This window comes from Lentibacter sp., assembly GCF_965658795.1.
Taxonomy (GTDB): domain Bacteria; phylum Pseudomonadota; class Alphaproteobacteria; order Rhodobacterales; family Rhodobacteraceae; genus Lentibacter.
This window is the reverse complement of sequence record NZ_CBFHTG010000015.1, coordinates 1-55,632: the sequence shown is the minus strand read 5'-3', so window position 1 is coordinate 55,632 and position 55,632 is coordinate 1. Positions and strand designations below refer to the sequence as shown.

Annotated in this window: 51 protein-coding genes (1 of these 51 only partly in view); 29 read left to right on the top strand and 22 right to left on the bottom strand. The window is 59.9% G+C overall.

Annotated features, from left to right (window positions below):
• A protein-coding gene (locus tag ACTG3X_RS11115; protein WP_439111340.1) for a long-chain-fatty-acid--CoA ligase crosses the window boundary here: on the bottom strand, positions 1-1,177 show its 5' portion. It extends 458 nt beyond the left edge of the window; the window shows 1,177 of its 1,635 coding nt (coding positions 1-1,177); it begins with the start codon at positions 1,175-1,177; its stop codon lies off the left edge, out of view.
• 110 nt (positions 1,178-1,287) lie between these two features.
• On the bottom strand, positions 1,288-4,488 hold the full coding sequence (locus tag ACTG3X_RS11110; RefSeq protein ID WP_439111339.1) for a reductive dehalogenase: 3,201 nt from the start codon (positions 4,486-4,488) through the stop codon (positions 1,288-1,290).
• Between the two features lie 112 nt (positions 4,489-4,600).
• Between ACTG3X_RS11110 and ACTG3X_RS11105 the strand changes: the two genes are divergently transcribed.
• The 14 genes from ACTG3X_RS11105 (at position 4,601) to ACTG3X_RS11040 (ending at position 21,209) form a co-directional block, all read left to right on the top strand.
• Positions 4,601-5,539, top strand: a complete 939-nt coding sequence (locus tag ACTG3X_RS11105; RefSeq protein ID WP_439111338.1) for a class 1 fructose-bisphosphatase — start codon at positions 4,601-4,603, stop codon at positions 5,537-5,539.
• A gap of 184 nt (positions 5,540-5,723) precedes the next feature.
• Positions 5,724-6,779 (top strand): class II fructose-bisphosphate aldolase, encoded by a 1,056-nt coding sequence (fba, locus tag ACTG3X_RS11100; protein WP_439111337.1) that lies wholly within the window; start codon positions 5,724-5,726, stop codon positions 6,777-6,779.
• Positions 6,772-7,455, top strand: coding sequence for a ribulose-phosphate 3-epimerase (gene rpe, locus ACTG3X_RS11095; RefSeq protein WP_439111336.1), 684 nt, complete (start codon positions 6,772-6,774; stop codon positions 7,453-7,455). Before fba ends, rpe begins: the two co-directional genes overlap by 8 nt.
• Before the next feature lie 79 nt (positions 7,456-7,534).
• Positions 7,535-8,824 (top strand): acetylornithine deacetylase/succinyl-diaminopimelate desuccinylase family protein, encoded by a 1,290-nt coding sequence (locus ACTG3X_RS11090; protein WP_439111335.1) that lies wholly within the window; start codon positions 7,535-7,537, stop codon positions 8,822-8,824.
• Between the two features lie 268 nt (positions 8,825-9,092).
• Positions 9,093-10,559, top strand: coding sequence for an ABC transporter substrate-binding protein (locus tag ACTG3X_RS11085; RefSeq protein WP_439111351.1), 1,467 nt, complete (start codon positions 9,093-9,095; stop codon positions 10,557-10,559).
• Between the two features lie 79 nt (positions 10,560-10,638).
• Positions 10,639-11,586 carry an ABC transporter permease gene (locus tag ACTG3X_RS11080; protein WP_439111334.1) on the top strand — a complete coding sequence of 316 codons (948 nt, stop codon included), beginning with the start codon at positions 10,639-10,641 and terminating at the stop codon, positions 11,584-11,586.
• A complete protein-coding gene (locus ACTG3X_RS11075) occupies positions 11,583-12,398 on the top strand; it encodes an ABC transporter permease (protein WP_439111333.1) in 816 nt (271 codons plus the stop codon). Before ACTG3X_RS11080 ends, ACTG3X_RS11075 begins: the two co-directional genes overlap by 4 nt.
• Entirely contained in the window at positions 12,395-13,987 is a 1,593-nt protein-coding gene (locus tag ACTG3X_RS11070) for an ABC transporter ATP-binding protein (protein ID WP_439111332.1), read from the top strand. Before ACTG3X_RS11075 ends, ACTG3X_RS11070 begins: the two co-directional genes overlap by 4 nt.
• Positions 13,988-13,999: 12 nt before the next feature.
• A complete protein-coding gene (locus ACTG3X_RS11065) occupies positions 14,000-15,451 on the top strand; it encodes an aldehyde dehydrogenase family protein (RefSeq protein WP_439111331.1) in 1,452 nt (483 codons plus the stop codon).
• A 63-nt stretch (positions 15,452-15,514) separates the two neighbouring features.
• Entirely contained in the window at positions 15,515-16,285 is a 771-nt protein-coding gene (locus ACTG3X_RS11060) for a hypothetical protein (RefSeq protein WP_439111330.1), read from the top strand.
• A gap of 9 nt (positions 16,286-16,294) precedes the next feature.
• On the top strand, positions 16,295-17,041 hold the full coding sequence (locus ACTG3X_RS11055; protein WP_439111329.1) for an SDR family oxidoreductase: 747 nt from the start codon (positions 16,295-16,297) through the stop codon (positions 17,039-17,041).
• Between the two features lie 97 nt (positions 17,042-17,138).
• Positions 17,139-18,317: an MFS transporter gene (locus tag ACTG3X_RS11050; protein WP_439111328.1), complete on the top strand. Its 1,179-nt coding sequence runs from the start codon at positions 17,139-17,141 to the stop codon at positions 18,315-18,317.
• Between the two features lie 62 nt (positions 18,318-18,379).
• Positions 18,380-19,402: an aspartate-semialdehyde dehydrogenase gene (locus tag ACTG3X_RS11045; protein WP_439111327.1), complete on the top strand. Its 1,023-nt coding sequence runs from the start codon at positions 18,380-18,382 to the stop codon at positions 19,400-19,402.
• Positions 19,403-19,574: 172 nt separating this feature from the next.
• On the top strand, positions 19,575-21,209 hold the full coding sequence (locus tag ACTG3X_RS11040) for a mucoidy inhibitor MuiA family protein (RefSeq protein ID WP_439111326.1): 1,635 nt from the start codon (positions 19,575-19,577) through the stop codon (positions 21,207-21,209).
• A 128-nt stretch (positions 21,210-21,337) separates the two neighbouring features.
• Here the strand turns inward: ACTG3X_RS11040 and ACTG3X_RS11035 are convergent, their stop codons facing one another.
• The 3 genes from ACTG3X_RS11035 to ACTG3X_RS11025 form a co-directional block, all read right to left on the bottom strand.
• Positions 21,338-21,649 (bottom strand): P-II family nitrogen regulator, encoded by a 312-nt coding sequence (locus ACTG3X_RS11035; protein WP_439111325.1) that lies wholly within the window; start codon positions 21,647-21,649, stop codon positions 21,338-21,340.
• 3 nt (positions 21,650-21,652) lie between these two features.
• The gene (locus ACTG3X_RS11030; protein WP_439111324.1) at positions 21,653-22,627 is read right to left on the bottom strand and encodes a sodium-dependent bicarbonate transport family permease; all 975 of its coding nucleotides are present in this window, start codon (positions 22,625-22,627) and stop codon (positions 21,653-21,655) included.
• Positions 22,628-22,718: 91 nt separating this feature from the next.
• Positions 22,719-23,366 carry a carbonic anhydrase gene (locus ACTG3X_RS11025; RefSeq protein WP_439111350.1) on the bottom strand — a complete coding sequence of 216 codons (648 nt, stop codon included), beginning with the start codon at positions 23,364-23,366 and terminating at the stop codon, positions 22,719-22,721.
• 156 nt (positions 23,367-23,522) lie between these two features.
• On the opposite strand from ACTG3X_RS11025, the gene ACTG3X_RS11020 reads away from it, so the two are divergent.
• The 3 genes from ACTG3X_RS11020 to ACTG3X_RS11010 all read left to right on the top strand — a co-directional run bounded on the left by ACTG3X_RS11020 (position 23,523) and on the right by ACTG3X_RS11010 (position 26,192).
• Positions 23,523-23,903, top strand: a complete 381-nt coding sequence (locus ACTG3X_RS11020) for a hypothetical protein (RefSeq protein WP_439111323.1) — start codon at positions 23,523-23,525, stop codon at positions 23,901-23,903.
• Positions 23,904-23,979: 76 nt separating this feature from the next.
• The gene (locus ACTG3X_RS11015) at positions 23,980-25,362 is read left to right on the top strand and encodes a leucyl aminopeptidase family protein (RefSeq protein WP_439111322.1); all 1,383 of its coding nucleotides are present in this window, start codon (positions 23,980-23,982) and stop codon (positions 25,360-25,362) included.
• Positions 25,362-26,192, top strand: a complete 831-nt coding sequence (locus ACTG3X_RS11010) for a C40 family peptidase (protein ID WP_439111321.1) — start codon at positions 25,362-25,364, stop codon at positions 26,190-26,192. The genes ACTG3X_RS11015 and ACTG3X_RS11010 overlap by 1 nt, the downstream gene beginning before the upstream one ends.
• A gap of 89 nt (positions 26,193-26,281) precedes the next feature.
• Here ACTG3X_RS11010 and ACTG3X_RS11005 read toward each other — a convergent pair whose 3' ends face one another.
• Positions 26,282-27,325 (bottom strand): zinc ABC transporter substrate-binding protein, encoded by a 1,044-nt coding sequence (locus tag ACTG3X_RS11005; protein ID WP_439111320.1) that lies wholly within the window; start codon positions 27,323-27,325, stop codon positions 26,282-26,284.
• Between the two features lie 65 nt (positions 27,326-27,390).
• On the opposite strand from ACTG3X_RS11005, the gene ACTG3X_RS11000 reads away from it, so the two are divergent.
• The 4 genes from ACTG3X_RS11000 to ACTG3X_RS10985 are packed head-to-tail and all read left to right on the top strand — an operon-like array spanning position 27,391 to position 30,042.
• Entirely contained in the window at positions 27,391-27,879 is a 489-nt protein-coding gene (locus tag ACTG3X_RS11000) for a Fur family transcriptional regulator (protein ID WP_439111319.1), read from the top strand.
• Positions 27,876-28,631 (top strand): metal ABC transporter ATP-binding protein, encoded by a 756-nt coding sequence (locus ACTG3X_RS10995; protein WP_439111318.1) that lies wholly within the window; start codon positions 27,876-27,878, stop codon positions 28,629-28,631. Before ACTG3X_RS11000 ends, ACTG3X_RS10995 begins: the two co-directional genes overlap by 4 nt.
• The gene (locus ACTG3X_RS10990; RefSeq protein WP_439111317.1) at positions 28,631-29,422 is read left to right on the top strand and encodes a metal ABC transporter permease; all 792 of its coding nucleotides are present in this window, start codon (positions 28,631-28,633) and stop codon (positions 29,420-29,422) included. Before ACTG3X_RS10995 ends, ACTG3X_RS10990 begins: the two co-directional genes overlap by 1 nt.
• Complete coding sequence (locus tag ACTG3X_RS10985; protein ID WP_439111316.1) at positions 29,422-30,042, top strand: DUF1045 domain-containing protein; 621 nt, start codon at positions 29,422-29,424, stop codon at positions 30,040-30,042. The genes ACTG3X_RS10990 and ACTG3X_RS10985 overlap by 1 nt, the downstream gene beginning before the upstream one ends.
• Here the strand turns inward: ACTG3X_RS10985 and ACTG3X_RS10980 are convergent.
• The 5 genes from ACTG3X_RS10980 to pobA all read right to left on the bottom strand — a co-directional run bounded on the left by ACTG3X_RS10980 (position 30,028) and on the right by pobA (position 33,819).
• Positions 30,028-30,858 carry a 3-keto-5-aminohexanoate cleavage protein gene (locus ACTG3X_RS10980; protein ID WP_439111315.1) on the bottom strand — a complete coding sequence of 277 codons (831 nt, stop codon included), beginning with the start codon at positions 30,856-30,858 and terminating at the stop codon, positions 30,028-30,030. The genes ACTG3X_RS10985 and ACTG3X_RS10980 overlap by 15 nt on opposite strands.
• A 9-nt stretch (positions 30,859-30,867) precedes the next feature.
• Complete coding sequence (pcaG, locus tag ACTG3X_RS10975) at positions 30,868-31,470, bottom strand: protocatechuate 3,4-dioxygenase subunit alpha (protein ID WP_439111314.1); 603 nt, start codon at positions 31,468-31,470, stop codon at positions 30,868-30,870.
• 67 nt (positions 31,471-31,537) lie between these two features.
• Positions 31,538-32,263, bottom strand: a complete 726-nt coding sequence (gene pcaH, locus ACTG3X_RS10970) for a protocatechuate 3,4-dioxygenase subunit beta (protein ID WP_439111313.1) — start codon at positions 32,261-32,263, stop codon at positions 31,538-31,540.
• The gene (pcaC, locus tag ACTG3X_RS10965; RefSeq protein ID WP_439111312.1) at positions 32,260-32,640 is read right to left on the bottom strand and encodes a 4-carboxymuconolactone decarboxylase; all 381 of its coding nucleotides are present in this window, start codon (positions 32,638-32,640) and stop codon (positions 32,260-32,262) included. Before pcaC ends, pcaH begins: the two co-directional genes overlap by 4 nt.
• A gap of 9 nt (positions 32,641-32,649) precedes the next feature.
• Complete coding sequence (gene pobA, locus ACTG3X_RS10960) at positions 32,650-33,819, bottom strand: 4-hydroxybenzoate 3-monooxygenase (protein WP_439111311.1); 1,170 nt, start codon at positions 33,817-33,819, stop codon at positions 32,650-32,652.
• A 95-nt stretch (positions 33,820-33,914) separates the two neighbouring features.
• Here pobA and pcaQ point away from each other — a divergent pair, with 95 nt between their 5' ends.
• Positions 33,915-34,835: a pca operon transcription factor PcaQ gene (gene pcaQ, locus ACTG3X_RS10955; protein WP_439111310.1), complete on the top strand. Its 921-nt coding sequence runs from the start codon at positions 33,915-33,917 to the stop codon at positions 34,833-34,835.
• Here the strand turns inward: pcaQ and ACTG3X_RS10950 are convergent.
• The 6 genes from ACTG3X_RS10950 to leuC form a co-directional block, all read right to left on the bottom strand.
• A complete protein-coding gene (locus ACTG3X_RS10950) occupies positions 34,832-35,407 on the bottom strand; it encodes a GNAT family N-acetyltransferase (protein WP_439111309.1) in 576 nt (191 codons plus the stop codon). The two genes, pcaQ and ACTG3X_RS10950, sit on opposite strands and share 4 nt — an antisense overlap.
• An 80-nt stretch (positions 35,408-35,487) precedes the next feature.
• The gene (leuB, locus tag ACTG3X_RS10945) at positions 35,488-36,594 is read right to left on the bottom strand and encodes a 3-isopropylmalate dehydrogenase (protein WP_439111308.1); all 1,107 of its coding nucleotides are present in this window, start codon (positions 36,592-36,594) and stop codon (positions 35,488-35,490) included.
• A gap of 74 nt (positions 36,595-36,668) precedes the next feature.
• Positions 36,669-37,649, bottom strand: coding sequence for an endonuclease/exonuclease/phosphatase family protein (locus tag ACTG3X_RS10940; protein WP_439111307.1), 981 nt, complete (start codon positions 37,647-37,649; stop codon positions 36,669-36,671).
• A 107-nt stretch (positions 37,650-37,756) separates the two neighbouring features.
• Positions 37,757-38,602: a hypothetical protein gene (locus tag ACTG3X_RS10935; protein ID WP_439111306.1), complete on the bottom strand. Its 846-nt coding sequence runs from the start codon at positions 38,600-38,602 to the stop codon at positions 37,757-37,759.
• Between the two features lie 342 nt (positions 38,603-38,944).
• On the bottom strand, positions 38,945-39,550 hold the full coding sequence (leuD, locus tag ACTG3X_RS10930) for a 3-isopropylmalate dehydratase small subunit (RefSeq protein WP_439111305.1): 606 nt from the start codon (positions 39,548-39,550) through the stop codon (positions 38,945-38,947).
• Complete coding sequence (leuC, locus tag ACTG3X_RS10925) at positions 39,550-40,950, bottom strand: 3-isopropylmalate dehydratase large subunit (RefSeq protein ID WP_439111304.1); 1,401 nt, start codon at positions 40,948-40,950, stop codon at positions 39,550-39,552. The genes leuD and leuC overlap by 1 nt, the downstream gene beginning before the upstream one ends.
• Before the next feature lie 252 nt (positions 40,951-41,202).
• Between leuC and ACTG3X_RS10920 the strand changes: the two genes are divergently transcribed.
• Positions 41,203-42,573: a mechanosensitive ion channel family protein gene (locus ACTG3X_RS10920; protein WP_439111303.1), complete on the top strand. Its 1,371-nt coding sequence runs from the start codon at positions 41,203-41,205 to the stop codon at positions 42,571-42,573.
• Between the two features lie 191 nt (positions 42,574-42,764).
• On the opposite strand, the gene ACTG3X_RS10915 is transcribed toward ACTG3X_RS10920, so the two are convergent.
• The gene (locus ACTG3X_RS10915; protein WP_439111302.1) at positions 42,765-44,018 is read right to left on the bottom strand and encodes a DNA polymerase IV; all 1,254 of its coding nucleotides are present in this window, start codon (positions 44,016-44,018) and stop codon (positions 42,765-42,767) included.
• Positions 44,019-44,111: 93 nt separating this feature from the next.
• Here ACTG3X_RS10915 and ACTG3X_RS10910 point away from each other — a divergent pair, with 93 nt between their 5' ends.
• On the top strand, positions 44,112-44,999 hold the full coding sequence (locus ACTG3X_RS10910; protein ID WP_439111301.1) for an SPFH domain-containing protein: 888 nt from the start codon (positions 44,112-44,114) through the stop codon (positions 44,997-44,999).
• Positions 44,999-45,307 (top strand): NfeD family protein, encoded by a 309-nt coding sequence (locus ACTG3X_RS10905; protein WP_439111300.1) that lies wholly within the window; start codon positions 44,999-45,001, stop codon positions 45,305-45,307. The genes ACTG3X_RS10910 and ACTG3X_RS10905 overlap by 1 nt, the downstream gene beginning before the upstream one ends.
• A gap of 3 nt (positions 45,308-45,310) precedes the next feature.
• On the opposite strand, the gene pyrF is transcribed toward ACTG3X_RS10905, so the two are convergent.
• Positions 45,311-46,006, bottom strand: coding sequence for an orotidine-5'-phosphate decarboxylase (gene pyrF / locus ACTG3X_RS10900; protein WP_439111299.1), 696 nt, complete (start codon positions 46,004-46,006; stop codon positions 45,311-45,313).
• Between the two features lie 85 nt (positions 46,007-46,091).
• A complete protein-coding gene (locus tag ACTG3X_RS10895) occupies positions 46,092-46,367 on the bottom strand; it encodes a hypothetical protein (protein WP_439111298.1) in 276 nt (91 codons plus the stop codon).
• Positions 46,368-46,623: 256 nt separating this feature from the next.
• Between ACTG3X_RS10895 and clpB the strand changes: the two genes are divergently transcribed.
• A complete protein-coding gene (clpB, locus tag ACTG3X_RS10890; RefSeq protein WP_439111297.1) occupies positions 46,624-49,239 on the top strand; it encodes an ATP-dependent chaperone ClpB in 2,616 nt (871 codons plus the stop codon).
• Between the two features lie 69 nt (positions 49,240-49,308).
• Here clpB and ACTG3X_RS10885 read toward each other — a convergent pair whose 3' ends face one another.
• Together ACTG3X_RS10885 and ACTG3X_RS10880 are read right to left on the bottom strand one after the other, a co-directional pair.
• Positions 49,309-51,084, bottom strand: a complete 1,776-nt coding sequence (locus ACTG3X_RS10885; RefSeq protein WP_439111296.1) for a calcium-binding protein — start codon at positions 51,082-51,084, stop codon at positions 49,309-49,311.
• Between the two features lie 188 nt (positions 51,085-51,272).
• Positions 51,273-51,722, bottom strand: coding sequence for a DUF302 domain-containing protein (locus ACTG3X_RS10880; protein ID WP_439111295.1), 450 nt, complete (start codon positions 51,720-51,722; stop codon positions 51,273-51,275).
• A gap of 111 nt (positions 51,723-51,833) precedes the next feature.
• On the opposite strand from ACTG3X_RS10880, the gene ACTG3X_RS10875 reads away from it, so the two are divergent.
• The 3 genes from ACTG3X_RS10875 to msrQ all read left to right on the top strand — a co-directional run bounded on the left by ACTG3X_RS10875 (position 51,834) and on the right by msrQ (position 55,011).
• Positions 51,834-53,333: an FMN-binding glutamate synthase family protein gene (locus tag ACTG3X_RS10875; RefSeq protein WP_439111294.1), complete on the top strand. Its 1,500-nt coding sequence runs from the start codon at positions 51,834-51,836 to the stop codon at positions 53,331-53,333.
• A gap of 173 nt (positions 53,334-53,506) precedes the next feature.
• Positions 53,507-54,406: a protein-methionine-sulfoxide reductase catalytic subunit MsrP gene (msrP, locus tag ACTG3X_RS10870; protein ID WP_439111293.1), complete on the top strand. Its 900-nt coding sequence runs from the start codon at positions 53,507-53,509 to the stop codon at positions 54,404-54,406.
• Complete coding sequence (gene msrQ, locus ACTG3X_RS10865; protein ID WP_439111292.1) at positions 54,406-55,011, top strand: protein-methionine-sulfoxide reductase heme-binding subunit MsrQ; 606 nt, start codon at positions 54,406-54,408, stop codon at positions 55,009-55,011. Before msrP ends, msrQ begins: the two co-directional genes overlap by 1 nt.
• The last annotated feature ends 621 nt before the right edge of the window (positions 55,012-55,632 follow it).

The following is a 55,632-nucleotide window of genomic DNA, read 5'->3' as shown; positions in this document are numbered from 1 at the left end:
TTCCGTTGCCGCGGACGTATAGCTCGCCCGCTGCCGCGCCATCATGGGGGAGGCGGTTGCCGTCTTCGTCGTTGATCTTGAGATCGACGCCAAAGACGCGGCGGCCCTGGAGCGACTTTTTGTCGATCTGGTCTTTGAAGCTCTTGGCCTTCACGGCTTCGGGCATTTTGCCGTGTGTGCCGATGGGGCTCATCTCGGTCATGCCCCAAGCGTGGACAACATCGACCCCGAGAGTTTCGAAGCCTTCGATCATGGAGCGCGGCGCGGCAGAGCCGCCGACGAGCAGCTCCGAGAAGTTCGCAGGCTTGCGGCCCTGTGCCTTGATCTCGTTTGAGAGGCCAAGCCAGACAGTTGGCACGCCCCATGCGGAGAAGACTTTTTCGTCATCCATGAGCTTGAAGAGGCTGGGGCCATCAAGCGCTCCCCCCGGCATGACAAGCGAGTGGCCCATGAGGGGCGCGGCATAAGGCAGGCCCCAGGCGTTGACGTGAAACTGTGGCACCACCGGCAGGATCTTGGAGGCGGGTGGATAGCCCGAGCCCAGCACGAGGCTGACATAAAGCGCGTGCAGCACGGTCGAACGGTTGGAGTAAAGCGCGCCCTTGGGATTGCCCGTTGTGCCGGACGTGTAGCAAAGGCCTGCGGCTGTGTTCTCATCAAACTGGGGCCAGTCGATGCTGTCTGGCTGGCCTGCGAGCAGCTCTTCATAACAGAGCGCATTGAGGCTGTTTGCGGGCATATGCGCGCGGTCTGTCATGATGACATAGGTGAGACCTGCGGGGAGATGGTCTTTCACCGCCTCCAGCAGCGGCACAAAGGTAACATCGGTGAAGATCATCTTATCGGCGGCGTGGTTGACGATGTAGATGAGCTGTTCGGGCGAGAGGCGCGGGTTGATGGTATGTACCACCGAGCCGATGCCGGAAACGGCATAATAGAGCTCAAAATGGCGGTAGCCGTTCCATGCCAGTGTTGCCACCCGGTCGCCCAATGTGGCGCCGTGAGCGCGCAGCGCGTGGGCAAGTTGCGCGGTGCGGCCCGCGGTTTGGCGGTAGGTCTGGCGGTGAATGTCGCCCTCAGTGCGCACCGAGATGATCTCGCTGTCGCCATGGGCCTCGGCGGCATAGCTCAGTATATCACTGACCAGCAGCGCCTGCTGCATCATCATACCCTTCATCGGGGCTCCTCCCTTTTTGAACGCTTATCTGCGCTTTTAAAGAAGCCTAACCTCGGTGGGCGAGAGTCTCCAAGCCCGTTTCGTCTCGGGCCTGATTTGACGTTGCGGCGCTAGAGATCGATCTCGATAACCCCGCCCGCTTTGGCGGCGCGCGATTGGCAGAGGATCACCTCACTTTCGCGCTGTTTGGCAGAAAGCACAAAGTCGCGGTGCTCAACCTCGCCTGCGACCAGCCCGCATTTGCACACGCCACACAGGCCATCGGTGCATTTCACATCAATCGCGATGCCGTTCTCTGTCAGAACATCTGTCGCGAGCTTATCTGCAGGGACCTCAAGCAAGCGGCCATCTTTAAGCTTGAGCGTGAAAGCATGGTTCACATAGTCGGGTTGCTCGGGCACGGAGAAATACTCAAGGTGTTGCGCCTCTTCGGGGAAGCCTTGGCGCGTGGCGGCCTCTATCACCCCGTCCATGTAGCGCGTTGGGCCGCAGGTGTAGACATGTGCGCCGCTGCTATAGCCTGCAAGGATCGCGTCCAGATCGGCGCGGGAGCCTTCATCGGAGAAGTGGTAATGCACCTTGTCGGCCCATGGCATGGCGGCAAGATCATCCAGATAGCCTGCCGAAGCGCGCGAAGCAGAAGAGTAGTGCAGCGCAAAGTCACGCCCCAAGGCGTGCAGGCGATGGGCAAAAGCGATCATCGGGGTGACGCCGATACCGCCGCCCATGAGGTAGGTTTTGGTGGCGGTTTCATCCAGATGAAAGTGGTTGATCGGGTAGGAGACAAACACCTTTCGCCCTTCTGTGAAGATGCGGTGCATGAGGGCCGAGCCGCCGCGGCCTGCGTCTTCGCGCAACACACCGATCTGATATTTGCTGCGGTCGGCAGGGTCACCAGACATGGAGTATTGGCGCAGGAACTCGGGTGAGACGAGGATATCAAGATGGGCGCCAGCAGACCATGCGGGCAGGGGCGTGCCATCGTCGGTGCTGAACTCGTATTTGGTGACATCGGCTGTCATGGCCTCGGCCTTCGTGAGCGTGAGGCGCATCACGGGGGAAGCCGTGTCGTTGGTGTAGCTGTGGACCACTGACATATCGCCAGCGGCGATGCGCTTTTTATACGTGCCTGCCGTGACCAGCGCCTCGTAGGCTTTGATGCCTGCTTCGCGATCCATCGGGAAAGGGTAGGGGTAGGGGTGTGGGGCGAGAGGGGCTGGATAGACAGCGAGGGTCTGGTCTTCGTATTTCAGGTCAAGATCGCGTTGCAGATCGCGGCGGTTGACCTCGTGTGATGTCGGGCGATAGCTGCCATCTTCCTGAAGCTCGATATCCCACCACCATTTTTTCACGTCATTCAGTCCGCCGTTACCGAGCATGTCGTCAAGCTTTGCCAAGGGCTTGGCGAGCTTGGGGATGTTGGAGGCAGCCCAGCGGAAGGGCGCTTCGGCGAAGAGGCCCTCAAGGTTCCATGGGCAGGTTTTCATACAGCGGCCACACATGGCACCGCCTTTGGTTGTCACGCGGTAGGTGGTGCATTTCTGGCTGTCGGATTTCCAGATTTCATAGCCGTTGAACATGAGCTTGGGCCCAGCGGTGATGGCCCCTGACGGGCATTCGCGGGCGCATTTGTTGCAGGCTTCGCAAAAGGCTTGCAGGCCGAAATCAATCGGCTTGTCATGGTCCATGGGCATATCTGTTGTGATGACGCCTGACTTGAGGCGCGGCCCCAGATAGGGGTTGAGGATCACCTCGCCGATGCGGCTGACTTCTCCCAGCCCTGCAAGCAGGAGCAAGGGCGGCTGGAGCACTTCCCCGTCCATCACCGTATGGGCCTTGGCCTTGTAGCCAAGGTTGCGGATGTGCTGTGCAATGACTCCGCCAAGAAGCGAAAAGCGCAGGTAGGCGCGCATGGATTGCGCCACCGCGATCCAGTCATCGCCCGAGGAGCCTTCGGTGGTGGAATAGCCCTGATCAATGATCATCGAAATCGCCTGATCATGCTGCGGCACGATCGCCTCGCCCGTGGCGTCATGACTATACCATGTCCAGTCAGGGCAGCGCGACAGGCCGACAGCGTCGGCACTGAGAAAGTAGCTCGCGGCCTTGATGTTGGCCGCGTTGCGGGCAGCATCTCGGGGCTTGGGGCCAGCGGCGCTTTCGCCATCTTGCAGCAAGACAAAGGCGCCGAGCGCGCGGCGCTGGGCGCTGCTGGGGGCTGTTTTGCGCACATAGTAGCCACCCTTGGCCACGTTTTGCAGGCTCTTGCCCATGTCGCCAAATTGCGCGCGCGCAAACATATCGGTGCGCTTGGGGACACGGGCAACGCGGGCCTCGTCGATATAGGTTGTCGGATCCTCCACGCGTTTGAGGCGCTCGAAAGGATGCGCGCCCATGACGTAGTCACGCTTTGCGTAAGGATCACGGTTGAGCGCGGATTTGGCGTGGCCGAGGCCGAGCCACCAGCCGGGGGCAAACGTGGCTTGATCGGCCCATGGCGCGAGAGGCTTGTCGTGGGCGAGCGGCATATCGGTGCTGACCGCGGCGATGCCGAAGCGTGTGCCAAGCCAAGGGGCGCTGGCCTTGCCACTTTCTACAGTGCAAAGCCCTGCGGCAACGGCGAGCTGGCCCAAGTCAAACTCGGTCGAGGTTTCGGTATGGGCGCGCGCATCAAAGCCGAGCAGGCGGATATAGTTTGCCAGAACCGTGGCCGTCTCGGCCCCCAAGAGCGCTGCACGCTGGGCTTGGGCATCCAAGATCCAGTCAGAGCCTGCCTCGTCGGCGCGTGGATCGCGGTTGTATTCCACGAGAAAGACGAGGCAGTTTTTGTGGCCGGATATGTCGCGGGGGGGGGCTGACATGCTGTCGCGCAAGTCGGCCATGATGAGATCAATGCCAGAGGCCAATGTCTTGGTCTGGCGTGTTTTGAGCGCTTCGGCGAGGCGGGCGATGTCGCGGTTGTGGCGCGGCTCTGGCAGCCATGCAGAGGCAGGCAGCGGGCCTGTGCCCACCATGGACATATCGTTGAAGTAGGCAAAAGACTTCAGGTGCTCGGCGCGCGCGATAGGACAATCAGGGATGCCGGCTTGCGCTTTGTTGACAAAGCCATCGCGGATGGCATCGAGCATGGCGGCGAACTCGCCCATGGCGTTGACGATGCTTTCGGGCGCGTCGGGGCGGTGGTAGCTGAGCGCTGCGCGGGGCGTCAGGCCGTCAAGGTCGGGCAGGGCATCACGGCGTGCGAGCTTCTCCAAGGGGTAGTTGCCCAGATGAAGCGGGCGCTTTTTGTCGGAGAAAAATCTCAGGCCCATGATGCTGTGCTCCTTTAAGATGACACGGCAACTTGCGCTGAATTCTTGGGGGATTCAATTCCTGATCAAAATCTGTGATAGGAAAGCCCAGTCAGTTCAAAGGAATCAGCTCATGTCACTTTCACCCGATCACATCCCTGCCGATTTGCTACCTGTGATGGAGGCGCTCACCCGTGTGGGCCGTGAGGTGGCGGGTATTATCGCGCGGGGGGCATTGGGCGCCTCACTGAGCGAAGAAGTGGGCGAAAACAGCGATGGTGACGGGCAGAAAGCGCTCGACGTTATGGCGGATGAAATGTTTGAGGCGGCCCTGCGGGATACGGCGGTGCGCTACTACGCCTCTGAAGAGCAAGAGGGTGTACTCGACCTTGGCACAGGGAAATATGCGCTGGCGATTGACCCGCTGGATGGCTCGTCCAACATTGATGTGAATGTCTCGATCGGGACGATTTTCTCCATTTTTGAGGCGAAGGATGGCGCGGAGGAAAGCTTTTTGCGCCCGGCCCGCGAGCAAGTGGCAGGCGGATATATTGTCTTTGGGCCGCAAACAGGCATGGCCGTGACCTTTGGGGACGGTGTGCTGATCTATGCGATGGACCCTGCCACGGGCGCGTTTGTGCTTGTGGAGCAGGGCAAGCAAATCCCTGCTGCAACGAAAGAATATGCGATCAACGCCAGCAACCGCCGCCACTGGGTGGCGGGGGCGAAAGCCTATGTCGAAGAATGTGAGGCGGGTGAGACCGGTGCAAAAGGCAAGAACATGAATATGCGCTGGGTGGCGAGCCTTGTGGCCGAAACCCACCGTATTCTGACGCGCGGCGGTGTCTTCCTCTATCCGTCTGATGCGCGCGAAGGCTATGCGCAGGGGCGGCTGCGGATGCTCTATGAATGTGCGCCGATTGCCTTTTTGATCGAGCAGGCAGGTGGGCTGGCGCATGATGGAACCACACGCATTCTGGACAAGACCGCGCCCGAGCTGCACGCGCGTACGCCTTTGATCTTTGGATCAAGCGATGAGGTGACTCGGGTGCGGGAGCATTACGAAGGCTGATTTCGAATTTGCTTTGCAAATCCGACCCGCTGGGGGACCAGTCCCCCAGACCCCCCGGGATATTTGGAGCAAAAAGAAAGAGCAGAGGCTGTATGATGTGGTGTTTTCGCTAACATGCTGGCTCTTTTGGCGGGAGGCATGATAAGGCAGGGGAAATTCTGCTTTTATCATCACGAGGTTCCTGATGGCTCTTATCACCCTTCGCCAATTGCTCGACCATGCCGCTGAAAACGACTACGGCGTGCCTGCTTTCAACATCAACAACATGGAGCAGGGGCTGGCCATTATGAAGGCCGCTGAAAAGGCCAATGCGCCTGTGATCATGCAAGCGAGCCGCGGCGCGCGGGCCTATGCGGGCGATGTGATGCTGGCGCATATCATTCGCGCCTTGGCCGAGATGTATCCTGATATTCCGCTCTGCATGCACCAGGACCACGGCAACAACGAGCAGACCTGTCTTTCTGCCATCAAGCATGGCTTCACCTCGGTGATGATGGACGGCTCGCTCGAGGCGGATATGAAGACGCCTGCAGACTGGGATTACAACGTTGATATCACAGCCAAAGTGGCAAAGATGGCGCATTGGGTCGGAGCCTCTGTTGAGGGTGAACTTGGCGTTTTGGGCAGCCTTGAAACGGGTGAAGCCGCAGAGGAAGACGGCTCGGGCGCGAGCGGGAAGCTGAGCGAAGAGCAGCTTTTGACCGACCCTGACGAAGCCGCAGAATTTGTGAAGCTGACGCAGGTTGATGCGCTGGCGATTGCCTGTGGCACGAGCCACGGCGCTTACAAATTTTCAAAGAAGCCTACGGGTGAAACCCTTGCGATCAAGCGGATTGAAGAGATCCACGCCAAGATCCCCAATGTGCATCTTGTGATGCATGGCTCCTCAAGTGTGCCGCAGCATTTGCAGGACCTGATCAACGCGTTTGGCGGCGAGATGCCCCAGACTTATGGTGTGCCTGTGGAGGAGATTGAACGCGGCATCAAATCGGGTGTGCGCAAGGTCAATATCGACACAGACAACCGCATGGCCATTACAGGGACATGGCGCAAGATTGCCAAGGAAATGCCAAAAGAATTTGACCCGCGCAAGTTCATGATCCCAGCGATGGAAGAGATGGAACGGGTCTGCCTTGACCGCTTTGAGCGCTTTGGAACGGCAGGCAACGCAGGCAAGCTGAAGCCTGTGTCTATGGATGAAATGGCCAAGCGCTATGACAATGGATCACTCGATGTTTGAACGTAATATCAAAATTGCCCCCTCTATTCTGAGCGCGGATTTTGCCAACTTTGGCCAGGAAATACAGGCCATTGAGGCGCAAGGCGCGGATTGGGTGCATATTGATGTGATGGATGGACACTTTGTGCCCAATCTCACATTTGGCCCCATGGCTGTGAAGGCGTTTCGCCCGCATGTGAAGACGGTGATGGATGTTCACCTGATGATTTCACCTGTTGATCAATATATTGATGCCTACGCCGATGCCGGCGCTGATGTGTTGACGGCGCATATCGAGGCGGGGCCGCATATTCACCGCACGTTGCAGGCGATCAAGGGCGCAGGGATGCAGGCCGGCGTGGCTCTGAACCCCGGCACGCCAGCGGAGGCTGTCGCGCATCTTCTTGATTTGACTGATATTATTTGCGTGATGACGGTAAACCCCGGCTTTGGCGGGCAAAAATATATCGACATGACATCCAAGGTGCGCAGCCTGCGCGAGATGATCGGTGACCGCGAAATTCACATCGAGATCGATGGTGGCATGGACCCGACAACTGCGCCGCTTATGGCGGCCGCTGGGGCGGATGTGCTTGTTGCGGGCTCTGCTGTCTTCCGGGGTGGCTCGGTCGAGCACCCCGAGGTTTACGGCGAAAACATGAGCGCTATTCGGGCCGCGGCCGAGGGCGCGCTGTAAGCCGCTCTTGAACAAGCTGACCCAGCTTCGCATAGTGCGCCTCTGAGACGTTTGTAAAAACGCTTGTAGGAGGCGCGCTATGACCCTTGCAGACAGATTGAGCGCAGAGATTGCCGCACGGCGGGATGATCTGGTGTCTTTGTGTCAGGACCTCATTCAAATTCCGACGTTGAATCCGCCGGGGGAAAACTATCGCGAGATATGCGAGTATCTTGACCGCCGATTGTTAAAGAAGGGTTTCCACACGGAACTGGTGCGTGCGCTGGGGGCTGTGGGCGATTCGGATAAATACCCGCGCTGGAACATTGTGGCGCGCAAAGAAGGCGCGCGCGGCGGCGAATGTGTCCACTTCAACAGCCATATCGATATTGTCGAAGTGGGCCGCGGCTGGACGCGTGACCCGTTTGGCGGCGAGGTGCATGACGGCAAGGTCTACGGGCGCGGCGCTTGTGATATGAAGGGCGGGCTTGCGGCCAGCATCATTGCGGCAGAAGCTTTCATCGACATTTGCCCTGATTTTGCTGGGGCTATCGAGATATCGGGCACAGCTGACGAAGAGAGCGGCGGCTTTGGCGGCGTGGCCTATCTGGCGGAAAAAGGCTTCTTTAACCCCGAAAAAGTGCAGCATGTGATCATTCCCGAACCGCTGGGACACGACCGTATCTGCCTGGGACACAGAGGTGTCTGGTGGGCCGAAATCGAGACCTATGGCGAGATTGCGCATGGCTCCATGCCCTTTTTGGGCGACTGTGCCGTGCGCCATATGGGGGCGGTGGTGAGCGAGATGGAGCGCACGCTTTTCCCCGCGCTGGCACAGAAGCGCACAGATATGCCTGTGGTGCCAGATGGGGCCAAGCAAAGCACGATGAACATCAACTCCATTCATGGCGGCGAGGCCGAGCAGGCGGCAGATTATACTGGTTTGCCAAGCCCTTGTGTGCCTGACAGCTGCCGTATGGTGATCGACCGCCGCTTCCTGATTGAGGAGGATATTGACGAGGTGCAGGAGGAAATTCACGGGCTCTTGCGTCATGTGCAGGCCGAGCGGGAGAACTTCACGTTCAATGTGCGCGAGCTGCAACGTGTGCTTCCGAGCATGACAGACAAGAGCGCGCCTGTCGTGCAATCGGTGGCGCGGTCTATTGCCGAGGTCATGGGGCGAGAGGCAGATTATGTTGTGTCTCCAGGGACTTATGACCAAAAGCACATTGACCGTATCGGACGGCTGAAAAACTGTATCGCCTATGGCCCCGGGATTCTCGACCTTGCGCATAAGCCTGACGAATATGTCGGAATTGACGAGATGGTGAGCAGTGCGCAGGTGATGGCGCTGAGCCTTCTGGAGCTTCTGGACGGGCGCGACAGCTAACGCAGCGCGCGGCAGGGTTAACGGGTTTCAAACCGCAGAGTCGAGGGGGGTGAAAAGCGTGCACCGGGCGTGCACCATGCGTGCACCGCCAAAACGTTAATGTCTGTTAAGGAAATCTGGTTAATCGAGCGCTCTGTGATGGTGGGTTTGCACCCACCCTACGGCGGGTTTTGGAGATTGCACTTGAACAGGCAGCCCTTTGAAGGGCAAACTTAACCCAAACGGGCTGGGGAGCAGCCCGAGCACAGGGAGAGAGCCGATGAAACTCATGAAGTTTGCGACAGCCAGCGCGCTGGCGATGATGGTGGCAGGCGCAGCCACGGCCAAGAGTGACATTACGCTCGCCATGCAGCTTGAGCCGCCCCACCTTGACCCGACAAGCGCTGCCGCAGGCGCGATTGACAGTGTGCTTTATGCGAACGTGTTTGAGGGGCTGACGCGCTTTGCCTCGGATGGCGCGATCATCGCGGGGCTGGCACAGAGCTGGGAGGTTTCGGACGACGGGCTGACCTATACGTTCAAGCTGGCCGAGGGCGTGACCTTTCACGACGGAACCACGATGGACGCGGAGGACGTAAAGTTCAGCCTTGACCGCGCGCGCGCCGAAGACAGCGCCAATGCGCAGAAAGCGCTGTTTGCGAGTATTGCCGAGGTGGAGGCCGTAGACGCCAGCACTGTGAAGATCACGCTGAGCGCACCCAATGGCTCGCTCCTCTTTAACCTTGCGTGGGGCGATGCTGTGATTGTCGCGCCGGAGAGCATTGAAAACATCAAGCAGGCGCCAGTGGGCACGGGCGCTTTCAAGTTTGACAACTGGGTGCAGGGCGACAACATCACGCTGACGCGCAACCCTGACTACTGGGGCACGCCAGCCAAGCTCGACAAAGTGACCTTCAAGTTTATTGCCGATCCGACAGCGGCCTTTGCCTCTGTTATGGCCGAAGATGTGGATGTGTTTGCGGGCTACCCCGCGCCCGAGAACGTGCCGCAGTTTGAGGCGGATGCGCGCTTTCAGGTGATTGTGGGCAATACCGAGGGCGAAACGATCCTCTCGACCAACAACAAGATGCCACCCTTTGACAACGTGAAGGTGCGCGAAGCGCTGGCCCATGCGATAGATCGTCAGGCTATTATTGACGGGGCGATGTTTGGCCTTGGCACACCGATTGGCACGCATTTTGCGCCGCACAACCCCGACTATATCGACCTGACGGCAGGCAGCGCCTATGACCCTGAAAAGGCAAAAGCGCTGCTGGCTGAAGCGGGCTTTGCCGAGGGCTTCACCACCACGCTCAAGCTGCCGCCGCCCTCTTATGCGCGCCGTGGCGGAGAGATTATTGCCGCACAGCTGCGCGACGTGGGCATTCAGACCGAGATCACCAATCTGGAGTGGGCGCAGTGGCTTGAAGAGGTGTTCAAGGGCAAGGACTTTGGCCTCACGATTGTGAGCCACACCGAGCCGATGGATATCGGGATTTATGCGCGCCCTGATTACTATTTCCAATATGATGATGCCGAATTCCAAGCCATGAACACCGAGCTTGAGGCCGAGGCCGACCCAGCCAAGCGTTCGGCGCTTCTGGAGGCGATGCAGCGCAAGATTTCGGGCGACTATGTGAACGGGTACCTCTTTCAGCTGGCCATTCCGACCATTGCCAAAGCGGGTGTGCGCGGGCTTTGGGAGAACGCACCAACGCAGGCCAATGACATGACGGGTGTTTACTGGGCCGAATGAGCCACAAAGCCAGCGTCTGCGCGGTTTGCGGGCGCTGGATTTGGATATTTAGAGCAAAAAGAAAGAGCGGGCGGGGCGCATGCTGAGATTTGTTATCAAGCGCCTGATCTCGCTGCTGGTCTCGCTGGCGGTTGCCTCTGTTGTGATCTTCCTGTTTGTCGAGGTCGTGCCGGGCGACCCTGCGGCCTATATGCTGGGCATGAATGCGCAGGAAGACACGCTGGCTGCGCTGCGCGAGCAGCTGGGGCTGAACGGCACATTGCTTGAGCGCTACTTGGGCTGGGTTGGCGGGATGCTGACGGGTGATTTTGGCACTTCCTACACCTACCGCACGCCTGTGAGCGAGATGATTGGCGAGCGCATGTGGATCAGCCTGCCGCTGGCGATCTATGCGCTGACATTGAGCACGCTGATTGCCTTTCCCGCAGGGATTTGGGCGGCGAGCAAGCGCGGCAGCCTCGCGGATGTGCTGGTGATGGGCTTTACGCAGCTTGGTGTGGCGATCCCGAATTTCTGGTTTGCGATGCTGATGGTGCTGTTTTTTGCCATCAACCTGCGCTGGTTTAGCGCGGGCGGATTTGCGGGCTGGGACGCGGGCTTTGGTGCGGCTGTGAAGAGCCTGACCTTGCCTGCCATTGCGCTGGCTTTGCCGCAGGCGAGTATTTTGGCGCGGGTGATGCGCTCTTCACTTCTGGACACGCTGGGGGAAGATTACATCCGCACTGCGCGCGCCAAGGGGCTGAGCCGCAGGCAGGCCTTGTGGCGGCATGCTTTGCGCAATGCGCTTATCCCTGTGCTGACGATCATTGGCTTGCAGTTTTCCTTTTTGCTGGCGGGGGCGATTATCATTGAAAATGTGTTCTACCTGCCCGGCCTCGGGCGGCTTGTCTTCCAGTCGATTGCAGCGCGTGATCTGATCGTGGTGGAGAGCGTGGTGATGCTGCTTGTCTTTGCGGTGATCCTTGTGAACTTTCTTGTGGACGTGGCTTATGCGCTGGTTGATCCGCGCTTGAGGGTGCGGGCGTGAACCGCTCGCTCGTCATAGGGGCTGTGCTGACGGCTGTGTTTGTATTGGCCGCGCTCGTGAGCTTTGTCTGGACGCCTTATGACGTGTTGGGGTTGGATATCCCCAACAAGCTGAAAGAGCCGAGTGCGGCGCATTGGCTGGGGACAGACCATTTTGGCCGCGATATCTTTTCCATGATCATGGTGGGCGCGCGCACCTCGATTGCTGTGGCGGTTGTGGCTGTGGGCATCGGGATGCTCTTGGGTGTGCCGCTTGGCCTTGCTGCAGCGGCGCGCACGGGCACGCTTCTGGACGAGGTGATCATGCGTGGCAATGACCTTGTCTTTGCCTTTCCGAGCCTTCTCATTGCGATCATGATCACGGCGGTTTTTGGCGCGAGTGCTGTGAACGCGATTATCGCCATCGGAATATTCAATATCCCTGTCTTTGCGCGGCTCGTGCGCGGGGCGGCGCTGAGCCTCTGGACGCGTGATTATGTGCTGGCGGCGCGGGTTTCGGGGAAGGGCGCGGCGCGGATCAGCTTTGAGCATATCCTGCCCAATGTGACGAACTTGCTGATTGTGCAGGGCACGATCCAGTTTTCGCTGGGCATTCTGGCGGAGGCGGGGCTGAGCTATGTCGGCCTTGGCGCGCAGCCGCCCACGCCGAGCTGGGGCAGGATGCTGGCGGAAAGCCAGACCATGTTCAGCTTCAAGCCGCATCTGGCGATCTTTCCGGGGCTGGCGATCTTGCTTACGGTGCTGGGGCTGAACCTCATGGGGGACGGGTTGCGCGATGCGCTGGACCCGCGCCTGCGGAGGGCGAAGCGATGAGCCTTTTGCAGATTGAGGCGCTTTCGGTGAGCATCCACGGCACGCAGGTGTTGCGCGACGTGTCGCTGTCTGTTGCGGCGGGGCAGATTGTGGGGGTGATCGGCGAGAGCGGATCTGGCAAGTCGATGACCGCGCTCTCTGTGCTGCAGCTTTTGCCAGAGGGGGCGGCGGCGACAGGGCGCATCGCCTTGAGCGGACATGAGATGCTTCAGCTTGAGGAGGCCGCGCTGTGCAGCCTGCGTGGCAACGAAGTGGGCATGGTGTTTCAGGAGCCGATGACGGCGCTGAACCCCATTCAGACGATTGGCGCGCAGGTGGCGGAGACGATACTCATTCATGAGGACGTGAGCCGCCGCGAGGCGCTGGAGCGGGCGCGCGCGGCGCTGCGCCGCTGCGAGCTGCCAGAGGAGCGCTTTCCGCTCAGCCGTTATCCGCACGAGCTTTCTGGCGGGCAGCGCCAGCGCGTGGTGATTGCCATGGCGATTGCTTTGCAGCCGAAACTATTGATTGCCGATGAGCCGACGACGGCGCTTGATGTGACGACGCAGGCGGAGATTTTGACGCTGCTTAAGCGGCTGGCGCGCGAAGACGGAATGGGGCTTTTGCTGATCACCCATGACTTGGCTGTGGTGGCCGATATGGCCGACGAGATTGTCATCATGCGGCAAGGCGAGGTTGTGGAGCGTGGGGCAAGCCCCGCTATATTCCGCGAGATGCAGCACCCGTATTCACGGGCTTTGCTCGCGGCCTCCGACCATCAGCCCGCGCGCGCGGGGCATGTCTTTGATACGCCGCTTTTGCAGGTGAAAGACGTGGTGCGCGACTATGCCTTGCCGCGCGAGAGATTGTTTGGCGGGGCGCGCAAGTTTCGCGCGGTGAACGGTGTGAGCTTTGACATCCGCCGTGGCGAGAGCCTTGGGCTTGTGGGCGAAAGCGGCTGTGGCAAGAGCACGCTCACCCGCGCCATTCTGGGGCTGGAAGAGGTGCAGGGCGGCGCGATTTTGCTCGATGGACAGCCTGTTTTCTCTGGCAAAACCCCCAACCGCGCGGTGCGGCGCAAGATGCAGGTGGTGTTTCAAGACCCTTACGGCAGCTTTAACCCGCGCTGGAAAGTGGGGCGCTTGGTGGCAGAGCCGTTTCATGTGCTGGACGCGGCGCCAGAGGGGCGCGCGCGGGACGCGGCCATCAGGGACGCGCTTGAGAAGGTGGGGCTGTCTGCAGAAGATGCGGACAAATATATCCACGAGTTTTCGGGCGGGCAGCGCCAGCGCATCGCGATTGCGCGGGCGCTGATTATCAAGCCCGAGCTGATCATTCTGGATGAGGCGGTGAGCGCGCTGGATGTGAGCATTCGTGCGCAGATACTTGACTTGCTGGCCGACCTTGGCGCGCGGTTCGGGCTGACCTTTCTGTTTATCTCTCATGACCTGAGCGTGGTGCGCAACGTGACCGACCGCTGCCTTGTGATGCAGGCGGGAGAGATTGTGGAAGAGGGGGTGACTGCCGATATTTTCGAGCGGCCCCGGCACGCTTACACCAAAGAGCTGATTGCGGCGGTGCCGCTGCTACCTGATATGACATCCGCTTGAGAGGAATGCGCTATGAGCCTGACAGATCTTTGGTTTGATCCGAGCAAATGCCTGATTGATGGCGCGTGGGTTGCGCCTGAAGGGGGGCAGGTCTTGCCGCTCCTCAACCCGTCAACAGGGGAGCAGATTGGAGAGATTGCCCGTGGGCAAGCGGCTGATGTGGATGCGGCTGTGGCGGCGGCACGGCGGGCCTTTGAGGGCGTCTGGGCGCGGATGCCTGCGGCCGAGCGCGGGCGTATCCTCATGCGGCTGGGCAAGCTGGTGGAGACACGGGTGGACGCGCTGGCGCGGATCGAGGCGCTGGATGTTGGCAAGCCGCTGGGCCAGGCGCGGGCCGATGCGCGGGCGCTGGCGCGCTACTGCGAGTTTTACGGTGGCGCGGCCGATAAGCTGACGGGAGACACCATTCCTTACCTTGATGGTTACACTGTCTACACCCTGCGCGAGCCGCATGGGGTGACGGCGCATATTGTGCCCTGGAATTACCCGATGCAGATCATTGGCCGCTCTGTTGGCGCGGCTCTGGCGGCGGGAAACTGCTGTGTGCTCAAGCCCGCCGAAGACGCTTGCCTGACGGCGCTGGCCTTTGCCGCGCTGGCGCGGGAGGCGGGGCTGCCTGACGGTGTGCTGAATGTGGTGACGGGGCTAGGCTGCGAGGCGGGCGCGGCCCTGAGCGGACATGACGGGATTGACCATATCTCTTTCACAGGCTCGGTGGCGACCGGCAGCATGATACAGGCGGCCGCGGCGAAACATGTGAAACCTGTGACGCTGGAGCTGGGCGGGAAAAGCCCGCAGCTTGTGTTTGAGGATGCAGACCTTGATGCGGCGCTGCCGTTTCTTGTGACTGCGGGGATACAGAACGCAGGGCAGACCTGTTCGGCCTCCTCGCGCATTCTGGTGCAGCGTAAGGTCTATGACGAGGTGGTGGCGCGGATGGCTGCGCGCTACGCGGGTTTGCGTGTGGGGCAAGCCATGGCTGACCTTGATGTGGGGCCGCTGATATCGGCCAAGCAGAAGAGTATTGTGAGCGGGTTTCTGGCGCAGGGCGCTGACCTTGAGCGCGTCGCCGAGGGCGTTTTGACAGATGCGCCTGCGGGTGGGAACTTTGTGGCGCCCACGCTGTTTGCGGGCGTGTCGGCCAGCCATGCTCTGGCGCGCGACGAAATCTTCGGGCCTGTGCAGGTGATCATTCCGTTTGAGGATGAGGCGGAGGCTGTGAGCATTGCCAATGGGACAGACTACGGGCTTGTTGCCTCGGTCTGGAGCGCGAACGGTGCGCGGCAGATGCGGCTGGCCAAAGCCATTCGGGCGGGGCAGGTCTTTATCAACAATTATGGCGCGGGCGGCGGGGTCGAGCTGCCGTTTGGGGGCGTGGGCAAGTCGGGCCATGGCCGCGAAAAGGGCTTTGAGGCGCTCTATGGCTTTACCACGCTCAAGACAGTTGCGGCGTTTCATGGCTGATTTGGGCCTTTCCATCGCCGCGCTGGCGCGCGATGCTGCGGCCTTGTCTGTAAGGGGTCTTTGATGCGCAAGCTTTTGAGTGTTGTCTTTTTGGTGTTCGGATTTGCTGTGCAGGCGCAGCAGCCGCCCAGCGAGGCCGAGATTGCGCGGATCCTCGGCGAGATCGAGACTTTGCCGGGGATGCGGGAGTCGTTGATGCGCTCGGGCTTTGAGGGTGAGAACCTTGATGTGGCTCTGGAGCAAATCGGAATCATACTGGGCGATCGAGAGATTGCGGCCCATCTGGCGCAGCGTATTCTGGCCGCAGGGCGCGGGGATTGGGCCACGGCCCAAGCTGCCCAAGGGCTGATCCGTCCGCTGCTCGACCGCGGGATGAGCCACTTGAGCCCCCGCGAGCTGAGCTACTTTTATCAAGTGGAGCAAACCGTTTTGAACGCGATGCCAAAGCGGGACTGTGGACGCGCGTTTCAGAACCGCATCGCACCTGATGTTTTGGCGCAGCGCACCGCCCGTGTGGCGGCGCGGCTGAACACGCCTGCCTTGCGCGAGTATTACCGTATTCAGTATCGGGCGGCAAAATATGGGGTGACACGCAGTGCGAAGCCGCTTTCGCAGGCTTTGCGCACACGGGTGACTGCGCGGTTGAAAGCCGAGCTTGAGACAGCAGCAGAGGCCCGCCCAAACGGGCGCGCCCTGATGCGCACCATGGCCGACACCGACCGCGCGACCGTGTCTGCGGCCTGTGAGGCGGGGCGCTTTTTTCTGGATGTTGTGATGCAGATAGAGCCGCGCGCGCGGCACGAGATACTTTTGGTACTGTCAGAAGACACATAGGAGGGCAGGATGCGGCTTGAGGGAAAAACAGCGATTGTCACGGGGGGCGCAAGCGGCTTTGGCGCGGGGATCGCGCGCAAATTTGCCGCCGAGGGCGCGCAGGTGATGATTGTGGATCTGGACCACGACGGCGCAATGGCGATGGCGGATGAGCTGGGTGCCGGCCATTTCGGACATAGGGCCAATGTGGCAAAGTCTGCGGAGGTGGCCGAGGTGGTGGCCACTGCGCGGCAGGTCTTTGGCGAGGTGGATATTCTGGTGAACAACGCGGGCATCACGCATTTGCCCAAGGCGATGGAAGAGGTGGATGAAGAAGAGTTTGACCGTGTTTTTGCGGTGAACTGCAAGTCGGTCTACCTGTTTGCGCGCGAGCTTGCGCCTTTTATGAAGCTGCGCAAGGCGGGGGCGATTTTGAACCTTGCCTCCACCGCCGCTGTGAGCCCGCGCCCGCGCCTGAGCTGGTATAATGCCTCTAAGGGCTGGATGAACACGGCCACCAAAGCCATGGCTGTGGAGCTGGCCCCTTATGGCGTACGCGTGAATGCGCTGAACCCTGTGGCCGGGGAGACGCCGCTTCTGGCGAGCTTTATGGGCGAGGACACACCGGAAATACGCGCCAAGTTCCTGAGCACCATTCCTTTGGGGCGGTTTTCCACGCCGGAAGATATGGGCAATGCGGCGTGTTTTCTCTGTTCGGATGAGGCGAGTATGGTTACGGGTGTCTGTATGGAAGTGGATGGCGGGCGCTGTATTTGAAGTCGTATTTTCGCTGCGCGAAAATCCGACCGATGAGGGGGGCTAGCCCCCCTCAAACTCCCCCCAGGATATTTGGGGCAAAAAGAAAGAGCTGAAGATGCGCGTTGATTTGGTGTTGCTGTGTTTTGCTTATGTGTTGAGCCAGTTTTACCGCGCGTTTTTGGCGGTTTTGACCGATGTGCTGGAGCGCGATATTGGCGCGAGCCCTGAAGACCTTGCGGTGGCGTCGGGGCTTTGGTTTCTGGCTTTTGCGGCGATGCAGATCCCTGTGGGCTGGGCATTGGACAGGGTGGGGCCGCGGCGCACGGCCTCGGTGCTTTTGCTGTTGGGCGGCGGCGGTGGTGCCGCGGTCTTTGCTCTGGCGACGGCGCCTGTGCATATTTCGATTGCGATGCTTTTGATCGGGGTCGGCTGCTCGCCTGTCTTGATGGCGTCTTACTACATATTTGCGCGCAGCTACCCTGCGGCTGTGTTTGCCACGCTGGCCGCTCTTGTGCTGGGCATTGGCTCGGTGGGCAACCTTGCTTCGGCTTTGCCGACCACGCTGGCTGTGGAGGCCTTCGGCTGGCGCGCGGTGGTTTGGGGCACCGCTTTTGTGAGCGTGCTGACGGCGATTGGCTTGTTCTTTGTGGTGAGAGACCCTGAGCAGGTGGTTTCGGATGTCAAAGGCTCTTTGCTTGACTTGCTCAAGATGCCCGCGCTTTGGCTGATTTTTCCGCTGATGGCGGTGCAATATGCGCCTGCGGCCGGGGCGCGGGGGCTGTGGATCGGCCCGTTTTTCCGCGATGTATTCGGTGCTGACAACGGGCTTGTGGGCAATGTCACCTTGCTGATGGGGGCGGCGATGATTGCGGGTACTTTTGCCTATGGGCCGCTTGACCGCCTGCTTGGCACGCGCAAATGGGTGATTTTGGGTGGTAACCTTTTGAGCATGGCGGCGTGCTTCTGGCTGGGGCTTGTGAGTGTGCAGAGCCTCTGGCTGGCGGTGGGCCTGTTTGCGGCCATCGGATTTTTCGGGGCGTCTTTCCCCATGATGATGGCGCATGGGCGCTCGTTTTTTCCGCCCCATCTGGTGGGGCGTGGTGTGACGCTGATGAACCTGTTTGCCATTGGTGGCGTCGGGGTCATGCAGATGCTCACGGGGCGGCTCTATGCGAAAGTGTCAGAAACCGCGCTCAGCCCTGCGGAGCCTTATCAGGCGCTCTTTGTCTTTTATGGCGCACTTGTCGCGCTGGGGCTGATTATTTACCTCTTCGCGCGCGACAGGACCGACTAGCTCTTTATTCTGCGGGCGGGCTGCGCTATGGGGCGTCGTCCTAGACATAAGGAGTCTTTTTGATGGGCTATAACGTTGTTGTCGTCGGGGCCACAGGAAATGTGGGCCGAGAAATGCTGAACATCCTCGCGGAGCGCTTGTTCCCTGTGGACAAGATTGCTGTGCTTGCGAGCCGTAAATCGCTCGGAACGGAAGTCAGCTTTGGAGACAAGACGCTCAAGACGGAAGACCTGGACACATTTGATTTTACGGGCTGGGATATGGCGCTGTTTGCGGTCGGCTCGGATGCCACCAAGAAATATGCGCCACTGGCCGCGAAAGCGGGCTGTGTTGTGATCGATAACTCTTCGCTTTACCGCTATGACAGCGAGGTGCCGCTGATCGTGCCTGAGGTGAACCCAGAGGCGATCCACGGCTATGCCAAGAAAAACATCATCGCCAACCCCAACTGCTCGACGGCGCAGATGGTTGTGGCGCTGAAGCCTTTGCACGACCGTGCGCGCATCAAGCGGGTTGTTGTGAGCACATACCAGTCTGTTTCGGGCGCGGGCAAAGAGGGCATTGACGAGCTTTGGGACCAGACCAAGAGCATCTATAACCCCACCGACAGCAAGCCGCCGCGCAAGTTTACCAAGCAGATCGCCTTTAACGTGATCCCGCATATCGACGTGTTTATGGACGACGGCTCGACCAAAGAAGAGTGGAAGATGGTCGCCGAGACCAAGAAGATCATTGATACATCAATCAAGGTCACAGCGACCTGTGTGCGTGTGCCTGTTTTTGTAGGGCACTCCGAGGCGATCAACATCGAGTTTGAAGACTTTTTGGACGAAGACGAAGCGCGCGACATTCTGCGTGAGGCGCCCGGTGTCATGGTGATCGATAAGCGCGAAGATGGCGGTTATGTGAGCCCGATTGAATGTGTTGGCGACTTTGCCACCTTTATTTCGCGCATCCGTCAGGACAGCACGATTGATAACGGTATCAACCTCTGGTGCGTCTCTGACAACCTGCGCAAGGGCGCGGCTTTGAACGCGGTTCAGATTGCCGAGCTTTTGGGCCGTGAGGTTTTGAAAAAGGCCTAAGGCGCTTTTTTAGCAGTTGAGAAGGGGCTGGCCGAGAGGCTGGCCCTTTTTTGGTGTGCGCCTGATCGGCGGAGGTTTGCCCAGATCGGCCCGCTGTGCGCCTTCGGGAGCAGATGGGCTTGCGCCTCGGGGTGGCTTGGCCTTTGGTGAGCCTGTATTTTTGGAGGTTCCCATGCGCGCGACACTTATTGTTCTTTCGCTTTTTCCCTCGGGTCTTTTGGCCGATGTTATCCCGCTCACCAGCGATGTGAGCGCCGTGACGCTCTACCCGCAGGGCGCAACGGTTGTGCGGGAGGTGCCGTTTTCTATGGCGGCGGGCCAGCATGAGCTGGTGCTCACAGATTTGCCGCGCTCCACCGATGTGTCACAGGTGCGCGTGGCGCTTACGGGGGCCACGCTTGGCGCTGTGACGGGGCGGGCGGAGAAGGTTGCGCCGCAAGACGCAGCGGTGAGCGCCGAGATAGAGGCGGCGAAAGCCGAGGTCGCGCGGCTGGAGGCCGAGCTGCGCCGGGGCGCGGGCGAGGTGAGCCTCATCCGCCTTGAAAGCGAGGCCGCCGAGGCGCGGGTGGCTTTTTTGCGCGGGCTTGGCACGGCGGAGAAGACCACAGCCATGGACGCGGAGGCGCTGCGCGGGCTTGCGGCTATGATTGGCGAGGAGACATTGGCGGCGCGGAAGCTTTCGTTTGAGGCCGAGTTCAAGGCCGTTGAAGCGGAGCTTGCGCTGGAGGATCTGCGCGGGGCGCTTGCGCGCGCGCGTCAGGGGCTGGCTGCGTTGCAGACCGAAGACGAGGGCGCTGTGCAGCTGAGTGTTGCGGCGTCGTCGGACGCCGCGACGGAGGGTGTGATCACGCTGTCATACACCCATTATGATGCGGGGTGGGTGCCGACCTATGATATGCGCCTGAACAAGGCTGAGGGGCAGCTTGCGATCGAGCGGGGGGCGTTGATCCGCCAGGGGACGGGCGAGGACTGGAGCGATGTTGCGCTTACGCTGTCGACCGTGCGGCCCAGCGAGCAGCTTGCGCCCAATGAGGTCTTTGGCTGGCAGCGTGGCGTGATCGACCCTGCTGCGCCGATGCCGCGCCAGAGCAAACAGATTGAGCTGAGCAGCCTTGCGCGGGACGGGGTTATGGTCGCGGATGCGCCGATGATGGCGGCGGAAGTTGCCGAGGCGGTGCCAAGCTATGACGGGCTGGCGGTGACATATGCCTACCCGACGCCTGTGAGCGTGGCCAACCGCGCCGATAGCCTGCGGATCACGCTGGGGACTGTTGAGACAGAGGCCGAGGTCAAAGCCCGGGCTGCACCGCTCTATGACGCCACGGGCTTTATGATGGCGGGTATCACCAATGATACGGGTGAGCTGATTTTGCCGAGCTCTCACATGCGGCTTTATCTGGACGGGCGCTATATGGGCCAGAGCCGTCTTGATGATGTGATCCCCGTAGGCGCTGAGGCGGACATTCCGTTTGGGGCGATTGACGGGTTGCGCCTGACGCGGACGGTGACGCGCAACGAGGGGGATCGCGGGATGATCAGCCGCTCTACCGAGCTGAGCGAGGCGGTCAGGATCGAGGTGGAGAACCTGACGGGTCAGGACTGGCCTGTGACGCTGTTTGACCGTGTGCCCTATTCGGAGCAGGAGGAACTGGAGATCCGCTGGAGCGCAAGCCCGCGCCCGACGGTTGAGGGCTTTGACGATCGGCAGGGGGTGCTGATGTGGGCGTTTGATGTGACAGCTGGCGCAACAGAGGCGGTGACGCTGCGCTACGCGCTGGAGTGGCCCGAAGGCAAGCTGCTGCGCTGAGAGAGGATCGAATTCGGCTGCGCCAAATCCGATCAGTCGAGGGGGCTGTCTGCCCCCTCGAGCTCCCCCGAGGATATTTGGAGCAAAAAGAAAGCAGGTGCGGTTCGGGCTGTGGCGTGTGGCGGGCTTTAGAAGCGTTCGGCGCGCAAGACTTCGCAATCGGTGATGTTGACCACGCCGATGTGTTTTTCGACCACTTTGAAGGCGGCTGTGAGCAGGGCATCGAGGCGCTCTTCGCGCACAATGCAGATGAATTGCACCATGCCTTCGGCGCGCCCGACCTGGCCTGTCCGGTCCCAGAGGCCTGAACGGCCCGAGCCGCCATAGACGGGCAGAATGGTGAAACCGTGGACTTCGGCCTTCATGAGCGCGTCGGAGAGGCGCGACTGCATGATTTTTTCGATGGTGATTTCGACGCGTTTGGCTTGGTGGGTTTGCATGGATCAGGCTCCGAAGACAAAGCTGGCGACCGCGAGGTAGAGCGGGATGCCAAGCACGAGATTGAACGGGAAGGTCACGCCGAGCGAAAGCGTGAGGTAGATGGAGGGGTTTGCCTCGGGCAGGGCCACGCGCATGGCGGCGGGGACGGCAATGTAGCTGGCTGAGGCGGAGAGTGTCATGAGCAGAACCGTTCCGCCAAGGCTCAGGCCGAGGCCGAGGGCTGCGAGAAGACCGAAGGCTGCGCCGATGGGCGGCATCACGATGCCAAAGGCGATGCTGCCCCAGCCCAGCAGCTTGCCGCCCTTGGCAAGGCCACGGCCTGCGACGAGGCCCATATCCAGGAGGAAGAGGCAGAGCACGCCTTTGAACGGAGCAACGACGAAGCTGCTGATTTCGGCCAAGCCCTCTTCGCCTGTGATCATGCCGATGAAGAAAGCGCCGACGAGCAGAACAATCGAGCCGTTGAGCATGATTTCGCGCCAGAGGTTTGCATCCATGCGCCCGCTCTCGCCGCGCGAGATGAGCCAGAGCGCCGAGAGAATGGCCGGGGCTTCCATGGCGGCGGCCACGGCAACCATATATCCCTCGGAGGCGATGCCCGAGCTTTCAAGCACCGAGGTGGCAGCAACAAATGTGACGATGGAGATAGAGCCGTAATGCCCTGCAACGGCGGCGGCATTGAGCCTATCAAGCCCAGACATGGCGCGCAGGAGGGCGAAGGCCACAAGTGGCAAGATGGCCGAGAGAATGACGCCCGCCACGAGGCTGAGGCCCAGTGTCATATCAACGCCGTGGGCGGATACGCTGACGCCGCCTTTGAAGCCGATGGCAAAGAGCAGGTAGATGGAGAGCGCCTTGGCGGCCGCCTCGGGCACAGAGAGATCAGAGCGCGCCAGTGACGCGGCGACGCCAAGTGCAAAGCACAGAACGATGGGGGAGAGCAGGTTGTCGGCTGCCAAGCTAAGAATGTCGCCCATGGTATTCCTCTTTGGTTCGCAAATTTGCACCTGAATAAGCGAAAACGCCCATCAGGGAAGTGTTTTTTGACCTCTCGCTGAGATGCGTGCCTCAGATTTCGCAGAAAGCGTCTTGTTTGAAGAGGTATTCTTCGATCAGCCCTTCGCCGATGTCGTGCCAGAGCCCGTGGATCGAGATTTTGCCGCTTTCGACATCTTCGGCGACAAACGGGAATGTCTTGAGGTTTTTCAACGAAATGAGAACGGCCTCTTTTTCGAGCGCCACGGTCTGCTCTTCGGCTGGGAGATGTTTGACGCGCTCATAGCCCGGGCGCAGGATATCCATCCAGCGGCCCACGAAAGACTCGCGCTTCTCAAGCTCGGGCGCTCGGCCTGTGCACATATCAAGGCAGCCCGCGACACCGCCGCAGTTGGAGTGCCCCATGATGATGATATGGGCGACCTTGAGCACGGTCACGGCATATTCGATGGCGGCTGATGTGCCGTGCTGCGCTCCATCGGGTGTGTAGGGCGGCACGAGATTGGCGATATTGCGGTGCAGGAAGAACTCGCCTTGCTCGGCACCAAAGATGGATGTGGCATGGACGCGGCTGTCACAGCAGGAAATGAGCATGGCGCGTGGATGCTGCCCGTCGGCGGCGAGGCGGCGATACCAGCTTTCGTTCTCGCTATAAGTGGTGGCTTTCCAACCTTGAAAGCGCTGAACGAGATACTGGGGTAAAGGCTTGGTCGTGTGCATGGCGGCGCTGTCCGTTGCGGTTTGTTCTGTGTTGCTGTCTTGAATAGTCTGCATTCTCGAAGAATTCGAGAGAAAAGGCTCTGGCGGTTAAACCATTTGCGAGGGATTGCCTGCGATATTGCTCCGTGCCGTGGGCAAAAACCAAAGGGTGAGACTATGCAACAAGTGACGATGCTTGCGATGAGCGAGCCTGTCCAGCTGGATGCGGACAAGCTTGAAGAGCTCTACGAAGAGCTGGGAGATGTGGCCGCAGAAGATGTGGTGTGCCGCGCAATGGAGGAGCTGGCGGTCAAGCTGGCACAGGTAGACCGGCTTTATCGCAGCCATCAGATTGAGCCGATGCGCAAGACGGCCCGCTCTATGGGGGCGATTGCAGCGCAGGTGGGCATGAATATGCTGGCGCGTGTGGCGGCGGATGTCACCCGATGTGTCGACGCGGGTGATGCGACGGCTCTGGCGGCGGTGGTGCAGCGTTTGATGCGCACGGGCGAGAGCTCTTTGACCCAGATATGGCAGGCGCAGGACCTTTCCCTGTGAGGGGCAAGAATAAGGTTCCCTCTCCGGCGTAACTTGCTCTAGGCTGCGGCTTGAAACCAGCCAGAGGACGATGCCCGTGAGCCTGAAATTTGCCCCCGATAGTGCCGATGCAATCCCGCTTTATTTGCTTGAGGCGGATGCGCTGGAGGGCTGGCTTGCGCGCCAGAGCGGGCCTGTCAAAACATGGGTGCAAAGCGCAGGCTTTGCAGGCGGGCTGGGCGAAGCGCTGGCTGTGCCTGCGACAGATGGCAGCCCGCTCTGTGCGCTGGCCGGCTATGGCACGGCGGCTGCGCGCAAGCGCACGCGCTTCGGGCTGGCCGCGGCTTCGGCCAAGCTGCCTGCGGGCACGTATAAGCTGGTGAGTGCGCTCACAGGCGCGGCCCTTGAGGCCGAGGCGCTGGGCTGGCTGATGGGGCAGTATGTCTTTGACCGCTATGCGGAGGCGAAAGCGCCAGCCGCGCGGCTGGTTGCGCCCGAGAGCATTGACGCGGCCAAGGTTGAGGCCGTGGCCAAAGGAGAAGCGCTCACGCGTGATCTGATCAATACACCTGCAAACGACATGGGGCCGAGCGAGCTTGAGGCGGCGGCCAGTGCGCTGGCGCAGGCACATGGTGCTGACTTTCATGTTGTGCGCGGCGAGGCGCTGCTGGAGCAGAACTTCCCGCTTATTCACACGGTGGGGCGCGCCAGTGACCAAGCGCCACGGCTCATTGATATGCGCTGGGGCGAGGCGGGGCCAAAGCTGACGCTTGTGGGCAAGGGCGTGTGCTTTGACACAGGCGGGCTGAACCTGAAGCCCGGCGCGTCTATGGGTCTGATGAAGAAAGATATGGGCGGGGCGGCGACTGTGCTGGGCCTTGCCGAGATGATCATGGCGCTGGGGCTGAAGCTCCAGCTGCGCGTGCTCATTCCTGCGGTGGAAAATGCTGTCAGCAGCAATGCTTTCCGCCCCGGTGATATTTTGCCGAGCCGCAAGGGGCTGACTGTCGAGATCAACAACACCGATGCGGAGGGACGGCTTGTTTTGGCGGATGCGCTGACGCTTGGGGCAGAAGACAGCCCTGACCTTATGATCTCGATGGCGACTTTGACGGGCGCGGCGCGTGTGGCTGTCGGGCCAGACCTTGCGCCCTATTTCAGCGATGATGCGGGGTTTGTGGCGGCTTTGGAGGCGGGCGCGGCCACGGCAGAAGACCCTGTTTGGCGGATGCCGTTTTGGGAGCCCTATGAGGCGATGATCGAACCCGGGATTGCCGACCTTGATAATGCGCCCAGCGGAGGCTTTGCGGGCTGTATTACGGCGGCACTTTTTCTGCGCCGTTTTGCTGGCGAAACCAATTACGCGCATTTTGATGTTTATGGCTGGACCCCCGCCGCCAAGCCTGCGCGGCCGAAGGGGGGTGTGGGCATGGGCGCGCGTGCGCTCTTGGAAGCCTTGCCTGATATGTTGGGTTTGTGATGGATCGCCGCACAACGCCGACCAACGGACGCGTGGCTGCTGCCCGACTTGAAGGCCAAGTGGAGGCCGAAAAATTTGTGACGGGGGCGGCGCGTCAGGTGATGGTGCCTGTGGCCGACCTTTTGCGCGCGCCGGATGGCAAACGCGACCGCCAGTTGCTCGCGGGGCAGGTGGTGAGCGTCTATGAGGAGCTTGACGGCTGGGCTTATGTGGAAAGTGCGCTTGATGGCTACTGCGGCTATACGCGCGCCGAGAGCCTGGGCGCTGTGCGCGAGGCGACCCACCGCGTGACTGCGCGCGCGACGCATATTTACACACAGGCCGATATCAAAAGCCCTGACCGCGCCAGCCTGAGCTTGGGCAGCACCCTGCGGGTTCTGCGTGAGCAGGAGGGCTTTGCAAAAGTGCCTGAAGGCTTTGTGCCGCTGGTGCATTTGAGCGGGCTTGAGCCTGAGGCTGACCCTGTTTCTGTGGCGGAGCGGCTGCTTGGCACGCCTTATCTTTGGGGTGGAAACTCTGCCTTTGGGATCGACTGCTCGGGCCTTGTGCAGGTAGGCTGCACGGCCTGCGGGATTGCCTGTGCGGGTGACAGTGACATGCAGCAAGAGAGCCTTGGTGCCGATTTGCCAGCGGATGCAGCGCTGCAGCGCGGGGATATTTTGTTTTGGAAAGGCCACGTGGCTTGGGTGGCGGATGAGGCGCGGATTGTGCACGCCAATGCCCACCATATGGCCGTGGCGTATGAGCCGATTGCCGAGGCGATTGCACGTATTGAAGAACAAGGCGGCGGGCCAGTGACGGCGCGCAAAAGACTGGGAAGTACACCCTGAGAGAAAGGTCGAATTTGGCTGCGCCAAATCCGACCGTCTGGGGGCAAAGCCCCCAGACTCCGAGGCCATTAGACCAGAAGATGCTGCGCTTAGGGCTTCAGGCAGGTTTCAAACCCTGCGGTGAGGCTTTCCATGAGGCTGGCATAGTGGCCGGCGCCAAGGGGCAGGTCAGCACCAAGCGGATCAATTGTCACCGCCGGGATGTTGAGTGTTTCGGTCACAAGCGTGATGCTGGATTTGGGTGTGCTTGGCTCGATGACAAAGCAGCCAAGGCCGGGTGAGCCTGCAAGAACTTCGCGCAGATGTGCCGGGCCTGCATCCTGATCGTCTGAGTCTGTCACAGCGGCGTGGGATGTGAGGCCGAAGCGGACTTCAAAATATTGATACGCATCATGCGCTGTGAGGAACTCAAGGTCTGAGAGGGCTGACAAGCGGGCTGCGTTTGCTGTGGCCTGTGCCTCAATCGCGGCGGCGGCTGTGGCCGCGTTGCTGCGGTAGGTGCCCGCATTGGCAGGGTCAAGGCGCGCCAGCTCTTCGGCGATGAGCGAGAGCCAGATCACTGCATTTTCAGGGTCAAGCCAGAGGTGCGGGTCCATGCGTGGTGCATCGGCTTTGGCCTCGTGGTCATGGCCGTGGTCATCATGTGCGTGCTCGTCATCGGCGTGGCTGTCGTGGTCATGTCCTTCTTCGGCATGGTCATCATGGCCATGATCGTCGTGATCTTCATGATCGTGGCTTTCGGCTTTGACGGGCTTTTCGTCCTCGTGGGCATGGCCGTGATCATGCATGTGCGCGCCGCGTTTGGCCAGAAGGAGAGTGCCTTCGGCGTCCATCAGCGCAAGGCTTGCGGCCTCCGGGGCCATTTCGCTTTTGGCCTCGGCAAGCCATGGGGACATCAGCGGGCCAACCCAGATCAGCAGGTCACTGGCTTGCAAGCGCGCGGCCTCTGAAGGGCGCAGGGCGTGGCCATGGGGGGAGGCATTGGGCGGCGTGAGCAGCTCTGGCGCGCCGAGGTCGCCCATCACTTGTGTTGTGAGGCTGTGGAGCGGTGCGATATCGGCAACGACGCGCAGAGGCTCCGCTGCGAGGCTGCTGGCAAAAAAGAGGCTGGAAACAGTGAGGTATTTTAGCATGATAAGCTCCGAAACTGGTGGACGTTTCGTGGTGTATGTTATAACATAACAATATGAGTCAAGATATGAATTCGAAAAACCCGTCTTCAAGTGCCTTTGATGCGCATGATCACGCCCATTGCAAAGCGACGTCTATGGCGGCGGCCGAGGCGCTCTGTGCTGCGCGCAAGCTGCAGTTGACGCCCGCGCGCAAGCGGGTGCTGGAGATATTGCTCGAGGCGCACGCCGCGCTTGGGGCTTATGATGTGCTGGCGCGGCTGGCGGCGGAGGGCCTTGGCTCAAAGCCGCCTGTGGCCTATCGCGCGCTCGGGTTCTGGGTGGAGCAGGGGCTGGTGCACCGTATTGAAAAGCTCAACGCCTATGTGGCCTGCGCGCACCCAGGGCGGGAGCATGACGCGGCCTTTATGATCTGCCGTGACTGCGGGCTTGTGGCCGAGACCGAAAGCGTAGCGCCTTTGGGGCAGAGCGCGGGTGCGGCTGGATTTCAGATTGAATCTGTGGTGATAGAGGCCGAGGGCTTGTGCCCCAAATGTATTCCTGAGGGCAGAGCATGAGTTTGATAGAGGCGCGGGGGCTGGCCAAGACCTTTGGCGGCGAGACTGTCTTGCATGGGGTTGATCTGCAGGTTGAGCGCGGCGAGATTGTCACCATCGTGGGGCCGAATGGCTCTGGCAAGTCTACGCTGCTCCGGATGCTTGCAGGTGTGTTGCAGCCTGACAAAGGCCAGATCACACATGCGAGTGGCCTCAAGATTGGCTATGTGCCGCAAAAGCTGTCTCTTGAGGCGAGCCTGCCCATGACGGTGCGCCGCTTTCTCAACGTGCCGCGCCGTGTGAGCGAGGCAGATGCGGTGGCTGCGCTTGAGCGCGTGGGGATTCTGCCTTTGGCGAGGCGCAGCCTTGAGGGGCTTTCAGGCGGGCAGATGCAACGTGTTTTGCTGGCGCGCGCGCTGATTGTGAAGCCTGATGTCTTGATGCTGGATGAGCCGACACAGGGCCTTGACCAGCAGGGGCAGGCCGACTTTTACCGCCTTATTGAAGAGCTGCGCGCCGAGATGGGCTGTGCTGTGCTGATGGTGAGCCACGAGCTGCATGTTGTGATGAGTGCCTCGGACCGTGTGATCTGCCTGAATGGGCATATCTGCTGTGAGGGCACTCCCGAGATTGTCCGCAATGCGCCTGAGTACCGCCGCCTCTTTGGGACGGGGACACAGGGTGCGCTGGCGCTTTACCGCCATGAGCATGACCATGTGCACGATGAAAGCTGTGCGCGGGGTCACGCTCACTCTCATGAGGATGCACACTGATGTTGAACGACTTTCTGGTGCGCGCGGGGCTGGCGGGCCTTGGCGTTTCGCTTGCGGCGGGCGCGCTTGGGCCTTTTGTTGTCTGGCGGCGGATGGCCTATTTTGGCGATGCAATGGCCCATGCGGCTATTCTGGGTGTCGCGCTGTCGCTCGGGTTTGAGATATCGCTCTTTGTGGGCGTATTGTTTTCAGCCTTGCTTGTGGCGGCGCTGTTTCTGGCTCTGACGCGGCGCAACCAGAGCGCCGATAGCGCGCTTGGTGTTATCGCGCATTCGGCGCTGGCCTTTGGCCTTGTGGCTGTGGCCATGAGTGCGGGGCCACGGGTGAATGTGGAAGCCTATCTCTTTGGCGATATTCTCACCGTTTCACGCGCGGATCTTACGCTGATCTGGAGTGTCGCGGCTGTGGTTGCGGCGTGGCTTCTTTGGCGCTGGCAGGCGCTGGTGACTTGGGTGCTTTCGCCCGATCTGGCCGAGACGAGCGGGTATAACACGAAGCTTGAAGAGCTTGGCCTGATCATGGCGCTGGCGCTTGTTGTGGCGGTCGGGATCAAGGCGGTTGGTGCGCTTCTGATTACGGCACTGCTGATTATTCCTGCGGCCAGTGCGCGGCCCCATGTCAAAACGCCTGAAGCCATGATTGCGCTGTCGCTCGGGTTTGGGGCGCTGGCGGCTGTGGCGGGGCTCAAGGGCGCGCTTTGGCTCGATACGCCTGCGGGGCCAAGTATTGTCTGTGCGGCGGCCTTTGCCTTTGCGGCCTCTATGCTCGTGGCCAAGGTGCGGGGGCGCTGATGTATCAACGGTTTGCTGTCTATTGCTGTCCTGAAGGCGCGCTTGGCGACTTTGGCAACGCTTGGCTTACCAGTGGGGCCGAGCTTGTGGCACGGCCTGCGCGCTACGGGTTTCATGCGACATTGAAAGCGCCGTTTGTTCTGGCTGATGGCCAGACAGAGGGCGGGCTTGCTGGCGCAGTGAAAGCGCTGGCGGCGGGGCTTGGGCCTGTTGAGGTGCCGCTTGTTCTGTCACGGATCGGGAGCTTTTTTGCGCTCGTTCCTGAGGGTGATGCCTCAAAGCTACGCATGCTTGCAGGCGCGTGTGTGCTGGAGCTGGACAGCTTTCGCGCACCGCTGACGGAGGCCGAGCGCGCACGCAAGCTGAGGCCCAATATGCCTGTGCAGCAAGTGGAAAACCTTGAGCGCTGGGGCTATCCCTATGTGCTGGATGACTTCCGCTTTCATCTCACGCTGACCGGGCCTGTGCCAAAGGCTGACCGCGCGGCTGTTGAGGCAGAGCTGCGCGCGGCACTCCCTGATCTGAGCGCGCCGCATCGGCTTGAGAGCATTTGCCTGTGTGGTGAAGACGCCGCGGGGTGCTTTCACGTCATCCAGCGCTTTGCCTTAGGCGGGGCTTAGGCCCAGTATTTGCCGCGCCTCGGCCGCTGTAGCGACGGGGCGCTCGTATTGCTCGCAAAGCGCGGCTGCGCGTGCGATCAGCGCGGCGTTTGAGGGCGCCAGTGTGTCACGGTCAAGGCGCATGTTGTCTTCCAGCCCTGCGCGGGTGTGCCCGCCTGCGGCGATGGCCCATTCATTCACCACAATCTGGTTTGGCCCGATCCCTGCGGCGCACCACTCGGCGTCGGGCGCGCGGCTCTGCAGGGTGCGCACGTAAAAATCAAACACCTCTTTGTCAGCGGGCATCGCGTTTTTGACGCCCATGACGAACTGTACATAGAGCTTGCCAAAGAGCTTGCCCTCACCGTGCATTTTGATCGCCTGCAAGATGTGGGAGAGGTCAAAGGCCTCTATCTCGGGGGTGATCTCGTATTTGACCATCTCGCTTGCGAGCCATGCGACAAGGTCGGGGCTGTTTTCATAGACCCGTGTGGGGAAGTTGTTGGAGCCAACCGAGAGCGAGGCCATATCGGGGCGCAAGGGCAGCATACCGCCACGCTCGAGGCCAGCGCCCGAGCGCCCGCCTGTCGAAAACTGCAAGATCACGTCAGGCGCATGCTTTGTCAGCTGGGCTTGCAGCTCGGCAAATTTGTCGGGGTCGGAGCTGGGCGTTTCGTCTGCGTTGCGCACATGGGCGTGGATGATGCTTGCGCCAGCTTCGATGGCGGCCAAGCTGCTCTCAACCTGTTCGGAGATGCTGGTGGGCACGGCGGGGTTGTTGGCCTTGGTGGGCACGGAGCCTGTGATGGCGCAGCAGAGAATGCAGGGTTTGCTCATGAAAATGCCTTAGATATCAAAGAAGACGGTTTCATCCTGCCCTTGCAGGCGGATGTCGAAACGGTAGGTGTTGCCTGTGCGCTTGGCGAGAAGCGTGGCGCGGCGGTGCTCCCATTCGATGCTGTTGAGCACGGGGTCGGATGAATTGTCTTCATCCTCAAAGTAGAGGCGTGTGTTCAGGCCCAAGTTGATGCCGCGCGCGACGATCCAGAGGTTGATGTGGGGCGCTTGCATCTGGCCGTTGCGGCCAAGGGTCGGGCCTGGTTTGACGGTGTCAAAGCTCCATTCTCCTGTGGCAAAGTCGGTGATGACACGGCCCCAGCCGCAAAACCCGTCCTCAGTCTCGCCTGCGCTTTCCGGGTGGGCATAGAGGCCTTGCGCGTTGGCTTGCCATGTTTCCAGAAGCACGTCTTTGACAGGCGCGCCTGTCCCGTCAATCACCACGCCTTGAATGCGGATGCGCTCGCCTGCGGCATTGGGGCCGGCAATGTCATGGCCCAGCTCTTCGCGATAAATGTCAAAGCCTGCCGCCCCCGGCGCGAGGCCGATGTGCACATAGGGGCCAGCGGTCTGGGAGGGGGTTTCTTTCAGATACTTCGGATCATTGGACACGCTCAGATTCCTTTCCGCATTTTCGAACCGCAAAACCGGTTCCCACTTGTGCTGAAAATGCTCATGCTCAGTTTCCCTCCAGCTTGTTTTCAAACAGGGTCGAGCGGCGGCCACGCAGCACGATATCAAAGCGGTAGGCTATGGTGTCGAGCGGGATGGTCGCATTCATATCAAGTTTGGCGGTGAGCATATCTATTGCCGCAGGGTCGGCGACTGTCTGCACGATGGGGCAACGCGCGATGAGCGGGTCACCTTCAAAATAGAGCTGGGTGACGAGCCGCTGGGCAAAGCCTGAGCCAAAGACCGAGAGGTGGATGTGTGCGGGGCGCCAATCATTGATGCCGTTGCGCCAAGGGTAGGCGCCGGGCTTGACCGTGCGAAAATAGTAATACCCGTCTGCATCGGTGAGGGTGCGCCCGCAGCCGCCAAAGTTTGGGTCAATCGGGGCCAGATAGGTATCTTTTTTGTGGCGGTAGCGGCCGCCTGCGTTGGCTTGCCAGACCTCGACAAGCGTGTGCGGCACGGGGCGCGCGTTTTCGTCCAAAACACGGCCATGCACGATGATGCGCTCGCCGATGGGGCTTTCGTTCGGCTTGGCGTAGTTTTTCAGCAGGTCGTTATCAAGCGGGTCGATATCGCTGTGGCCAAAGCGTGGGCCGGTGATCTCGCTGGGGGTGTTTTCAAGCGAGATGGGCGCATACTGGGGGGAGCGCGCAACAGATGTTTTGTAGCTCGGGGCAAGTGCGGGCGGGTGCCAGCTGCGGTCGCGCTGGTAGAACTCGGCTGGTTTCATGTCTCGGCCTCCATCTCTGCATATGTCTCTTTGGCCAGTTTCAGCGCGTGGTTGGCGCGCGGCACGCCTGCATAGAGCGCGACATGCTGGAAGACTTCAAGCACATCTGTCTTGCTGGCCCCTGTGCGGGCGGTCGCGCGGATGTGCATCGGGATTTCGTCAAAGTTGCCCAAGGCAGCCAGAAGCGCAAGCGTGAGCATGGAGCGCTCGCGATCTGCGATCCCGTCAGAGGCCCAGACATTGCCCCAGGCTGTTTCGGTGATCAGCTCCTGAAAGGGGGTGTCAAAGTCGGTTTTGGCGGCTTCGGCGCGCGCGACATGAGCTTCGCCCAAGATGTGGCGGCGCACCTCCATGCCTTTTTCGTAACGGTCTGTCATGGGATGCTCCTAATAGGGTAGGCCAATGTAGTTTTGCGCCATGACGCTTTGCGCCTCGCGGTTGCTGCGCAGAAAGTCGATATCGGCCTTTTGCATCTTCAGGTCAAATGCGGTCTGGTCAGGGAAGCGGTGCAGAAGGTTGGTCATCCACCATGAAAAGCGCTCGGCTTTCCAGACGCGGGCAAGAGCCTTTTCGCTATAGGCGTCAAGCCCCGTGCTGTCGTGCTCACGGTAGTGTTGCTTGAGGCCTTGATAGAGGTAGTGAATATCGCTCGCGGCTGTGTTTAGCCCTTTGGCGCCTGTGGGCGGCACGATATGGGCGGCATCACCGCAGAGAAAGAGGCGGCCCCAGCGCATCGGTTCGGTGACGAAGCTGCGCAGAGGGGCGATAGACTTTTCTATGCTTGGCCCTGTCACCAGCTTGTCGGCGTGCGCCTTTGGGATGCGGCGCTTGAGCTCTTGCCAGAAGGCTTCGTCTGTCCAGTCTTCGGGTTTGTCCGAAAGTGAACACTGGATGTAATAGCGGCTCAGGTTCTCGTTGCGCATGGAGCAGAGGGCAAAGCCGCGTTCGGAGGCAGCATAGATCAGCTCTTCGTTGACAGGGGGTGTCTCTGACAAGATGCCGAGCCAGCCAAAGGGGTAGACCTTTTCGTATTCTTTGCGCACCGAAAGCGGGATGGCTTGGCGCGAGACGCCGTGAAAACCGTCGCATCCTGCGATATAGTCGCAGTCGATACGCTGCTCTGCGCCATCGACCTCATAGGTCACATAGCTTGCATCTGTGTCTGCGCCGTGGATCTGCACCTGCTCGACATTGAAAACGGTTTCCAGCCCCGCTGCTTCGCGGGCATCGTAAAGATCGCGGGTCACTTCTGTTTGGCCGTAGACGACAACCGATGTGCCTGTGTGCTCTTTGAAATTTACGGTGAAGTCTTCGTCTCCGTAAGAGATGATTGTGCCGTCGTGTACGTAGCCCTCTTTTTCAAGCCGCGCGCCAACGCCTGCCTCGTGCATGAGGGCGATTGTGCCGCGCTCAAGGATGCCAGCGCGGATGCGGCTGAGCACATAGTCGCGTGTCTTGCGCTCAAGCACCACGGCTTTGATGCCTTGGGTGTGGAGGAGCTGGCCGAGTAGCAGGCCAGAGGGGCCACCGCCGATGATGACGACTTGGGTGCGCATGGATAAGCCTTTCATGGTATTGGGCAGAGTTTACTGGCTGAATTTGGTATGTAAAATGAAATAGGCGGTGATATAGTTTCTCAAAAAGGAAAGTTATGGACCGTCGTATCAAGCTGCGCCACATAGAGGCTTTTGCCGAGATTGCCCGTTTGGAGAGCCTCAAGGCGGCAGGCGAGGCGCTGGGGCTGACGCAGCCTGCTATCTCAAAAATCCTCAAGGAGTTGGAAGATATTCTGGGGGTGCGCCTCATGCGCCGTGGGCGCGGGGGCGTTGAGCTGAGCGCGGCGGGCCATGTCTTTCTCAAGGCGAGTGAGGCCAGCCTTGGTGCGCTGCGGCAAGGGTTTGACGGGGTGGCGCGGCTGCAAAAGGGCGGTGCAGGTGTGCTGAGCATCGGTGCCATGCCCAGTGTGGCGGCACGGGTCTTGCCGCTGGCAAGCCTCAGGTTTCGGGCGCATGAGCCTGAGACCGTGCTCAAGGTTGAGGACGGGCCGCACGGCTTTCTTATGGAGCGGTTGCGCGCGGGGGCGCTTGACCTTGTGGTGGGGCGCATGGGCCCGCCTGCGACGATGGCCGGGGTGAGCTTTACCCAGCTTTATAGCGAGCAGGTGGCTTTTGTGGTGCGCAAGGGCCATGCCTTGAGCGGCGCAACGCGGCTTGAGGCGCTGCGTGACTGCCTGGTGATCTACCCCTCCGAGCGCGCGGCCATTCGGCCCTTGGTTGACAGATTGTTCATCGCTGAGGGGATGGGGGCGCTGCCCCATAGGATCGAGAGTGTTTCGGGAGATTATGGCCGTGGCATCACGCGAGAGAGCGAGGCGGTCTGGATCATCTCGCAGAGTGTTGTGGCGGGGGATATTGCCAGCGGATTGCTGGAACAATTGCCGATTGAGACGGGGCTGACGGCAGGGCCTGTGGGCGTGATGGGCCGCGCAGAAGAGGATGTTGCACCTGCGGCGCAGCTATTTCGTGCGGTCTTGAGCGAGGCTGTGGCCGAGCTTGGGCTGGGGGCGCTTTAGAGCGGTCTGCGCATTTTGGTTGCTTCGGAAAAGTCGAGGAGCGGACGCAGGATCGATGTGCTTTCCACAGATATGGCGACAAAACCCTGCGCCTCATAGAGCGCTTTGGCGCGCGGGTTTGTGTCGATCACATCAAGCGTGACGAAGCTCAGGCCCTCAGCTTTGCCGTGGGCGTAAAGCGCCTTGAGCAGCGCCGAGCCCACGCCTTTGCCACGCGCGGCGGCGCTCACACAGATACCGTCCATCTGAAGCGTGGCTTCGGGCGCGCTGCGCTCGAGCATGGACAGAGGGATCATCTTCCAGAGCGCGCCGAGGCCGTAGTGGCGCAGCATATCTTGCAGCCCTGCGGAGCAAAAGCCATCCTCGCCATCTTTGAACGCGGCGATGCCAAGGAGAGTACTGCCTTCGACGGCGGCGAATATGGAACTGTGGTTGATCGTCTCGGCAAAGAAGCGTTCTGCACGCTCGGCGGGGCCCAGGAGCTTGCCGAGCTTTGCGCCGAAAGCCTCCCAATAGAGAGCGGCGGCGGCGGCTTCCATGCCTGCGGGCAATCCGTGAATGATGTGAACCATGCTTTCAAGATAGCGCGGGTTTGGCCAAAAGAAAAGCGGCCCCGCGTGGTGCGGAGCCGCGTCTTACTTTTGAGTTTGCCTTAGAGGCTGGCTGAAAGCGCTGCGATAATCGCGTCGCCCATTTCAGATGTGCTGATCGGTGTTGCGCCATCTTCGCCGAGCAGGTCGGCTGTGCGCGCGCCATCGGCGAGCACTTTTTCAACAGCGGCTTCAAGGCGATCCGCCTCTGTGCCCATGTCAAAGCTGTAGCGCAGCGCCATGGCGAAGCTGAGAACACAGGCGATGGGGTTGGCTTTGCCTTGGCCTGCAATGTCGGGCGCTGAGCCGTGTACCGGCTCATAGAGCGCTTTGGGGCGACCATTGGCCATCGGGGCGCCAAGGCTGGCCGAGGGCAACATGCCAAGTGAGCCTGTGAGCATTGCCGCCGCGTCAGAGAGCAGGTCACCAAAGAGGTTGTCTGTGACGATCACGTCAAACTGCTTGGGCCAGCGGCAGAGCTGCATGGCGCCTGCGTCAGCATACATGTGGCTGAGCTCAACATCAGGGTATTCGGCGGCGTGGATCTCGGTGACAACGTCGCGCCAGAGAATGCCTGACTCCATCACGTTGGCTTTTTCCATCGAGCAGACCTTGTTGCCACGCTTGCGCGCCAGCTCAAAGGCCGAGCGTGCGACGCGGGCGATCTCTGACTCGGTGTAGCGCTGCGTGTTGATGCCAACGCGCTCGTTGCCTTCTTCAAAAATCCCGCGTGGCTCGCCAAAGTAGATACCTGACGTCAGCTCGCGCACGATCATGATGTCGAGGCCCGCGACCACATCTTTTTTCAAAGATGAGAAGTCGGCCAGCGCATCAAAGCATTGTGCGGGGCGCAGGTTTGAGAAGAGGTCCATTTCCTTGCGCAGGCGCAAGAGGCCACGCTCGGGCTTAACGGAGAAGTCGAGGTTGTCATACTTCGGGCCGCCAACCGCGCCGAGGAGAACGGCGTCGACCTCTTGGGCTTTGGCCATTGTGTCGTCATGCAGCGGTGTGCCGTGCACATCATAGGCGCAACCGCCGACGAGGTCTTCGCTGACATCGAATGTGACGCCACGGTTTGCGCCGTACCAGTCGATGACCTTGCGGACTTCGGCCATAACTTCGGGGCCGATGCCGTCACCTGGCAGGATAAGAAGCGAAGGGTTGCTCATGATGTGGTTCCTCGTGTTGATCTGTTGGCTCTGAGCTAGCGGCTGGCGCGGGGCGGGTCAAGAAACATAAGCCGCTAGGGCAGGGCCAGATCAACCCAAACGAGGCGGTGGCGGCTTGCGGCAAGGGCAAGCGCGTGGCCTGTTTGCTCGGGGGCGGGCCAGAACACACCCGCATCTGTCACGGTGATCTCGGCAGAGGGCAGCACGAAATCAACCCGCATGTTGCCGGGCCCAAACTGTTCGGCGGTCGGCTCGCGCCAGTCTGCCGTATCAAGCGCGGGGTCCCCCAGCTGGTTTGGCGTGGCGGCCAAAGGGCCACCCGCGCTTTTGGGGCGCGGGTCTTGAAGCTTTGGATGCGTGAGCAGAGCATGCATTGCCCCGCGGTGGCCTGCGCCATCGGCGGGGTCAAGATTGCTGCCGAGCGCGAGGACAAAGGGGCCAGAGGGAGGCGTGCCGAACCTGCCTTCGATGTGGTGCAGCCAAAGTGCGTTTTCGTCATGGTTGCGCTTTCCGTTGCGGTCTTCGTCGCCGTCAAAGACGGGCGGTGTGGCTTGAGAGACAAGCAGCGTGAGGGTTTTGCGCTCTATCGCGACGGGTAAGGCCCAATGTGCTGTTGTGGACAGGCGCTGTACTGCGAGCGCCTCTTTGGACGGGAAGGGCGCGCCATCGGCATGGGTGGGCAGGAGCGCTGCGGGCGCATCCCGCCAGAGCAGAGCCGAGAAGTCTTGCAAGCCTGCTTCATCAAACGGGTAGCGCGACAGGATTGCCAGCCCGCCTTGCCCAGCGAAGGCGCCAAAGCCTTGTGCATCACGGGCTGTGCCACGCCTGCCGTCGCCGTCCATATCAAGGCCTGTGGCCCAGCCTGTATTGGGGCGGCGTGCGAAGCGGTGGGGGTAGGGCGCACCAGCTTTGGCCAGCAGCTTGGCAAAGGCTGTCAGCGCGGCCAGCTCGGCGTCATAGTCAAAGTCTGATATGATGAGTATATCGGGGTTGATGGTCTGGATCACATCGCGTGCGGCGCGCACTTGCGCCTCTTCGCGGCGGATGTCTCGCAAAAGAAGGCCGGGGCCTTTGCGGGACAGCCCTGCGCTGTAAAAGGCTACGCGCAGCTCCGCGGCCCAGAGTGGGGCGCCACACGTCAAGAACAGAAGGGCCAGAAGGCCTAGGCAGAGGCGGCGTGCAGCCCGTTCTTTTCGGCTTCTGAGTAGGCGCGGTTGCGCTTCTCTTCGATCAGTTCTGCGATCCGGCCCATGGCTATGCCACGCATGATCATACTGGCAGGAAGAAAGGCCCATGCACTCATCGTCCAGATTAAGGTCTGTGGATTCTGCATCGAGATCGGGTCAATGAAGCTTGATGCAGCTTTCACCACGGCTGGGATCAAGAATGGCAGCAAAATCCCTAACACAATGTTAAGACCTGCATCGCGTTTGAGGCGGTGAACCACATCTCCGCCTGCTGTCGGGTCAAACAGCGGCAGGTTGATCCAGACATTGAACGCACGGTTGCGGGTGGGCCACCCCATGAGGCGCACCATCGTGACAAAGATAAAGAGTGTCACGAGCGAAACCATGTAGGAAATACCCGCAGAGGTGCGCACGGATGTGAGCAGCGCATCAGAGGCTTGCTCGGGCATCATGAGCACGACAAGGCGCACGGGTGAAAACGGGAAATCCAGGGCCGCGCCCCATGCTGTGCCGATCTGGTGGAGCGCGCCTGCCATGCCGCTGGCTGCAGATGTGCTCGCCAGTATGACAGACAAAAGCGTCACCGTGACAAAGAGCGCCAGAAAGCGCAGCCTGTTGAACGGGGAGGCGTAGCGAAACTCGATGATCGAAGGATATTGGCTGTAGTACTCGATGAATGTCATCAGGAACGCCAGAAGCGCGACCAGAACTGTGATCTGGCTGGTATCAGCGCTGACGTTCGGAAGTAGAAGCGACGGCATCGCGATCAGCAAAGCCATCAACAGTGCGCGTAAAACTGCGCCAGTCACTCGTGTAAACACTACCCAATCCTTCCAACTTGGTCGGTCACGATGCGATGCCGTGTCCTTGTTCCAACTTGAATCCGCTCTTTATGGCGGTATGCCTCAATCTTGCCCAATTTTTGCCTTCTTTCGATTCTCAGCTCAAGTCATGGACTGATAAGAGCTCGGAAATAGGGCGCTTTAAGGGAAGAAGTGGTGCGAGATTGCATCATTCGCGGATCACAAATGTGGCAAGCCAAAACAGTTTTACTACATTTGGTGAGATCGGCTGTGTTTGCCCATAGGGGCAGGTTCACTAAGTTTTAATCAAAGTGTCAGAAAGCGGCTGCGAGAGTGTTCCCGCAGCCGCTCGCTATGTGCTTAGACCCAAGGGCGCGATTGAGCGGCCTGCGCCTCGAATGTGTCGATGGATGCGGCCTTCTCCATGGTCAGGCCGATGTCATCAAGCCCGTTCATGAGGCAGTGTTTTTTGAAGCTATCGACTTCAAAGGCAAAGCTCTCGCCTTCGGAGGTGGTCACGGTCTGGGCTTCCAGATCGATCTCCATGCGCGCGTTGGCCCCTTTTTCTGCGTCTTGCATCAGCACATCGACAGCCTCTTGGGGCAGAACGATGGGCAGGATGCCGTTTTTGAAGCAGTTGTTGTAAAAGATGTCGGCAAAAGAGGTTGAGACAACCGCTTTGATGCCGAAATCGGCCAGCGCCCATGGGGCGTGCTCGCGTGAAGAACCGCAGCCGAAGTTATCACCTGCGACAAGGATTTGTGCGTCGCGGTAAGCTGGCTTGTTGAGCACGAAATCAGCGATCTCGCTGCCGTCGCGGTTGTAGCGCATCTCGTCAAAGAGGTTTTTGCCAAAGCCTGTGCGGGCGATCGACTTGAGAAACACTTTGGGAATGATCATATCGGTGTCGATATTGACCAGCGGCATCGGCGCGGCGATGCCTGAGAGTTTGTCAAACTTATCCATTACATCATCTCCCGAACGTCTGTGAGCTTGCCTGTGAGGGCGGCGGCGGCGGCCATGGCAGGCGACACGAGGTGCGTGCGGCCCTTGTAGCCTTGGCGGCCTTCGAAATTGCGGTTGGAGGTTGCAGCGCAACGCTCCCCCTCGGCCAGCTGGTCAGGGTTCATTGCGAGGCACATGGAGCAACCCGCAAGGCGCCATTCAAAGCCAGCTTCGATAAAGATGTCAGCCAGCCCCTCTTCTTCGGCCTGTGCGCGCACAAGGCCTGAGCCCGGCACGATCATCGCGCGTTTTACGGCGATTTTCTTGCCTTTCAGGATCGCGGCAGCGGCGCGCAAGTCTTCGATGCGGCCGTTTGTGCAAGAGCCGATGAAGACCGTGTCGATCTCGATATCGGTGAGCTTCTGGCCGGCGGTCAGGCCCATATACTCAAGTGCGCGTTTGGCAGCGTCGACTTTGCCGCCTTTGAAGTCTTCGGGGAATGGCACTGTGCCTGTGATGGGCAAGACGTCTTCGGGGGAGGTGCCCCATGTCACAACTGGCTGGATATCTTCGGCCTTGAGCGTGACGACTTTGTCAAAGACAGCGTCTTCATCTGTGAAGAGGGTTTTCCACCAGTTCAGGGCAGCGTCCCACTGAGCCCCTTTGGGGGCGTGGGGGCGGCCTTTGACATAGGCGTATGTTGTCTCGTCAGGCGCGATGAGACCAGCGCGCGCGCCGCCTTCGATGGCCATGTTGCAGACTGTCATGCGGCCTTCCATGGAAAGATCGCGGATCGCTTCACCGCAATATTCGATCACATAGCCTGTGCCGCCGGCCGTGCCTGTCTCGCCGATGACGGCAAGGGTGATGTCTTTGGCTGTCACACCCGGCTTGAGCTTGCCGGTGATCTCGACTTTCATGTTTTTGGACTTTTTCTGGATCAGCGTTTGCGTGGCCAGAACGTGCTCGACCTCGGAGGTGCCGATGCCGTGTGCCAGCGCGCCAAACGCGCCGTGGGTGGCGGTGTGGCTGTCACCACACACCACGGTCATGCCCGGGAGCGTCCAGCCCTGTTCGGGGCCAACGATGTGGACGATGCCTTGGCGCACATCGGAGACTGGATAATAGTGCACGCCGAATTCTTTGGCGTTCTTATCCAGCGCATCGACCTGAATGCGGCTTTCTTCGTTTTCGATGCCTTTGGCGCGATCCAGCGTCGTGGGGACGTTGTGATCGGGCACAGCGATGGTTTTTTCTGGCGCGCGCACTTTGCGACCTGTCATGCGAAGGCCTTCAAAAGCCTGCGGGCTTGTCACTTCGTGAACAAGGTGGCGGTCGATATACAAAAGGCAGGTGCCGTCTTCGGCTTCATGGGCGACGTGGGCATCCCAGATTTTGTCATAGAGTGTTTTGGGGGACATGTGGTCCTCTCCCGTGTTGAGAAATGTTGAAGGGTTTTGGCGCGGCGCGCTCAGAGGCACGCGGCAACGACGCGCTCTTCAGAGAAGAAACGTTCGCGCAAGCGCGCGCGGTCGTCGAGGTCAAAAATCCGTGTCATGAGATAGCAGATACAGGCTGGCCCCGAGTCTCGCAAGCGTTTGATCAGGGCAGGGCTCTGCCGCCCTTGCCGCTTGGGGCCTGTCGTGCGAGTTTAAAAGAAAAAACGGTCGGATATGGAAAACGAAACACTCACAGAAACCAGCGTTGCCGCTGAAGCTGCGGCCCCTGCCGAGCCGGTCGGGGACGTTGTTGTCGAAGCGCAGCAGATTGCCCTGTCGCTGGCGGATCAGGCACAAGGATTTCTGGAGGGGCTGTTACGCCCGTGGAACGCCTATCAGCTTATGATTGCGCTTGGTGTGTTTGTTGTGGCGCATATTGTTGGCAAGGTGTTGGCCGAGCCGACCCGCGAGTGGATGCGCACGCTGGAGAACTGGCCCAAGTGGCGCCTGCGGTTCTTGCTGGTGTTACAACGGCGCTTGCGGCTGATTTCCTTTGTGGCCATCCTGTTCCCGCTTGTCTGGATCATGCGGGAAATGACATGGCCCTCGCGCTCCTATCTCTTGGGTGTGATTGCCAACCTTGCTTTGGCGTGGCTCATGATTGCTGTGGTCACACGGCTGATAAACAACGGTTTTTTGCGCAGTGTTGTGCGCTATGCGGGCTGGACCTGGGCGACGCTTGTGATCCTTGGGGTGACGGAAGAGGCCCAAAGCCTGCTGGATTCTGCCGCCATCGAGCTGGGCAGTTTGCGGCTTTCGCTCTGGACTGTGGTGCAGGCGGTTTTCACGCTGGGGGTGCTGTTTTTCCTTGCGCGGTTCGTGTCAAAAACTATGGCCAGCGGGGTGCGGCGCAACGAAGATATCAGCCCGTCGATGCAGGTTCTGGTGATCAAGTTTGCACAGGTGGGCCTCTATGGTCTTGCGCTATTTGTGGGCCTGCGCGCCACAGGTGTTGACCTGACGGGGCTTGCTGTTCTCTCTGGTGCGATTGGTGTGGGCCTTGGTTTTGGTTTGCAAAAAGTGGTCTCCAACCTCGTCTCGGGGGTGATCATTCTGCTCGACAAGTCGATCAAGCCCGGGGATGTGATCAGCCTTGGCGAGACCTTTGGCTGGATCAACACGCTGGGCGCGCGCTACACCTCGGTTGTCACGCGTGACGGGCGCGAGTATCTGATTCCAAACGAAGATCTTATCACGGGACAGGTTGTGAACTGGTCGCACTCGGATGATTTCGTGCGGCTCGATATCTATTTCGGCACGGCTTACGGCGACGACCCGCACAAGGTGCGCGCGCTGGCGATTGAGGCGGCGAAAGGGGTTGACCGTGTGTTGAGCCATAAAGCGCCCGTCTGTCATATTGTCGGGTTTGGCGACAGTTCGGTGGACTATATCCTGCGGTTCTGGATCAAGGACCCGACGGGCGGGCTGACCAATATTCGCGGCAATGTCTATCTCGCGCTTTGGGACAAGTTTCAGGAAAATGACATTTCGATCCCCTTCCCGCAGCGGGAAGTGCGGATGCTGGAGGCGGGTGCAAAAGACTGAGCTTTGCCGTAGGGCAGGCTATGTGGCAGGCTGTGCATACACCAGTATGGACAGGGTGAAGACCTCAGGCTTTGCGCTTTGGCTACGCCAAATCGCGGCGGGCGAGAGGGGCTTTGCCCCCCTCGCGCTCCCCCCAGGATATTTGTGGCAAAAAGAAAGAGCTGGACGCGTTTGAGGCTGTCTTGCCCGCTCTAGCGCAGGGCGCGGCCTTTGAGGATGGAGTCCTTGCCGAATTTTTTGCGGATTTCATCGGTGGCGCGCTCGATGTCGGAGCGTTTGGCTGCGTCAGGGTCGAGCAGGTCATGGGAGCGGTCGGCGTCATGGGCGGGAACAAGGCCCGAGAGGCCTGTGCCGATGAGGCGGAAGGGCGCGGCGCTGGCGGCCTGATCAAACAGCGCGCGCGCGGTGCGATAGATGGTATCTGCCATTTGGGTGGCGTCATGCAGGGTTTGGCGGCGGGTGATGCTTTTGAAGCTGGATGTTTTGAGCTTGAGCGTGACGGTCTGGCCTGCAAGGCCGCGGGCTTTGGCGCGGTCAGAGACTTGTTCGGCCAAGCGCCAGAGGTGGCCATCGAGCAGGTCGCGATCGGAGGTGTCTTCAAAGAAGGTGGTTTCTTTGGAGATGGACTTCATGGGCGCATGGGCGGACACGCGGCGGCGGTCTTCGCCGCGTGCGAGGTGATAGAGCCGTGTGCCCATAGAGCCAAAACGCGCGGTGAGGTCGGCCTCGCTCCAGCGGAGCAGATCGGAGAAGAGGTGGATGCCTGCCTTGTCCAGAGCCGCTTGGGACACCGCACCGACCCCCCAGATGAGGCGCACGGGTTTGTCGCGCAGGAAATCGGCTGTTTCGGCGCGGCCAATGACGGAAAAGCCTTTGGGCTTGTCCAGATCGGAGGCGACTTTGGCGAGGAACTTGTTGTGAGACAGGCCAATGGAGCCGGAGAGCCCCAGCTCGGTGTTCATGCGTTTGATCAGATGCGCCAGCATCACGGCGGGGGGGCGGCCATGCAGGCGGGCTGTGCCTGTGAGATCCATGAAGGCCTCGTCAAGAGAGAGCGGTTCTATCTCGGGGGTGAGCTCTTCCATCATGGCGCGGATGGCGCGAGAGGCCTCGACGTAGGCGTCCATGCGGGGTGGAACGATGACGGCTTCGGGGCAGAGCTTGAGCGCCTGAAACATGGGCATGGCAGAGCGCACACCGCGAATGCGCGCGATATAGCAGGCTGTGGAGACAACACCACGGCGGCCCCCTCCGATGATGACGGGTTTGGCTGCGAGCTCGGGATTGTCGCGCTTCTCCACGGAGGCATAAAACGCGTCGCAATCCATATGGGCGATGGTGAGATCGTATAGCTCGGGGTGGCTGCGCACACGCGGGCTGCGGCAGGCGGGGCAGCGCGCGCCTGCATCAAACGGGTGTAAACAATCGCGGCACAGGCTGGGCATAGGCTTTCATACGCCTGCTCTATGCGCAATTCCACTTGGAAAATACGGGGGCAGAGCGCATATTTGGTCTCAGAATTGAAAAGTTGGATAGTGATGGAACAGATTTTGATGGACTTGCTTGGCGGAAACCTCGTGACCTTACTTGTCGCGGCCCTGATTATTATCTCCATTTTCCTTGGTGTGCGGATTGTTCCGCAGTCGGAGAAATATGTGGTGGAGCGCTTCGGGCGGCTCAAATCTGTGCTTGGGCCAGGGATCAACTTTATTGTGCCGTTTATCGACACGGTGCGCCACAGAGTCAGCATTCTGGAGCGCCAGCTGCCAACGGCCTCGCAAGATGCGATCACCAAGGACAATGTTTTGGTGCAGGTCGAGACCAGTGTGTTCTACCGTATTCTGGAGCCTGAAAAGACAGTTTACCGCATTCGTGACGTTGATGCGGCGATTGCCACCACGGTGGCGGGGATTGTGCGCGCCGAGATTGGCAAGATGGAACTGGATGAGGTGCAGAGCAACCGCTCGAGCCTGATCGGGCAGATACAGGCGGCGGTTGAAGATCAGGTCGACAACTGGGGGATCGAGGTGACACGGGCCGAGATTCTGGATGTGAATCTTGATCAGGCGACGCGCGATGCGATGCTTCAGCAGCTCAATGCGGAGCGCGAACGGCGCGCGCAGGTGACACGGGCCGAAGGCGCGAAGCGCGCGGTCGAGCTGAATGCGGATGCCGAGCTTTATGCGGCGGAGCAGATTGCCAAGGCGCGCCGCATTGCGGCGGATGCGGAAGCCTACGCCACGAGTGTTGTGGCGCAGGCGATTGCCGATAACGGGCTTGAGGCGGCGCAATATCAGGTGGCACTCAAGCAGGTTGAGGCCTTGGCCAAGGTTGGCGCGGGCGAGGGCAAACAGACGATCTTTCTGCCTGCCGATGCTGTGGATGCGTTCAAGAACGCCTTTGGCATGTTGAAAGGGGGCAAGTGATGGAGCCGGCAACAGCAGAGGCGCTGTGGACGCTTTGGTGGGTCTGGATGGCGCTGGCTCTTGGCCTCGGTATTCTCGAGGTGCTTGCGCCCGGGTTTATCTTGCTGGGGTTTGCCATTGGCGCGGCTTTTGTGGGTGCGCTTTTGGGTCTTGGCGGGCCGCTGGGCGGCACGCTTGCGAGCTCTTTCACCATGACGCTGGTGCTGTTTGCGGTGTTTTCACTGCTGGCGTGGCTGCTTCTGCGGCGCACCATGGGGATCCGCAAGGGTCAGGTGAAGCACTGGGACCGCGATATCAACGAAGACTGAAGCTTAGAGCGGTGGTAGCTCGGCCAAGACGGCGCGGGCGGCTGCTGCCGGGTCTTCGGCTTGCCAGATCGGGCGGCCCACCACGATATGATCTGCGCCATCGGTGATGGCTTGGCCGGGCGTTGCAACGCGCTTCTGGTCGCCGAGTGCGGCCCCTGCGGGGCGCACGCCCGGTGTTACGATGAGGCGGCCTGCGGCTTCGGGCAGCGCGCGGATGAGCGCGGCCTCTTGGGGGGAGGCGATGACGCCATCGGCCCCGGCCTCAAAGGCGCGTGCGGCGCGCTCGATCACCAGCTCCTGAACATCGCCTGCCTTGAGCAGAGAGGCGTCAAGATCACCTCGGTCAAGCGAGGTGAGGATGGTGACGGCGAGGATTTGCATATCGGAGTTGGCTGCGCCTTCTTTGGCGGCGCGCACCACGTGGGGGTCACCGTGAACAGTGAGGAAGTCGAGATCAAACTGGGCAAGGCCCCGCACAGCCGCTTCGACGGTGGCACCGATGTCAAAGAGCTTCATGTCCAGAAAGATGCGCTTGCCGTGCTCGTCCTTCAGCTCTTGCGCCAGAGCGAGGCCGCCGCCAGTGAGCATACCTAGGCCGATTTTGTAAAAGTTCACCGCATCGCCAAGTTTGGCAGCAAGCTCAAGCCCGGCGACGGCGTGTGGCACATCGAGGGCAACGATCAGGCGGTCATCTATCATGGGGCAGCTCCTTCACAGCGGTTTTGGCCTTGTTGCGGGGATTGGGCCTCGCGTCAAGGGTTGGGCTGTGAAGGAGCCTTGCGCCTCAGGCTGCGAGCGGGGGGTGCTCTGGGGCCTGTGCGCGGCGGGCTGTGTTGCGGTGCATCTGCGAGCGCAGCCCCGGGTTTGCGGAGCGGTGCTGCCTTTGGGCTTTGTCTGCGAGCTGTTGCATGACAAGCGCGTAGTCCGCATCAAGCGGGGCCGCTATGAAGCTGGGGTAGCTGAAGGTGTCTTGGGCGTCTTGAATAAAGACAATCGCTTCGTAGCCTGAAAACTCGAGGTTGTAGCGGATGCGCGCGATGCGTGTTGTGGTGTAAGACATTCTGGTCCTCCTGACTGGCGGGGCGCTATGCCCTTTGCCTCTATCAAAAGTAGCGATCCGGCGCTCTAAAGTAAGGGGGAGTCACGCAAAGGTGAATCGCGGTGTGATCATTTGCGAGAAACCGCCGATGCGTTTTTTGGGCGATGGGCCTTGAAGGCAGGCCCGTTGTGCCCCATTTTTATAGCAAGGTTCCCGACGCGACGTATGCCTCTTTTGGGTGCGCCAGCAGGGAAGGCTTATAAAAGGAGAAAAGACCATGAACCTAGAAAAGTTCACGGAGCGTTCGCGCGGATTTTTGCAGGCTGCGCAGACAATCGCTATGCGGGAAGATCACCAGAGGGTGATGCCCGAACACCTGCTGAAAGCTATTATGGATGACAGCGAGGGGCTCGCGAGCAACCTCATCACCAAGGCGGGCGGTGTGCCCAAGCGGGTGAAAGATGCTGTCGATATTGCTGTTGGCAAGATTGCCAAAGTGAGTGGCGACACAGGCCAGCCCTATGTTGACAAGAGCCTGGCCAAAGTCCTCGGCGAAGCCGAGAGCCTGGCCCAGAAGGCTGGCGACAGCTTTGTGCCTGTCGAGCGGGTCTTGATGGCGCTGGCGATGGTGAAATCGGCGGCCAAAGAGGCGCTCGACGCGGGCGCAGTGAATGCGCAAGCGCTCAACGCGGCGGTGAATGACATCCGCAAGGGGCGCACAGCAGACAGTGCCAGCGCCGAAGACAGCTATGAAGCCTTGAGCAAATATGCCGCCGATCTGACCGAGCGCGCACGCCTTGGCAAGATTGACCCGATCATTGGCCGCGACGACGAGATCCGCCGGACCATGCAGGTGCTCAGCCGCCGTACCAAGAACAACCCTGTTCTGATCGGTGAGCCGGGCGTGGGTAAAACCGCGATTGCCGAGGGTCTGGCCCTGCGCATCGTCAATGGCGATGTGCCTGAAAGCTTGCGCAACAAAAAGCTGATGTCTCTGGACATGGGCGCTTTGATTGCGGGCGCGAAGTATCGCGGCGAGTTTGAAGAGCGGCTCAAGTCTGTGCTCAATGAAGTGACTGACGCTGCGGGCGAGATCATCCTCTTTATCGACGAGATGCACACGCTTGTGGGCGCGGGCAAGGGCGATGGCGCAATGGATGCGGCCAACCTGATCAAGCCTGCTTTGGCGCGCGGCGAGCTGCACTGTATCGGTGCGACAACGCTTGATGAGTATCGCAAGCATGTTGAAAAAGATGCCGCTCTTGCGCGGCGTTTCCAGCCTGTGTTTACCGACGAGCCAACCGTGGAAGACACCATTTCCATTCTGCGGGGCATCAAGGAAAAATACGAGCTGCACCACGGTGTGCGGATCTCTGACTCGGCCTTGGTGGCGGCTGCGACTCTGTCGAACCGTTATATCACCGACCGTTTCTTGCCTGACAAAGCCATCGACCTCATGGACGAGGCGGCGAGCCGTCTGCGGATGGAAGTGGACAGCAAGCCCGAAGAACTCGATGCGCTCGACCGTCAGATCTTGCAGATGCAGATCGAGGCAGAAGCCCTTCGGATGGAAGACGACGAGGCCTCAAAAGACCGCCTTGAAACGCTTGAAAAAGAGTTGGGTGACTTGAAAGAGAAGTCTGGCGAGATGACAGCCAACTGGCAGGCGGCACGCGACAAGCTAGAAGGCGCGCGCGAGCTGAAAGAGCAGCTTGACCGCGCACGCGCCGACATCGAGATCGCCACGCGCGAGGGCAACCTTGCGCGCGCAGGTGAGTTGCGCTTTGGCGTGATCCCCGAGCTTGAGAAGAAGCTGGCAGCGGCAGAAGGTGCCGAAGGCGATGTCACGGTAGAAGAAGCCGTGCGCCCCGAGCATGTGGCGCAGGTGATCGAGCGTTGGACGGGTATTCCTGCTGGCAAGATGCTGGAAGGCGACCGCGACAAGCTCTTGCGTATGGAAGAGGGGCTGCACAAACGTGTGATCGGCCAGAACATTGCCGTGACGGCGGTGGCCAATGCGGTGCGCCGTGCGCGCGCTGGCTTGCAAGACGAGGCGCGCCCGCTGGGCAGCTTTCTCTTCTTGGGGCCAACGGGTGTGGGCAAAACCGAGCTGACCAAGGCTGTGGCCGAGTTTCTCTTTGATGACGAGAACGCGATGGTGCGTGTTGATATGTCGGAGTTTATGGAGAAACACGCGGTCTCCCGCCTGATTGGTGCGCCTCCCGGCTATGTCGGCTATGATGAGGGCGGTGTGCTCACCGAAGCTGTGCGCCGCAGGCCCTATCAGGTGGTGCTGTTTGACGAGGTCGAGAAAGCGCACCCTGATGTCTTTAACGTGCTGTTGCAGGTTTTGGACGATGGTGTGCTGACCGACGGGCAGGGCCGTAAGGTGGACTTCAAGCAGACGCTTATCATTCTGACATCCAACCTTGGGGCGCAGGCTTTGAGCCAGCTGCCAGAAGGGGCTGACGCCTCGGACGCCAAGCGCGATGTGATGGATGCTGTGCGCGCGCACTTCCGCCCCGAGTTTCTCAACCGTCTGGATGAGACGATCATTTTTGACCGCCTTGGCCGTGAAGATATGGGCGGGATTGTCGAGATACAGCTGGCGCGGCTCAAGAAGCGGCTCTTGGCCCGTAAGATCGAACTCGACCTAGACGAAGCTGCGATGAAGTGGCTGGCAGATGAGGGCTATGACCCTGTGTTCGGAGCGCGCCCCCTGAAGCGGGTGATACAGCGCGCCTTGCAAAATCCGCTCGCCGAAGCGCTTTTGGCGGGAGATATCAGAGACGGGGATACCGTGCCTGTGCGCGCGGGTGCCGAAGGGCTGATCATCGGGGATCGGGTGGGCGCAACTCACCGCGACAAGCCTGATGATGCTGTCGTGCACTGACACGCCCCTGTGTAAAGAGAAGGGCCGCCCCGAAAGGAGCGGCCCTTTTTGTTTGGGCGTGTGGGTCTGTTAGCCGACGATCAGCACATCATCATAGATGAAGTCATCAATGCTGAGGGTGATCGCTGTGCTGGTGTTGTTGTAGATCTGGATGCTGTCACTGTTGTTTTCAAAGATGAAACTTGTGCCAGCTGCGATTGTCTCGTTGACGGAGCCAGAGAGGAGCAGGTTGGTCAGCGCAAAATCCAGACCTGTGATGTCGAAGAGGTCGACGCCGTCTTCAAAATCATAGAGGTAGTCGCGGCCATGGCCTGTGGCAAAGACAAAGACATCTGCGCCTGCGCCGCCCCAGAGTTGGTCATTGCCTGCGCCGCCTTCGAGCGTGTCAGCGCCGCTGTCACCCCAGAGGCGGTCTTGGCCCGCGCTGCCAACGAGCAGGTCGTTGCCGTTGCCACCGTTCATTTTGTCATCGCCTGCTTCGCCAAAGAGCCTGTCGTCGCCGTTGTCGCCCCGCATGACATCGTTGCCGTCGCCTGCGAAGATCTCGTCGTCGCCGTTGTTGCCATTGAGCTTGTCACGGCCTTCACCCGCCAGGATTGTGTCGTCTCCGTTGCCCGCGCGAATTGTGTCAACGCCTGCGCCGCCTTCAATGAGGTCATCGCCGTTGTTGCCACGAATGAAGTCGCGTCCGTCGCCGCCATCAATCACATCGGCGCCTGCGCCGCCGATGATATCGTCGTTGCCCGCGCCGCCGCTGACGGTGTCATCGCCGACCTCGCCTTTCAGGATATCGTCGCCTGCGCCACCGTTGAGGATGTCGCGGTCGTCTCCGCCACTCAGCCTGTCGTTGCCGTTGCCGCCCTCGAGAATGTCATCGCCTGCGTTGCCGTTGATGGTATCGTCTCCATCATTGGCCTGAATCGAGTCTGCGTCGGCTGTGCCGTCGATCAGCTCTGCGTCGTCGGTCCCAATGATGGTGTTGATGTCGGGGCCTTCAAGGCCGTCGCCGCCCATGAAGGATGCGGTTTCTATCTCGATGAAATCGACGATGGCTGCAAAGTTATCGACGATGAGGCTGTTGATGCTGGCAGGGACAGGAAAGTCTGCCGGAGCCGGTGCACCAATTGTGGCCTGATAGGTGATAAGGCTGGCCAGAAAGTAAAGTGTTTCGGTGCCGTGTGGCGCGCTGTCTACAAACAGATCGGTGACATCAATCCCGCCGAGCGGCCCGTCGGCTGAAAGCAAACCTGCGAGGACAGGAGCGACGGGAATAAGTGTGATGCTCGCGTCCGGGAACTCGGCGGCAAGTGCATCAACATAGCTGACATACCAGTCGTGGTAGTCGCCCTGATTGTAGGCATAGTAGGTTTCCATGATGCCATCGCTGGGCGGGAAGACCTCGCTGAAGAGACCAAGATCAGACCAGCCCTCATAGATGAAGAATTCGCCAGATGGCTGCTCTGTGAGCGTGTCTGCGATAATGTCGATGGTTGCGGTCAGCGGGCTGGTTGTTGTGCCGTAGTAATAGGCTGTCGGGCTGACATCTTGAATGAAGTTGGCGGGGGTGATGATGATCTGGTCAAAGGCCACTTCATTGAAGGCGTTAAAGTCGCCATCCCAGAGGCCGTCGACACCAGAAAACCCCCATTCGTTGGCAGGCTCTGGCCTGTCAGCAAACTGCTGCAAGAAGCCGTAGCCTCCGTTGACGGCATAGTCACCGCTTGTGTGCTCGATCAACTGGTTCATCCAGTAGGGAACATTGGTAAAAGCGTTGCCGCCTCCAAAGTTCACAAGCGAGTTGCCGTAGTAGTATTGAGTGAGGTTGATGTCGGACGTGACTGGCATAGTTAAAAATCCCATCGTTAAAGTGTTTTGGCCCTAGGTACTGGAGTGTTTTAGCACGGCCTAAACCGAAAAGTGGCAGAAAAGTGGCGAAAGGTTGGCCAGAAGTCGCCAAAAAAAGAGCCGCCCAACACTCATCGTTTGTCGGGCGGCCAGTATTGCGGTTAGCTGTGTTTTGTTCGGATTTATGGTTACTCGACGCCGATCGCGGCCTTGGCGATTCGGTCCAGCAGGGCCTCGACTTTCTTCATCGCGCCGTCGGGGTATGTGCGAAAACCGATCATGGTTTCGTCGGGTGTGTCTGGCGTGACCGTGACGAAGATATCATAGGGGCAGAAGACCACATTCATCGGGTCGGCTTCCATGACTTCACGTGAAATCTTGGCGGAGCAGAAACTGTAGATATCGGCCTGTTTGAACAGCGTGATATCGGAGCCGACATCGCCTTTGGTGCGCTCCAGCATATCGCCGGTGTGGGAGACATGGTCAATCACCAGCCCTTCATCAAGAATCGCGTTTTCCAGTCCGAAGACCACATCGTCAAAGCTCTGGTCTGTTGTGTAGCTGATGATACCGTCAGCCGCGAAAGCCTGTGTGGCTGCGAGGCAGGTGGCGGCGAGGCCAAGAGAGAGTGCACGCATAACGAAATCCTTTTGAACTGTCTGTGAGGGCGGCTTGCTCTTGTGAGCGATCCGCTCCACGTTACAGCTTAGGTTAAAGATAGTCTTGATATATATCAAACAGGGAATGTGATGGGATTTGCGGTTACGGTTTTGAACTTTCTGGCTCTGGCATTTGTCTGGGTGTTGGGCGCGCTCGCGGCGCTTCTCTTGGTGCTTTATATCATAGACCGTTCCCAGCGGGCCGATGCGATCCGCCGCAACTATCCTGTCATCGGGCGGTTCAGACATTTGTTCTCCACCTTGGGGGAGTTCTTCCGCCAGTACTTTTTTGCGATGGATCGTGAAGAGCTGCCCTTTAACCGCGCGCAGCGGGAGTGGGTGGACAAGGCTGCCAGCGGAGAGGGCAACACCATTGCCTTTGGCTCGACCCGTAATTTGGGAGCGCCTGGCACAGCGATCTTTACCAATGCACCGTTTCCGCCGTTGGATGACCAGTTTGCCAGCAGCGAGCCGTTGATGATCGGGCCGCACGCGCGCGTTCCTTATATGGCTCCATCGTTCTTCAACATTTCGGGCATGTCTTATGGCGCGCTCTCAAAGCCTGCGGTGCGCGCGCTGAGCCTTGGCGCGGCCAAGGCGGGCATCTGGCTGAGCACGGGTGAGGGTGGCTGCGCGCCGCATCATCTTGAGGGCGGCTGTGATGTCATCATGCAGATCGGCACAGCGAAATATGGCGTGCGCGATGCTGAGGGGCGCTTGAGCGACGACAAGCTGCGCGCGCTCGCGGCAAAGCCCGAGATCAAGATGTTCGAGTTGAAGCTGGCGCAAGGGGCCAAGCCCGGCAAAGGCGGCATTTTGCCCGCCGAAAAGGTGAATGCCGAGATCGCGGCCATTCGCGGAATTGCCGAGGGCACAGCGAGCATTTCGCCCAACCGACATATTGAAGCCGGCAACTGGGCCGAGCTGCTCGATATGATCGCGCATATAAGAGAGGTGAGCGGCAAGCCTGTGGGGATCAAGACCGTGCTTGGCGCGGGCGAGGCCTGGGAGCCGTTCTTTGAGGAGATCGCTGCGCGCGGGGCTGAGGCCGCACCCGACTTTATCACCGTCGATGGCGGCGAAGGTGGCACGGGGGCAGCACCTATGCCGCTGATGGACTTGGTCGGCCTGCCTATTCGCGAAGCGCTGCCCATGATGGTAGACTTGCGCGACAAGCACGGGCTGCACGAGCGGATCAGGATCATTGCCAGCGGCAAGCTTGTGAACCCCTCTGATGTGGCTTGGGCGATCTGTGCGGGGGCTGACTTTGTCACCTCGGCGCGCGGCTTCATGTTTAGCCTCGGCTGTATTCAGGCGCTGAAGTGCAACAAAAACACCTGCCCCACGGGGATCACCACCCATGACCCCAAGCTGCAGCGCGGGCTTGTTGTGGAGGAGAAGTTCGAGAAGGTGGCGCGCTATGCCAAGCAGATTATCAGTGAGGTCGAGACCATCGCACACTCGGTCGGGGTGGCCGAGCCGCGCCTGATGCGGCGGCGGCACGTTCGCATTGTCGGCGATGACGGACGCTCGCGGCCGATGAACGAGATTTATCCAACCGCCCTGTCTTTCACATCAGGTAAGAGTTGAAGGCAGCGCGCGCTCCACACAGAAGCGTTTTGCGGCGCTTGGCTAAAAGCGGCTAGGCAGACGTGTGACCAAGGGCTTTCGTTACAAAAAATGAACGCAGATGTGAAAAGCTGTGGTTTGGCCTCGCGCGTCTGCGGCACTATCTCTGTGACAAGTCGTTAGAGGATAAAATTATGGCATATCGCTGGACCAATACGCTCAAAGACAAAGATGTGACTGACAAGGCGGTGTTTCTGAACCGCCGCCAGCTTATGGCGGGGGCAGCGGGGCTTGGCCTTGTCGGGATGGCGGGTGCGGCTGAAGCCGAGGCGCTTGTGCCCAACGCGCTGGAGGACATTAGCAACTACTGTAATTATTACGAGTTTGGCACTGGCAAGGAAGACCCTGCCAAATATGCCCATACGCTCACGACCGAGCCTTGGAGTGTGACCATCGACGGGATGGTTGACCGCCCTGCCGCTTATGCCTTTGAAGACATCATGGCCAAGATGAGCCTTGAGGAGCGTATCTACCGTTTCCGCTGTGTCGAAGCTTGGAGCATGGTTGTGCCGTGGAACGGGTTTGAGCTGGCGGACTTGCTGAACTTGGCGGGTGTGCAGAGCGGGGCCAAGTATGTGGCCTTTGAAACAGTGTTGCGGCCTGACGAGATGCCAGGGGTGAAGTTCCCCGTGCTGGACTGGCCCTATGTCGAGGGGCTGCGGCTGGATGAGGCGATGCACCCGCTCACCATGATGGCGACAGGTATATATGGTGAGGATATCCCAAAGCAGAACGGTGCGCCGCTCAGGCTTGTTGTGCCGTGGAAGTATGGCTTCAAGAGCATCAAGTCGGTTGTGCGGATCACGCTCACAGATCAGGAGCCGCCCACCAGCTGGAACAAGGCAGGCCCGCGCGAATATGGCTTCTATAGTAATGTGAACCCCGAGGTGGATCACCCGCGCTGGTCGCAGGCAACCGAGCGCAAGCTGGGCGGTGGTTTGTTTGCCAAGCGCGTGCCGACGCTCATGTTCAACGGATATGAGGAAGAGGTCGCGGGCCTCTATGCGGGCATGGATCTCAGAGCGCAGTTCTGATGGCGTTTGTTGATGCGGTGAACAGAGGTCTGCGTAGGCTTCCGAGCTGGCCCCTATATATACTGTGTGCCGCACATATTGTTTGGCTGTTTTATTTGGGGCTGACAGGGGGGCTGGGTGTTGAGCCGATCAAGGCTCTTGAGCACGCTTACGGCGAAGCCGGGCTTCAGCTCTTGGTGGTGACATTGGCGGTGACGCCGCTGCGCCGCTACGTGGGGCTTAACCTTCTCAAGTTTCGCCGTGCGCTCGGCCTTGCGGGTTTCTTCTATATAGCTGCGCATCTGTTGGTGTGGCTGGTGCTTGATGTGCAGCTTCTCAGCCAGATCTGGGCGGACATCGTTAAGCGCCCCTATATAACTGTGGGGATGGCGGGCTTTGCTCTTCTGTTGCCACTGGCCGTGACGTCCAACACTCTGTCTCTCCGCAAGCTGGGGGCCGTACGTTGGCGTAAGTTGCACAGGCTCACCTATGTGGCTGCCATATTGGGGGCAGTTCACTTCCTTATGCTGGTGAAGGGGCTTCAGCTGGAGCCTATCGCCTATTTGCTGGCTGTGCTTGTGTTGCTCGGGAGCCGTTATAGAGCAAAGCAACGGCTGGCCGCCTGAAAGCGAGCTGCTAGGGCGCGTTTACAGGCTGTGAATCCCTTCAGGCTTCGAGTCGACACCCGATTCCTTAAGAATCCGTTAAGAAAGCTGTGAAAACGACGAATCCGGCCCGACTCGCTTTGATTTTGGCAGGCCGACTCGCGCGATTTGGGTGAATCGCGGGATGAATCAGACAGTCTCACCCTGCGAATTTTGGAGCACTTGGGGATAAGCCTGTGGGTAAGTCTATATCTAGTGTTTGCGCCCAAACAGGGCAGGCAAGATTGTTGCTCAAAACCTGGGCCTCACGAAATGAGTGTAATACAAGGCATTGAAAACACTGCAAAATATGAAAAAATGCAAAAAATGACGGTTTTATGAAAAAAGGGGTTGCGGGTGTCGGTGTCTAACCTTAGAACCCCCCTTATCGGACGGGCAGCGATGCTCGAACGGGACGCCAGAGGGAACGAGGGAGCGACGCTCTTGAGGGACTGAGGTAAAAAACATTGAGGGATCTGAGGCGGGGCGCGCTAGCAAGTTACAGCGCATCCAGTCACTTTTGTCTCTGGGGTCTACGGACGCCACGCTCTTTGACATTGATAATAACTGAAGAGATATGTGGGCGGTTTGGTTCATTCGATG

Excerpts from the sequence above, each read along its gene's own strand:
- ACTG3X_RS11110 (WP_439111339.1), bottom strand. The coding sequence starts at position 4,488 with ATGGGCCTGAGATTTTTCTCCGACAAAAAGCGCCCGCTTCATCTGGGC.
- ACTG3X_RS11105 (WP_439111338.1), top strand. The coding sequence starts at position 4,601 with ATGTCACTTTCACCCGATCACATCCCTGCCGATTTGCTACCTGTGATG.
- fba (WP_439111337.1), top strand. The coding sequence starts at position 5,724 with ATGGCTCTTATCACCCTTCGCCAATTGCTCGACCATGCCGCTGAAAAC.
- rpe (WP_439111336.1), top strand. The coding sequence starts at position 6,772 with ATGTTTGAACGTAATATCAAAATTGCCCCCTCTATTCTGAGCGCGGAT.
- ACTG3X_RS11090 (WP_439111335.1), top strand. The coding sequence starts at position 7,535 with ATGACCCTTGCAGACAGATTGAGCGCAGAGATTGCCGCACGGCGGGAT.
- ACTG3X_RS11085 (WP_439111351.1), top strand. The coding sequence starts at position 9,093 with ATGAAGTTTGCGACAGCCAGCGCGCTGGCGATGATGGTGGCAGGCGCA.
- ACTG3X_RS11080 (WP_439111334.1), top strand. The coding sequence starts at position 10,639 with ATGCTGAGATTTGTTATCAAGCGCCTGATCTCGCTGCTGGTCTCGCTG.
- ACTG3X_RS11070 (WP_439111332.1), top strand. The coding sequence starts at position 12,395 with ATGAGCCTTTTGCAGATTGAGGCGCTTTCGGTGAGCATCCACGGCACG.
- ACTG3X_RS11065 (WP_439111331.1), top strand. The coding sequence starts at position 14,000 with ATGAGCCTGACAGATCTTTGGTTTGATCCGAGCAAATGCCTGATTGAT.
- ACTG3X_RS11060 (WP_439111330.1), top strand. The coding sequence starts at position 15,515 with ATGCGCAAGCTTTTGAGTGTTGTCTTTTTGGTGTTCGGATTTGCTGTG.
- ACTG3X_RS11055 (WP_439111329.1), top strand. The coding sequence starts at position 16,295 with ATGCGGCTTGAGGGAAAAACAGCGATTGTCACGGGGGGCGCAAGCGGC.
- ACTG3X_RS11050 (WP_439111328.1), top strand. The coding sequence starts at position 17,139 with ATGCGCGTTGATTTGGTGTTGCTGTGTTTTGCTTATGTGTTGAGCCAG.
- ACTG3X_RS11045 (WP_439111327.1), top strand. The coding sequence starts at position 18,380 with ATGGGCTATAACGTTGTTGTCGTCGGGGCCACAGGAAATGTGGGCCGA.
- ACTG3X_RS11040 (WP_439111326.1), top strand. The coding sequence starts at position 19,575 with ATGCGCGCGACACTTATTGTTCTTTCGCTTTTTCCCTCGGGTCTTTTG.
- ACTG3X_RS11035 (WP_439111325.1), bottom strand. The coding sequence starts at position 21,649 with ATGCAAACCCACCAAGCCAAACGCGTCGAAATCACCATCGAAAAAATC.
- ACTG3X_RS11030 (WP_439111324.1), bottom strand. The coding sequence starts at position 22,627 with ATGGGCGACATTCTTAGCTTGGCAGCCGACAACCTGCTCTCCCCCATC.
- ACTG3X_RS11025 (WP_439111350.1), bottom strand. The coding sequence starts at position 23,366 with ATGCACACGACCAAGCCTTTACCCCAGTATCTCGTTCAGCGCTTTCAA.
- ACTG3X_RS11020 (WP_439111323.1), top strand. The coding sequence starts at position 23,523 with ATGCAACAAGTGACGATGCTTGCGATGAGCGAGCCTGTCCAGCTGGAT.
- ACTG3X_RS11010 (WP_439111321.1), top strand. The coding sequence starts at position 25,362 with ATGGATCGCCGCACAACGCCGACCAACGGACGCGTGGCTGCTGCCCGA.
- ACTG3X_RS11005 (WP_439111320.1), bottom strand. The coding sequence starts at position 27,325 with ATGCTAAAATACCTCACTGTTTCCAGCCTCTTTTTTGCCAGCAGCCTC.
- ACTG3X_RS11000 (WP_439111319.1), top strand. The coding sequence starts at position 27,391 with ATGAATTCGAAAAACCCGTCTTCAAGTGCCTTTGATGCGCATGATCAC.
- ACTG3X_RS10995 (WP_439111318.1), top strand. The coding sequence starts at position 27,876 with ATGAGTTTGATAGAGGCGCGGGGGCTGGCCAAGACCTTTGGCGGCGAG.
- ACTG3X_RS10990 (WP_439111317.1), top strand. The coding sequence starts at position 28,631 with ATGTTGAACGACTTTCTGGTGCGCGCGGGGCTGGCGGGCCTTGGCGTT.
- ACTG3X_RS10985 (WP_439111316.1), top strand. The coding sequence starts at position 29,422 with ATGTATCAACGGTTTGCTGTCTATTGCTGTCCTGAAGGCGCGCTTGGC.
- ACTG3X_RS10980 (WP_439111315.1), bottom strand. The coding sequence starts at position 30,858 with ATGAGCAAACCCTGCATTCTCTGCTGCGCCATCACAGGCTCCGTGCCC.
- pcaH (WP_439111313.1), bottom strand. The coding sequence starts at position 32,263 with ATGAAACCAGCCGAGTTCTACCAGCGCGACCGCAGCTGGCACCCGCCC.
- pcaC (WP_439111312.1), bottom strand. The coding sequence starts at position 32,640 with ATGACAGACCGTTACGAAAAAGGCATGGAGGTGCGCCGCCACATCTTG.
- pobA (WP_439111311.1), bottom strand. The coding sequence starts at position 33,819 with ATGCGCACCCAAGTCGTCATCATCGGCGGTGGCCCCTCTGGCCTGCTA.
- pcaQ (WP_439111310.1), top strand. The coding sequence starts at position 33,915 with ATGGACCGTCGTATCAAGCTGCGCCACATAGAGGCTTTTGCCGAGATT.
- ACTG3X_RS10950 (WP_439111309.1), bottom strand. The coding sequence starts at position 35,407 with ATGGTTCACATCATTCACGGATTGCCCGCAGGCATGGAAGCCGCCGCC.
- leuB (WP_439111308.1), bottom strand. The coding sequence starts at position 36,594 with ATGAGCAACCCTTCGCTTCTTATCCTGCCAGGTGACGGCATCGGCCCC.
- leuD (WP_439111305.1), bottom strand. The coding sequence starts at position 39,550 with ATGGATAAGTTTGACAAACTCTCAGGCATCGCCGCGCCGATGCCGCTG.
- leuC (WP_439111304.1), bottom strand. The coding sequence starts at position 40,950 with ATGTCCCCCAAAACACTCTATGACAAAATCTGGGATGCCCACGTCGCC.
- ACTG3X_RS10920 (WP_439111303.1), top strand. The coding sequence starts at position 41,203 with ATGGAAAACGAAACACTCACAGAAACCAGCGTTGCCGCTGAAGCTGCG.
- ACTG3X_RS10915 (WP_439111302.1), bottom strand. The coding sequence starts at position 44,018 with ATGCCCAGCCTGTGCCGCGATTGTTTACACCCGTTTGATGCAGGCGCG.
- ACTG3X_RS10910 (WP_439111301.1), top strand. The coding sequence starts at position 44,112 with ATGGAACAGATTTTGATGGACTTGCTTGGCGGAAACCTCGTGACCTTA.
- ACTG3X_RS10905 (WP_439111300.1), top strand. The coding sequence starts at position 44,999 with ATGGAGCCGGCAACAGCAGAGGCGCTGTGGACGCTTTGGTGGGTCTGG.
- pyrF (WP_439111299.1), bottom strand. The coding sequence starts at position 46,006 with ATGATAGATGACCGCCTGATCGTTGCCCTCGATGTGCCACACGCCGTC.
- ACTG3X_RS10895 (WP_439111298.1), bottom strand. The coding sequence starts at position 46,367 with ATGTCTTACACCACAACACGCATCGCGCGCATCCGCTACAACCTCGAG.
- clpB (WP_439111297.1), top strand. The coding sequence starts at position 46,624 with ATGAACCTAGAAAAGTTCACGGAGCGTTCGCGCGGATTTTTGCAGGCT.
- ACTG3X_RS10885 (WP_439111296.1), bottom strand. The coding sequence starts at position 51,084 with ATGCCAGTCACGTCCGACATCAACCTCACTCAATACTACTACGGCAAC.
- ACTG3X_RS10880 (WP_439111295.1), bottom strand. The coding sequence starts at position 51,722 with ATGCGTGCACTCTCTCTTGGCCTCGCCGCCACCTGCCTCGCAGCCACA.
- ACTG3X_RS10875 (WP_439111294.1), top strand. The coding sequence starts at position 51,834 with ATGGGATTTGCGGTTACGGTTTTGAACTTTCTGGCTCTGGCATTTGTC.
- msrP (WP_439111293.1), top strand. The coding sequence starts at position 53,507 with ATGGCATATCGCTGGACCAATACGCTCAAAGACAAAGATGTGACTGAC.
- msrQ (WP_439111292.1), top strand. The coding sequence starts at position 54,406 with ATGGCGTTTGTTGATGCGGTGAACAGAGGTCTGCGTAGGCTTCCGAGC.